Consider the following 57,671-nt stretch of genomic DNA (forward strand, 5'->3'; position numbering starts at 1 on the left):
AGTGACGAGGCCCGCCATCTCAGAGTGACGAAGGTCTCGGCACCGAGTGCGGCGGCGTGCCACAATGAGGGCATGTCCATCACCACAATCACCTTCCCGAACTCCGAGCTCCGCAACCGTGTGATCGCTCAGATCCCCGCTCACCAGCGTGCGAACGTCGACCTCGTCGTGTTCTCCGATGCCGAACGTTCGGCAAAGCTCAGCCGTGACGATGTCGACGTCGTCATCCTGCCGTACCTGGAATCCGGGCCGACGATCGAGCTGCTCGACGAGCTGCCCAACCTGCGCCTGGTCATCACGCAGACGACCGGATTCGATCCCGTCGCCCACCTGCCCGAACGGGGGATCCAGGTCGCGACCGCCTCCGGCGTGCACACCGGAGGGACCGCCGAGCTCGCCCTGGCGCTGACCCTGGCCAGCCTGCGTGGAATCGACGACGCCGTGCGCTCGCAGGTCTCTCGGGTGTGGGAACACCAGCGCTACCGTTCGCTGCAGGACCGGCGCGTGATGATCATCGGCGTCGGTGAGATCGGCGCGGCCATCGCCGACCGCTTCGACCCCTTCGAAGTCCAGCTCACCCGTGTCGCCTCGACCGCGCGTGAGGACAAGCGCGGGAAGATCCACGGCGTCGACGAGCTGCCGACGCTTCTGCCCCACACCGAGGTGGTTGTGCTTATCACCCCGCTCAACGAGGGCACCCACCGCCTCGTCGACGAGGAGTTCCTCAGTCTGCTGCCCGACAATGCGCTCATCGTCAACGTCGCTCGCGGCAAGGTCGTCGACACGGATGCGCTCGTGGCAGAGCTCGCCACCGGGCGACTCCACGCCGCCCTCGACGTCACCGACCCGGAGCCGCTGCCGCGCAATCACGCGCTGTGGGGAACTCCGAACACCCTCATCACGCCCCATGTCGGAGGCGACACCTCGGCGTTTGAGCCACGGGTCGTGAAGATCCTCGCCGGGCAGGTCAGGCGGATCAACGACGGCGAACAGCCGGTCAACCTCGTCAGGGTCTGAGACCCCGACAATAGGTCACGCGACTCTGCCCTAAGCGGGCCCGGAACACCGCCTCGCTGTCGGACTCTCGCATGGTGCCCAGGAGAGGTTCCACCATGCGAGAGTCCGGGGTGCGAATGCTGAAATCGGGCGTAGCATGCCTGCATGAGCATCGATACAGACACCACCACTCCAGACATCAAACCCCGTTCTCGCGATGTCACGGACGGCCTCGAAGCCACCGCCGCACGCGGGATGCTTCGCGCCGTCGGCATGGGCGACGATGACTGGGTGAAGCCGCAGGTCGCGATCGCGACTTCGTGGAACGAGATCACCCCCTGCAACATGTCGCTGCAGCGTCTCGGTTCGGCCGCCAAGGAAGGCGTCCACGAGGCCGGCGGCTTCCCGCTGGAATTCGGCACCATCTCCGTTTCGGACGGAATCTCGATGGGCCACGAGGGAATGCACTACTCGCTGGTCTCCCGTGAGGTCATCACCGACTCCGTGGAGACCGTGATGAGTGCCGAACGCCTCGACGGCTCCGTGCTCATGGCCGGCTGTGACAAGTCGATCCCCGGAATGCTCATGGCCTCCGCGCGTCTCGGCCTGTCCAGCGTCTTCCTCTACAACGGTTCGATCATGCCCGGCACCGCGAAGATGGAGGACGGCTCGGAGAAGGAAGTCACCCTCATCGACGCCTTCGAAGCTGTCGGCGCCTGCCGCGCGGGCACCATGTCCCAGGGCGACGTCGACGCCATCGAACGCGCCGTCTGCCCCGGTGAAGGCGCCTGCGGCGGAATGTACACGGCGAACACGATGGCCTCGGCCGCTGAAGCCATGGGGATGTCGCTTCCCGGTTCGGCCGCTCCGCCGGCCATCCACCGCAACCGCACGATGTTCGCCCGCAAGTCCGGTGAGGCAGTGGTCAACCTGCTGCGTCAGGGCATCACGGCGCGTGACATCATCACCCGCGAATCGCTGCACAATGCGATCGCCGTGGTCATGGCCTTCGGCGGTTCGACCAACGCAGTCCTCCACCTGCTCGCGATCGCGCACGAGGCCGGGGTCACCCTCGAACTCGACGACTTCAACCGCATCGGCGACAAGGTCCCGCACTTGGGCAACGTCAAGCCGTTCGGCCAGTACGTGATGAACGACGTCTTCAAGATCGGCGGCGTGCCCGTGATCATGAAGGCCCTCCTCGACGCCGGTCTCCTCAACGGCGACTGCCTGACCGTGACCGGCAAGACGGTGGCTGAGAACCTCGAGTCGATCAACCCGCCGGACCCGGACGGGAAGATCCTGCGCGCTCTCAACAATCCGATCCACGCGACCGGCGGCCTCACCGTCCTCCAGGGATCGCTGGCTCCCGAAGGCGCGGTCGTGAAGTCCGCGGGCTTCGATGCGGACGTCTTTGAGGGCACCGCTCGCGTCTTCAACCAGGAGAAGCCGGCGATGGACGCCGTCCTCAATGGGGAACTGAAGAAGGGCGACGTCGTCGTCATCCGCTACGAAGGGCCGAAGGGCGGACCCGGAATGCGCGAGATGCTCGCGATCACCGGCGCCATCAAGGGCGCAGGCATCGGCAAGGACGTCCTGCTGCTCACCGACGGTCGTTTCTCGGGCGGCTCGACAGGTCTGTGCATCGGCCATATCGCTCCCGAGGCTGTCGACGGCGGTCCGATCGCGCTCGTCGAGGACGGGGACAAGATCACCGTGGACATCGCGGCCCGTTCGATCGAGCTGCACGTCGACGAGGAGGTCCTGGCCGAGCGTCGCAAGACCTGGACGCTGCCGGAGAACCACCGCCTCACCGGTGTGCTCGGCAAGTACGCGAAGCTCGTGCAGTCGGCGTCGAAGGGCGCGGTCTGCTTCTGATTCAGTTCATGGTCAGCCGCTGACGTCGCCCAGTTCCGGGTGATGCCCGGCAGAGCGGGCCGGTTCCACCATCGCCGAGGCGGTGCAGACGAAGAGTCTGCACCGCCTCGGCGATTCTGCGGTCGAAATTCGAAGATGGCCGCATACGCCATTCCGGACCCCGCGATACGAAACTACAGTTACTGAAAAGTTACTTCGGCGTGTCGCGCGGATATCCGGGCGACACGCGGCCTTGTCGCAATCGGTACTGCAAGGGAAGTTTGTGTGACTGATCACATGGGGCTACAGTGCGAACTACGTTCAGTCGTTTATAAGGAGCCATTGAGGTTCTGCACATCTCGGCTGGTCTGCGCACCGCATATCCCAAAGGACCCTTGATCATAGATGATTGTCACCTCCTTCCCGATCCGCCATGAGATCTATTCCCAGCTTCCCGGACCGATGCACCATTCCGCTGACAAGGGCGAAGGCAGTCTGATCGCAGTGTCGTAGTCGACGCTATGGGAAAATACGTTCTGCGGCGGTTCATCAACTACTTCATCCTCGCGTTCATCGCGACGGTCACCGCCTACATCACGTCCAGCTCGTTCATGGATCCGGCATCCCGATACCGCGGCCAGAATCCGCCGCTGTCGGAAGAATCGATTCGATCCATCCTCAACGGCCACGGCACGAATCCCGAGGTCCCAGTCCTCGAGAGGACCTGGGATTGGCTGACGAACATCTTCCTCCACGGTGATTTCGGCACGACGGTGCACAACTCTCCGGTGCTGCAGGAGATCCTCGTCCGTGCCGGTGTCAGTCTCAAACTGCTGCTCATCGGTTCGATCATCGGAGCGATCCTCGGTGTGATCCTCGGCGTCTGGGGAGCCGTCAGACAATACAAGGCATCTGACCAGGTCGTGACCTATGCGTCCTATTTCATCATCGCCACTCCGACATTCGTCATCGGTGTGATCCTCATGATCATCGCCACCGGTTTCAACAATGCCCTCGGCACGACTCTCATCCGCTTCTCGGGTGACTATTCGGCGAATATCGACCCCGGGTTCATCCCGTGGTTCACCGATCAGATATCGCATATGCTGCTGCCGACTCTGGCGCTGGTGCTCATGGGTGCCGCGACGTACTCGCGTTACCAGCGTTCGGTCATGCTCGACGTCTTGGCATCGGATTTCATCCGCACCGCCCGGTCCAAGGGTCGCACCCGCAAGACCGCGCTGGTCAAGCACGGCGTGCGCGTCGCACTCATCCCGATGTCGACTTATTTCGCCTATGCATTCGGAACTCTGGTCGCAGGATCGTCGATGCTCGAAGTCGTCTTCTCCTGGAACGGCATGGGCCAATTCACCATCAACTCGATCCTGCAGTCAGATATCAACGCGGCCGCAGGGTCTGTCCTCTTCGTCGCAGTGCTCACACTCATGGCCTCGACCCTGTCCGAGGTGCTCTACGCCGCGCTCGACCCGAGAGTGAGGATCTGACATGGCAACAGACATCCCGATCTCCACAGAACCCGACACCGAGGTGGTGTCGAAGCGCTCAAAGCCGACCTCTCGGTCTATGCTCATCTGGCGGCGTCTGCGCTCGACACCACGTTTCTGGGTCGGCGGGATTCTGCTCGCGTTCTTCGTCCTCTTCGCGCTGTTCGGAAATACGATCAATATCTACTCTCCGACCGATTAGGACGTCTTCGCCCTCAACGAAGGTCCGAGCGCCCAACATTGGTTCGGCACGAACACGATCGGCCAGGACATCTACGCCCAAACCGTGGTCGGACTGCAGAAATCGCTGCTCATCGGCATCATTGCCGGCCCGTGTGCGAGCATTCTGGCTGCGATCATCGGATCGACGGCGGGGTATTTCGGCGGTCGTGTCGAAACGATCATCGTGTGGTTCATCAACCTTCTGCTCGTGCTGCCGTCGTTCTTCATCCTGGTGCTCATGGCACCGCTGCTGCGGCAGCTGTCGTGGACAGCCAGCGTCGTCTTCCTCGTCCTCTTCGGCTGGATGATCATGGCTCAAGTCGTGCGCAATCAGACCAAGGCGATCAAGGACCGCGACTTCGTCCGAGCCGCACGCTACATGGGAGTCTCGACTCCGAAGATCCTCAGCCGTCACATCATCCCCAACGTGGCATCGATCCTCATCGTCGACGCAACTCTGGGTGTGGTCTCGGCGATCCTCGCCGAGACCTCGTTGAGCTACTTCAATCTTGGGATCCAGAAACCCGACGTCTCGATCGGCACGCTGCTGGCCGAAGGCTCCGGCGCCGCCGCCACACGCCCCTGGCTGTTCGTCTTCCCAGCGGGTGTGCTCGTGCTCATGCTCTTCGCGATCAGCCTCATGGCCGATGCCCTCCGGGATGCGATCGATCCGACCTCAGGAGTCAACCGTGACTGAAACCCTCGACATCGATCTCGACCCCGTAGCCGCGGCCGAACCCATCCTCGAGGTCAGAGACCTGACGGTGACCTTCCCCAACCCCAAGGGTGATGTCCGCGCCGTGCGCGGAGTCAACTACGAGGTCAGGCCGGGCGAATTCCTCGGCATCGTCGGAGAATCGGGCTCAGGCAAGTCCGTATCGTCGATGGCTGTGATGGGTCTGCTTCCCTCGACCGCCCAGATCGCGGGATCCATCCGGTACCGCGGACAGTCACTGCTCGATATGAGCGACCACCAGATGTCCAAGCTGCGCGGTCGTGAGATCGCAATGGTCTTCCAAGATCCGCTGTCGGCATTGACCCCCGTCTATACGATCGGCGAACAGATCTCCGAAGGGCTGATCATCCACGATCCGAGCCTGTCGAAAGAGGCGGCGAACGACCGGGCGATCGAACTGCTGAGGATCGTCGGCATCCCCGGCGCAGAACGGCGCGTGAGATCCTACCCGCACGAGTTCTCCGGAGGTATGCGGCAACGAGCCATGATCGCCATTGCGATCGCCAACGATCCGGACCTCATAATCGCCGACGAGCCGACGACCGCCTTGGACGTGACGATCCAGGCCCAGATCCTCGACGTGCTGCAGAAGGCGCGTGAGATCACCGGTGCCGCGATCGTGCTGATCACCCACGACCTCGGAGTGGTGGCCGGAAACGCCGATCGGATCGCCGTGATGTACGCCGGCCGCCTCGTCGAGACCGGCGGAGTGGAGCAGGTCTTCCACCGTCCGCAGATGCCTTACACAACAGGGCTGCTGCGGTCGGTGCCGAATCTGGCGACCGCGGGAACCCAACGACTGGTTCCGCTTGAAGGCAAACCTCCGTCGCTGTCGAATCTGGCGCCGGGGTGCCCCTTCGCCCCTCGCTGTCCGATCGCAATCGACAGATGCCGAGAGGTCGAGCCCGAACTCATCGAACACGGAATCACCGGAGTGCAGGCTGCCTGCCATCGTGCTGATGAGATTGCCCGGGGCGATCTGTCAGCCACAGACATCTACCCCCGCCCTGACCCGGTCGCGACTCGGGTGAAGGACGATGCGGCACCGAACATCCTTGAGGTCACTGGTCTGCAGAAGCACTTCCCTCTGCTCAAAGGCGCCGTGTTCAAGCGGCAGATCGGCACGGTGAAAGCCGTCGACGGAATCGACCTCGAAATCAGGGCCGGACAGACTCTCGGCCTGGTCGGCGAATCCGGCTGTGGGAAGTCGACGACGATCGGTGAAGTCCTGGAGATGGTCGCTCCGCAGAAGGGGAGACTGGTCATCAACGGCATTGATGTCGCGGACCTGAACAAGCGTGAACGTCTGGCCATGCGCAGAGACGTCCAGGTCGTCTTTCAGGATCCGATGGCCGCGATCGATCCGCGCCTGCCGATCGGCGAAGTGATAGCCGAACCGCTGACCGTGCACAGGGTGCCGGCCCAGGAGCGCAGCGACAAGGTTGCCGAGATGCTCGAACTCGTCGGTCTCGACGCAGCGATGGCCGAACGCTATCCGCATGAGTTCTCCGGTGGGCAGCGTCAGCGCATCGGAATCGCTCGGGCCCTGGTGACGAACCCGAAGCTGCTCGTCCTCGACGAACCCGTCTCTGCTCTCGACGTCTCCGTCCAAGCTGGTGTCATCAATCTGCTTGAGGATCTGCGTGACAGTCTCGGGCTGTCCTATCTCTTCGTCGCTCACGACCTCGCAGTCGTGAGACAGATTTCGGACTATGTGGCCGTGATGTACCTCGGCCGGATCGTCGAGTACGGCGAATCCGATGCGCTCTATCGTCAGCCGCGACACCCCTACACACGGGCTCTGATGTCGGCGATCCCGGTCCCCGACCCCGAAGTCGAACGGTCACGGGAGCGGGTTCTGCTCACCGGCGACCTGCCGAGTCCGACGGATGAGATCTCGGGCTGCAACTTCCGCACCAGATGCCCGCTGTTCAGCCTGCTGCCAGACGGTGACAGGCAACAGTGCCTGACCGATGACCCCCGTCCACGTCCGGTGGAAGGCGGTCTCGTCGCCTGTCACCATTCAGAGCGGATCACTGAGCTCGACACCGCTACCTGAGGACGCACCCACAATCCACCTCGAGGAACACCACACTAGAAATGAGGAACTCATGACAATGAGGAAGAAGGCGACAATGGTCGTCGCCGCGACTGCTGCGCTGGGCTTGGCACTGTCCGGCTGTCAGCAGGACAACAAGGACTCCGGCGGCGTCGACAGCGACAATGCGGACAAGGAGATCTCGGGTCTCCCCACCACCGACTACCAGAAGGCCGGGTACGACGAGGTCAAGGACGGCGGAACGCTGACGTACCCGATCACCGAGATCCCTGCGAGCCTCAACTACTACCACGCCGACGGCGCGCATGTGGACAACAACAACATCTACGGCACGACCTTGGGCGGACCGGTCACGATCAAGGAGGACGGCACCTGGGAAGTCGATAAGAACTACGCTGAGAGCGTCGAGATCGCCAGCGAGGATCCCCTGGTCATCGACGTCAAGCTCAACAAGGATGCCGTCTGGGAAGACGGAACGCCGATCGACGTCGACGACTATAAGGCGTTCTGGCAGACTCGCGACGGCAAACACGAAGAGTTCGAGGTCGCTTCGACCAAGGGCTACGAAGACATCGAGAAGATCGAGTCGGGCAAGGACAAACACGAGGTCAAGGTCACCTTCAAGACCCCGAACATCGACTGGCCGAACTACATCGGCGCCTTCCTGCCCAACGAGATCACCGAGGATGCCGACACCTTCAACAAGGACTACACGAAGAAGGTCCTGCCCTCGAACGGGCCGTACAAGGCGGACAAAGTCGACACGAAGTCCGGCGTCATCACTATGGTCAAGAACGACAAATGGTGGGGTCAGGAGCCGAAGCTCGACAAGGTGATCTTCAAGGTCGTCTCTCAAGCACAGCAGGCTCAGGCCTATGCGAACAAGGAGATCGATCTCGTCGACGTCGGAACCGACGGCGACTCGTACAAGACAGCCGGCAAACGCGAAGACGGCGAGATGTACAAATCGCAGGGCATGGAATACACACACCTGACGATGAACGCGAAGAAGGGTGCGCTCAAGGAGCAGGAAGTCCGTGACGCGATCGGCCATGCGATCAACCGCGAGGCCATCGCCCAGGCGGCGATCGGTCCTGTGGAGGCGCCAGTGACTCTCATCAACAACGTCACGTTCATGCCGGGTCAGGAAGGCTACCAGGACAACTCCGAAGGCAGCCTGGACTTCGATCCGGACGCGGCGAAGAAGATCCTCGACGACGCCGGCTGGGAGGAAGGCGACGGGGGAGTCCGCGAGAAGGACGGAGAGAAGCTCAAGTTCAAGATCGTCGTCCCCGCCGACACCGCGTCAAACGCTCAGCGTGCTGAGCAGGTGATGAAGGATCTCAATGAGATCGGCTTCAAGGTCGAGATCCAGACCGTTCCCGTTGCCGCGTACTTCGCCGACCACGTGCTCAACGGCAACTTCGAGATGGCGACGTTCACCTGGCAGGGCACCGCCTTCCCGATCTCATCAGGATCGAACCTGTTCTATCCTGCGGATTCTGCTCAGAACCACTCAAAGATCTCCAGTGATGCGATCGGCGAGAAGTTCAAGGCCGCGACGAAGACGCTCGATCCGGAAGAGGCCAAGAAGCTGGCGAACGAAGGCGACGCCGAGGTGCTCAAGCTCAAACCGCTCATCCCGTTCTACCCGACACCGTACGTGTGGGGCGTCAGAGGCGATGTCCTCAACCTCGGGCCGCGTCAGCTCGAAACGCCTGACTGGACACAGATCGGCTTCAAGAAGTGAGCCACTGATCGAGTGAAGTCATCCGAGACAGCCGGCCCCGTGGGATCACGTTCCCCACGGGGCCGGTTCCTCGTCGGCGTGAGCAGTTCAGATGAAGCCGACTGCCACCAGGAGCACCAGCACCAGAGTCACACCGATGACGCCGGGACTCCACCGAGTCCTGACCTCGTCGACACCGGCAGACGGATCGGTTCGCGTCGACTGGTGCGGCGCATCGGCTTGAGTCCGTTCCCATCGACGCAGCAGATCGAACGCGGGGTGATTGTCCACAGACTCCGGTCGGGTTCCGCCGGTGAGCCCGGAATCGGTCTTCCTCCGCGGCATTCCAGGGGCGTTCCACGGTCTGATGGTGCGTGTGGCCCCTTCCGGCAAGGTCGCCTCGATCGTCACGACGGATCCCAGCCGGATATCCCGGATGCGGGTGAAAGGCACCGTCGTCGTGCGAAGGATCTCCCGGGCCTCGACCTCCTCGGCGCCGACGATGAGCGCCGGCCTCCAGAGGATGGCGAAAGCGAGCCAGCCGATGAGCAGAAGCGCGGGTCCGAAGCGGCCGACGGTCTCCCACGCGCCGCGCAGGATTGCATCCCCGAGGAGGAAAGCGAGGAAGGCCCACACGATGACCGTGATGATGGGGCCGCTGCGTTGTCTCAGGACGATCGGTGCACTCACCAGCCCAGCCTATCGGCTTTAGGATGTAGGTCACACGAGTTCAGGAGAGGATCAAGATGCGCATCGTCGTTCTCGATGACTATCAGCAGGTGGCAGCGGAGTTCGCGGACTGGAGCGGCCTCGATGCCGACGTCGAGTTCATCTCGCGTCCCATCGTCGACGACGATGACCTGGTCACGGTCCTCACCGGCGCCGAGGTGGCTGTGGCGATGCGTGAGAGAACGGCCTTCACCGCCTCGCGACTGGCACAGCTGCCGGACCTGCGTCTGCTCGTGACCACGGGCAGGGTCAACGCCTCCATCGACATGGAGGCGGCGCGAACGCAGGGGATCGTGATCTGTGGAACCGAGTCGACCACCTCGGCGACACCGGAGCTGACCTGGGGGCTCATCCTCTCGGTCCTGCGCAGCATCCCGACCGAGGACGCCTCCGTCCGCAGCGGTGGTTGGCAGTCGACGGTCGGGGGAGACCTCGATGGGCACCGCCTCGGCGTGGTCGGTCTGGGCCGTTTGGGAACGAAGGTGGCACGGGTCGGTGCGGCATTCGGCATGGAGGTCGTGGCGTGGAGCCAGAACCTCGACGCCGAACGGGCCGATGGTCTGGGCGTGCGCGCGGTGAGCAAGGACGAGCTGTTCTCCACCGCGGACGTGGTCACGATCCACTACAAACTCAGCCAGCGCAGCCGGGGGCTCGTCGGAGCCGCGGAGCTCGCCGCGATGAAGTCGGACAGCATCCTCGTCAACACCTCACGCGCGGGACTCGTCGACACCGACGCACTCATCCCAGTGCTGGAGGCGGGCGGGATCCGGGGCGCGGGACTCGACGTCCACGACGAAGAGCCACTGCCGGTCGACCATCGGCTGCGCAGCACGCCGCGGACGGTGCTCACTCCGCACCTGGGCTATGTCACCGAGGATACGTATCGGATCTTCTTCACCCAGGCGGTCGAGGACATCGCGGCCTGGATCGCGGGTGCGCCGATCCGCGTGCTCGGCTGAGCAGTGACACCCGCGGCGGTCGTGACCGTCGGTCCGGCCGGCGGCAGTCGACTCTGCACGAACGGCTATGGTGAGGTGAGAGGGGCGCCACACATATCGCCCCTCAGAGACAGCGCAGTACGAACGAAGGCAGATGCACGATGTCCGATGACTCCAACAGTGAGAAGACAGTCCTCGACGCGAGTCTGGAGGTCTTTCGCGCTCACGGGATGACGACGATCTTCGGGAATCCGGGGTCGAACGAACTGCCGTTCCTGGCGGGACTCGGGGACGACTTCCGGTTCATTCTCGGTCTGCACGAGCAGGTCGTCGTCGGTATGGCCGAAGGATACGCACGGGCCACGGGACGCCCGGCGCTGATCAATCTGCACGCCGCCTCGGGGTCGGGCAATGGGATGGGTGCCTTGACGAATGCCCACTACGGCCACGTTCCGCTGGTCGTCCTCGCCGGTCAGCAGGTGCGCCGGACCGTCGGGCAGGAGGCGATGCTGGCCAATGTCGATGCCGCGACCCTGCCCGCGCCGCTGGTGAAGTACTCGCACGAGCCGCTGTCGGCCGCCGACGTCCCGCGCACACTGTCGCAGGCGGCGTTCGAAGCCGTCACTCAGCCCAGCGGCCCCGTCTATGTGTCGGTCCCGCTCGACGACTGGGACCACCCCGCACTTGCTGACGATGAGCTGTTGGCGCAGCGGTCGGTGACGACAGCGGGGACGATGTCGGAGTCGCTGCGCCGCGAACTCGCCGCCGCCCTCGATGGGGCAGAGAACCCGGCGCTCGTCCTCGGTCCCCAGGTCGATGCCGCAGCGGTCGAGGATCCGAGAGTGTTCGACGATGCGGTGATGTTGGCCGAGCGTCTCGGAGCCTCCGTCTATGTCGCTCCCTCGCCGACGCGGTGCCCGTTCCCGACGACCCACCCGAACTTCGAAGGCGTCCTGGTGCCGGGAATCAGATCGGTGCGTGACCGGCTGTCCGGTCACGACGTGGTCCTCGTCATGGGGGCCGCCGCGTTCCGGTATCACCGCTGGGAGCCGGCGAACTACCTGGAATCGGGCACCGAGGTCATCCAGATCACCCAGGATCCGCGGGAGGCGACTCGGGCGCCGTTCGGTCGCGCCGTCGTCGCGGATATCGCAACCGCGATCGCCGACTTGGCGGAGGCGACGACGGATCGAGGAACTCGCCGAGGTGACCGCGGGTCGCGAGCCGTCACTGCCCATCCGCGATCGGAGCGGGGAATGGCCGGCCCCGAGGTGCTCGAGGTCCTCAACGAGCACGTCGACGACAGCGTCGTCTACGTCAATGAGACGACCACCCTCGACCTCGACTACCTCGAGCGGATCGTCATCGACAGGCCCGGAATGTATCACTTCCCGGCCTCGGGAGGACTGGGGTTCGGGCTGCCGGTCGCGCTCGGTTTGGCCATCGGCGACCCGGAGAAGACCGTGGTCGCCACCGTCGGCGACGGTTCCGCGAACTACGGAATCACCGCTCTGTATTCCGCAGCTCAGCTGGGCACGAAGACGATCTTCGTTATCGTCAACAACTCCGGCTACGGTGCGCTTTCCGGATTCGCCGAGCGGATGGGAGTTCCGGGCACCCCCGGTCTGACCTTGGGCACGATCGATTTCGTCGCCTTGGCGCAGGGGTATGGGGTTTCGGCCAGCAGGACCACGACTCGCGAGGAGTTCGACGCCGCCTACCGTGAGGCGCTGCAGGCAGACGGTCCGGTGCTCATCGACGCCGTCGTCCTCGGCGTCGGGGGCCGACCGGTGGAGTGATAGACAGGCGAAGCCGCCGGAGACTCGGAACTCTCCGGCGGCTTCGTCATTGCTCAGCGGACCTGGTCTCGCCTCGGCGAGGTCTCAGGTCAGGACGATGTCAGTTCACTTCGGCTGGGTCGGCCGAGACCCGGCCGCCGTTCTCCAGCGCATCGATGGCTGCCACCTCGGCGTCGGTGAGTTCGAAGTCGAAGACGTCGAAGTTCTGTTCCATGCGGTCGCGGTTGTTCGACTTCGGGAAGACGATGTGTCCCTTCTGCAGGTGCCAGCGGATGATCGCCTGCGCCCAGGACTTCTCGTGCGCGGCGGCGATCTCACCGATGACGCTGGAAGCGTAGTCGACCTTGCCCTGGCCCAGTGGACCCCAGGCTTCGATCTTGATGTCGTGCTCGGCCAGCAGCGGACGGGTGTCGACCTGCTGGAACTGCGGGTGGACCTCGATCTGGTCGACAGCCGGGATGATGCCGGTGTCGAGGATCTCGGGCAGGAAGCGGTGGTCGAAGTTCGACACGCCGATCGAGGTGGTCAGGCCCTGATCACGGTACCCGGGGAAGGCCTCCCACGTCTCCACGGAGTTCTTGTTCTCCGGGGTCGGCCAGTGGATGAGGTAGAGGTCGACATGGTCGAGGCCGAGCTTCTCGAGGCTCTCGCCCAGTGCCCGCTTCGACTCCTCGGCGCCGTGGCGATCGTTCCAGAGCTTCGTGGTCACGAACAGCTCATCGCGGGCGATGCCGGACTTCGCGATCGCCCGACCCACACCTTCCTCATTGCCGTAGACGGCGGCGGTGTCGATGTGGCGGTAGCCGACCTCGAGAGCATCGGTGACGATGCGTTCGGTCTCGTCGGGATCGACCTTGAACACGCCGAAGCCGAGCTGAGGGATGGTCTTGCCATCGTTGAGAGTGAGTGTGGGAACCGTCATGGTGCCGCCTTTCGTCACATTTGCTGTGGTCACGTCGGGTCCGAGGATGCTCGAACCCGCCGGTTCGGCACCCGGTGGGGTGCCGAACCGAGCCTATAACGTCACCGGCACCCCGCAGCATTCCACGCAGTCGACGCGACGGTCAGCTTCGTCCTTCGTCCTGCGCGCGCTTCTTGCCCGTGGACTCCTCGGCGGCGACCTGAGCTTCATCGAAGACCGACGGAGCCCCGGTGCCGGTGTCGGTCTCGTCCTCGCGCCCCGGTGTGTGCAGATTGAACTTGATGATCGCCCAGCGGAAGAGGAAATAGTAGATGACGGCATAGGCCAGACCGATGACCAGCAGGAGCAGGACCGGGCCGATGCCTCCGGACAGTTCGGAGGCTCGGCCCAGGTTGAGCAGATAGTCCAGGGCACCGGCGGAGAAGCCGAATCCGGATTTGATGCCGAGCGCATTCACCAGCGCCAATGAGGTGCCGGTGAGCACAGCGTGGACCGCGTAGAGCGGGAACGCGACATAGGCGAATGCGTACTCGAGCGGTTCCGTGATTCCGGTGATGAAGGCAGTCAGCGCCACCGAGAGCATGATGCCGCCGACGACCTTGCGGCGCTTCGGATGGGCGGTGCGGTAGATCGCCAGGGCCGCGGCCGGCAGGGCGAACATCATGATCGGGAAGAAGCCGGTCATGAATGATCCCGTCCAGTCTGCCGTGCCGTCCACTCCGGAGAAGAAGCAGGTGATGTCGCCGTGCGCTGTGTCGCCGGCCGAGTTCGTGCAGGAACCCAACTGGAACCAGGGCAGATTGTTGAGGAGGTGGTGCAGCCCGAACGGAATGAGGAGGCGGTTGATGGTGCCGAAGACGAAACCGGTGCCGGGATTGGCTCCGTGCTCCATGAGGAAGCCGCCCACGCCCTTGTTGATGAGGGCATCGAAGACGGGGTAGAGGAGCCCCATGACCACGGCGATGAGCATCGACGCGACCGCGGTGACGATCGGGACGAACCGTCGACCGCCGAAGAAGCCGAGATAGTTCGGCAGTTTGATCCGGTGGTAGCGCTGATAGAGCAGGGCGGTGACGATGCCCACGACGATTCCGCCGAGCACTCCGAAGTTGATGACGTTCTCACCCTCACCGTTGTCCGAACCGAAGCTCGGCGCCATGGCCGTGAAGACTCCGGTGAGGACCATATAGCCGACGACGGCGGCCAGTGCCGTCGACCCATCGGCCTTCTTCGCAAAGCCGATGGCGACACCGACTGCGAATATCAGCGGCAGGTTGTCGAACAGGGCCGAACCGGCGGCCGCAAAGACCGTCGCCACAGGCAGCAGCCAGTCCGCGAACCTGCCCAGTCCATCGGGGCCGAGCATGTCCGGTTGGCCGAAGCGCATCAGCAGCGCCGCGGCAGGCAGCACGGCGATCGGGAGCATGAGAGAGCGACCGACGCGCTGGAGCTGGGCGAAGCCCGGTATGGCTCTCTTGCGCTTCTTCGGTTCCTCAGCAGACGCGGTGGTCATCGGATTCCTCCTCGGGTCAGTCGGCGGATTCGGATCGAGCGATGGCCACCAGTCGCCGTAGACTTGTGACGCAGATCGCAGAACGAGAAAACGACGCCGGCACATCAGCGCCGGAGATGAAGGGGACAGACATGGACAAAGCAGAGCAGATCCTCGCCGGCCTCGGCGGTGCCGACAACATCGATGACATCGAAGCATGCATCACCCGGCTGCGCGTCGAGGTCGACGACGACTCGCTGGTCAATGAACAGGCGCTCACCGCCGCCGGCGCGTTCGGTGTCGTGGTCCAGGGCAGCGCCGTCCAGGTCATCGTCGGTCCGGAGGCCGACAACCTCGTCGATGACATCGAAGACCTCATGGGCTGAGTCACGTCTTCGTCTCCTCTGCTCGCCGGTGAGCATATGCTGGTCGACAGCGTGCCTTGTCTGTAGTCTGAGGTCAGTCTAGGCGAAATGCTTCTGATTGTGGAGAAAGGCGGCCGACTGACAATGACAGTCACCATCGCTGCACCCATCGCCGGTACCGTGATCCCACTGACGGAGGTCCCCGACCCCGTCTTCGCAAAGGCGCTCGTCGGGCCCGGGGCCGCGGTCGACCCCGGCGATGCAGCGACCTTGAGGGTCACGGCTCCCGTCTCCGGAAAGCTGACGAGCCTCAAACCCCACGCATTCGTCATCTCCCATCGGCCCGATCAGGGGGTGCTCGTTCACCTGGGCATCGACACCGTCCATCTGAAGGGCGCAGGTTTCATGCTCCGTGCCGAGGCCGGGCAGCAGGTCGAAGCCGGGGACGAGATCATCGTCTGGGACCTGGAGGCTGCGAGGGAGGCGGAGAAGTCACTCGTCGTGCCGGTCATCGTCCTCGACGCCGATGTCGAGGAACTGAGCGTCGCCGAGGAGGGGCCGATCGATGCGGGTGGCGTGCTCATCCGCATCAGCTGATCCGTCTCACTCGGCGAAGAGGGTGTGGACTTCGCCCGTGCGCTTCCGTCCGCCGAGGTCGGTGAGCTCGAGGACCACGGCGGATCCGACCACTGTCGCGCCGAGGTCGGTCACGACTGACTGAGCGGCGGCGAGGGTTCCGCCGGTGGCGAGGATGTCATCGATGAGGAGGACGCGCTCGCCCTCCTCCAGGACGTCGGGACCTTCGATGGTGGCGGTGCCGTATTCGAGGGAATAGGAGACCGCGGCCGCGGGCTTCGGAAGCTTGCCGGCCTTGCGGATCGGCAGGATGCCGACCCCTGTCATCGCGGCGATCGTCCCGGCGAAGAGGAAGCCACGGGCCTCGAGGCCGCCGACGATGTCGAACGTGCCCTCGAATGGGGCGATGAGCGCCTCGGTGACGGCTCGCAGCGCTGGTCCGTCGGCGATGAGCGGTGAGATGTCGCGGAAGTTCACCCCTGGCTCCGGGTAGTCGGGAATCGAGGTGATGAGGGCCTTGGCGCGATCGAGCTCGTGTGATGTCACGGGACAACGATACTCGACCGCCTTCCCGCCTCATCTCACGAGGAGTATCGTCGAGAGCTCAGCAGCATGACATGCCGGGTTCGGTGAGGAGGCCGAAATGAACCGCCCTGTGAGGACCGTGACCCTCGACCGGGCATTCGCGCGAGTGCACAGAGAGCTCTTCCTGCCTGAAGGTCAGCGGGCGTGGGCGGTGGCGGATGTGCCGTTGGAGATCGGGTGCGGGCAGACGAATTCCCAGCCGAGCACGGTTGCCGACATGCTCGAACTCCTCGCGCCGGAGTGCGGGGACTCGGTCCTCGACCTCGGATCGGGTTCGGGATGGACGGCGGCCCTGCTGGCCGTCATCGTCGGGCGTGACGGGCGGGTCACCGGCGTCGAGCGTCATCCCGAGCTGCTTGCGCGAGAGCAGGAATCCGTTGCGAAGTCCATCACCGAGGCGGCCCCCGAGTCAGGCGCCGATGCAGAGTCGGGTGAGTCACCGGCACCGATCGAGTTCGTCGAGGCACGGGCGGGGGTTCTCGGGGCACCGGATCGCGGTCCTTTCGACCGAATCCTCGTCTCGGCTGGGGCCGATCATCTGCCGGAAGAACTGGTAGATCAGCTGGTCATCGGGGGAGTGATGGTCATCCCAGTCGGCGGTGTCATGCTGCGCGTCGTGCGCACCGGTGAGGAGCCAGGGGATGTTGAGGTCACTCGGCACGGGCGCTACCGTTTCGTCCCGCTGATCGTGGAGTAGAAGTCGTCAGTCGCATTGCTCCCGGAGCTTTCTCTTGAGTTTCCGGCGACGGCAGATCCAGCTGAAGCAGCTGCCGACGATGAGACCGCCGAAAACCCAGATGAGAGTCTCATCGAACTTGGGGAAGACTGTCGCCCACCCTGAAGGAATCAGAGGATGCCCCAACGCGGCGGGGAGTGCGATGAGCCCCACTAAGAGCGTGAACATGATTATCTCGCCGAACAGTCCCGCCACACTCAGTTCATTGCGGGCGAGGCCGGACTGCCAGAAGAGATCGACCCCTCGTCTGCGGGCATAGTGGTTAGCTACTATGCCGGGAATCGTCATCGCTAGGTAGACGACGATTCCGGCCCACCACAATCCTGATGCGAGGAAGATGAACGCAAGCACCCACGCCATCATCTTCGCGACCGAGTAGCCCACCGCCAGAGCGCGAATGATGACCTGTTGCTCGTGGTCGTCGGCCAGCGGCATCTCATCGATCCCGGCCGAGCGTTCGAGAACCTTCTCAAGTCGCGTCGGCCCAACCTGCACGTGACGATTCTGCCGATCTCCGAGTTCGTCGTTGTCGAATCCCGAGACCCCGCCAGATGCGCGGTCTGTGTGCGCAGTCATTCGTGCCCTCCTCGCGAGCCAAACTCATCCCGGTTGGGTCGGGACGCTCTGCGCCGGCGGACGAACCAGCCGATGATGATGACCACCCCTGCGGCGCCGAACCCCCAGAGCATGTAGAGGTCGCTCTCGTCGTAAGGACGGTTCTTCCACGACCATGGAAGCAGCGGGTGCCCGAGCTTCGCTTCGGCCACAATGAGCCCGCAGACGGCGGGGAGGAACACGGCACCGAGCAGCAGCCCCGTGATGTTGCGCTTCTCGACATCGTCGATGGAAGGAACGTCTAATCGGATTCCACGTTTGCGGGCATAGCGCTGAGTCACCACGCGGGGCAGATCAAGCGTTGTCACAATGATGACGAGGATTCCCGCCCACCACAGACCTGAGGCGATGAACAACAGTCCGATGACCATGGCAGTCCACCGTGTCACCTGATAGCCGCGGGCGATGGCATCACCGATGATCCGTCGTTCGTCGGCATCGACGCTGGGCGCGGCATCGGCGTCCGCCGCAGACCTGTTCTCCGCCTCGGTCGGTGGGTCGAACTCACTGTCGACCGAGGAATCGCCCTCGGTCCTGTTCTCCGTCTCGGCGTTCATCTGCGTCCTCCTCGTCGAATCGACTCGTCCGCTGATTAACAACATACATTGTTGAAACGGAGGTGTCGACCAGGAACTGCAGAGCCTCGACTGCACGAGAACTACACGAGCGAGTCGCGCCAGGCCTGGTGCAGCTGCGCGAACTTGCCGGTGCCGGAGATGAGCTCGTCCGGTGTCCCGTCCTCGATGATCCGGCCGGATTCCATGACGAGCACGCGGTCGGCGATCTCGACGGTGGACAGGCGGTGGGCGATGATGATCGCCGTTCTGCCCTCGAGCACCGTGGCCAGGGCGTTCTGCACCAGCCGCTCGGACGGGATGTCGAGATGCGCGGTCGCTTCGTCGAGGACGACGACATCCGGGTCGGCGAGGAACACCCGCGCGAACGACACGAGCTGACGCTGCCCCGAGCTCAGCCGTCCGCCGCGCTTCTTCACATCCGTGGCATAGCCTTCGGGCAGCCGGCGGATGTATCCGTCGAGGCCGACGGCGGTCGCGGCGGCGACGACCGCTTCGTCGCTGGCCCCGGGATTGCCGATGCGGATGTTGTCGGCGATCGTGCCGGCGAAGAGGAACGACTCCTGAGTGACCATGACCACCGACGAGCGCAGCTCCGCATCCTCAAGGTCGCGCAGATCCACTCCGTCGATCCCGACGCGCCCCTCGGTCGGGTCGTAGAACCGCGTGACGAGCTTGACCAGCGTCGACTTGCCGGCGCCGGTGGCGCCGACGAGGGCGACGATCTGCCCGGCAGGAACTTGCAGATCGAAGCGGGGGAGCACATCGGGTCCATCGCCGTAGGCGAACCGGACGCCGGCCAGATCGAGTGAACGCCCTGATCCTGTGCCGCCTGCCGCCCCCGACTGTGCGGGAAGGCGAACAGGTCTGTCCGGTTCGGCCACTGCCGGTTCCGCGTCGAGGACCGCGGCGATCTTCTCCAGCGCCGCCGACGCGGACTGATAGAGATTGAACGCCTGCACGAGTTCGTCGAGCGGGCCGTAGAAGCGGCGCAGGTAGAGGATGAACGCGGCGAGCACGCCGATCTGCGTCCACCCTTCGATGACGAGCCACGCGCCGATGACGATGATCACCGTCTGCGTGATATTGCCGATCAGCCGGGTCCACCCGGCGAACCACGCCACCCCGCGCAGGGCATCGGTGTTCGCATCCCGGTACCGGGAGTCCTGATCGCTCAGGGTCCCGCGCCGCTCGGGCTGACGCCGGTACGCCTGCACGGCGCGGATGCCGCCCATCGTCTCGACGAAATGGACGATGACCTTCGCGATCGATGTCCGCGTCCGCCGGTAGGCACTGCGCTGAGTCGAATGCGCGGCCTTCGTGATGAAGAACAGCGGTACGAAGCCGGCGAAGACGACGATCGCCAGCGGCACATCGAGGACGAGGAGGGTGACGGCGATGAAGAGCATCTGCAGCACCGCAAGGGCCGTTTCGAACAGCGAATACGACAGGAACTGCTGCACCGATTCCATGTCCGAGGTCTGCCGTGACACGAGCCGACCCGAGGTCGACTTCTCGTGATAGCCCAGGTCAAGACGCTGCACATGGGTGAAGACCCGCTCGCGAAGAGTGAAGAGGATCTTCTGAGCGGTGATCCCGACCAGTCTGGTCGAAGTGAAAGCCAGAATCGCCGAGGCGACCGCTGAGAGCACGAAGAGCGTGACCGCCCGAAGCAGCGGATCGAGATCGCCGTCGATCGCCGCGGGAACGCCCGTGTCGAGGGCATCGGCGATGAACACCGGCCCGATGACGAGCAGCGCAGCAGTGAGAACGACGATGACGGCGAGGAAGGCGAGCATCGCCAGGTGCGGCCTGACCAGCGACATCAGCAGGGCGCGTGCCTTCTTCGCGATGTCGGCAGGCAGTGCCTCGACCTCGTCGTCACTGTCGAGACGGGGCATGCTCATGAGTGTCCTCCTTCCGTCACCGAGGCGGTTGTGTCCGTTTGGGTGTGTGCTGAGTCGGCACTTGCGCTCGCCCCCATGAGTTCGCGGTAGAGCTTCGAGGACTCGAGCAGCTCTTCGTGTGTGCCCAGGGCCGCGATCCGGCCCTCATCGAGCACGGCCACCACATCGGCCAGCGCCGCTGTGGAGGGGCGGTGGGCGATGATGAGGGTCGTCGAATCGGGCAGAATCTCCCGCAGCGCACGCTGCACCCGATCCTCGGTGTCGACGTCGACAGCCGAGAGCGGGTCGTCGAGGACGAGGATGCGCGGACGTCCGATGACCGCGCGGGCCAAAGCGAGACGCTGCCGCTGACCGCCGGACAGGGCCAGACCCTGCTCGCCCACCGGAGTGTCCAAACCATCGGGCAAGCGGGAGACGAAATCCTTCGCCGCGGCGATCTCGAGGGCCTTCCAGATCTCTTCTTCGCTCGCGCCCGGGGCGCCCATCTCGACGTTCTCGGCGACCGAGGTCGAGAACAGGATCGGATCCTCGAAGGACACGGACACGAGATGGCGCAGCTCGTTGACCGGCATGTCCCGGATGTCGACGCCGTCGATGCTCACCGTGCCGGCGGCGACGTCCTGCAGCCTGGGCACGAGAGAGGCCAGCGTCGTCTTGCCCGAGCCGGTCGCCCCGACGAGAGCCAGAGTCTGACCGGGTTCGATGGTGAGGTCGAGACCCTGCAGGGTCAGTCGATCGGTATCGGCGAAACTGAAATCGACGTCGTCGAAGCGCAGCTTCCCGCGGTAGTGCCCGACCTCGGGAGCATCGTCGACACCACCGTCGGCGTCAGTGATGTCGTGGCGGATGTCGATGACCTCCCAGTACCGGCCGGCGGCGGTCAGCGCCATGAGCGCATCGGCGAGCAGGAAGCCGAGCATCTCGATGGGCATCCGCAGCACCATCGAGATCGTCACTGCGGCCACGACCGTGCCGATCGTCGTCCAGCCTTGGATGACACCCCAGGTGCCGACGGCGACGATCGCGGCCTGAGCCAGAGTCGGCAGCAGAAGGAGCACGCTCCACAGCCAGGAGTCGAGCTTCGCTTTGCGGATCTCCAAGGACTTCAGCCGAGTCGAGATCTCGGAGAAGCGCTCGGCGGCCCAGGGGGAGCGACCGAACGACTTGAGTATGCGGATGCCCTGGATGGACTCCTCGACATCCGTGGTCACTTCGCCCATGGTGTCCTGTGACCGGCGGGAGGTCTCACGGTAGTGCTTCTCGAAGACGGCGACCGCGATGATCGCCGGCACCGCCATGATGATCATGATCAGACCGAACACCGGCTGCATGAGCACGAGCATGACCGTGCCCACGGCGAGCACGATCGGCGTGGAGAGGAGGAACGGCAGCCCGAAGGCGAAGAAGCGGCGCAGCTGGGACAGATCATTGACCGCGCGGGAGAGCAGCTGACCCGACTCCCAGGAGTCATGGATCGCCACCGAGGTGTACTGCAGACGATCGAACAGACGCGAACGCCACGTCACCTCCCAATGAGAGACGACAGGAGCCACGATCATCCGCCGCGCCCACATTCCGACCGCCTCGGCGATGCCGATGAGCAGCACACCGAGGACCGGCAGCCACAGGCCGGACAGATCCCGGTGGGCGATGGGTCCGTCGATGATATGACCGGTGATGATGGGGACGACGAGCTGGATGCCGTTGGCCAGGAGAGTGAGGACGAGTACGAGGATGTACACGCCGATGCGGGAGCGGAGATCGGGCCAGAACCGAAAGAGGGGACGCACGATTGACCAGCCTAGTCGTGGGGTATGACACAATCCATGGGTCCAGCAACCGGACTTCCCGTTTCTCTCACCGCTGAATCGGCAGGGTCTCACCTGACAGACCTCCGACATCCCAGGATCCGAGACGATCGATTGCGAGGTTTGACACCCCCATCGGCCGCGGTGAACTATTGAGGCATGACTCACCTTCTTGTCGTCGTTATTACTCAGCGCGCGGATCTTCCGTAGCCTGTCGAGACGACACGTTCCGCGCGCCCCTACCGAATCCGGAGGGGCTTTTTTAATGCGGAGATGAGAAGGAAACCTAGGAAGGATAGGAATCGATGGCAGCCAAGCCCTCGACCGCGAAGGACACGGGCACTCAGCCCGCGGCCTCACCGGTCACAGCCACACCGTCCAGCATTCGCCGCAATACCGGCCCCGAGGTCCTCACCGGTGCGCAGGCGATCGTCCGCAGCCTCGAGAAGCTTGAGGTCGACACGGTATTCGGGCTTCCCGGCGGCACCATCCTTCCGACCTACGACCCGCTGTTCGAGACCGACGAGATCCGCCACATCCTCGTCCGCCACGAGCAGGGCGCCGGCCACGCGGCCGAAGGCTATGCGGCCGCATCGGGCAAGCTCGGCGTGTGCATCGCGACCTCGGGTCCGGGAGCGACGAATCTCATCACGGCTCTGGCGGACGCGAACATGGACTCCGTGCCGATGCTCGCGATCACCGGTCAGCAGGCTTCGTCTCTGCTCGGCACCGACGCGTTCCAGGAAGCCGATATCGTCGGTATGACGATGCCGGTGACCAAGCACAGCTTCCTCGTCACCCGCGCCGAGGATATCCCCGGAGTCCTCGTCAACGCCCACCACATCGCGACCACCGGCCGTCCCGGACCCGTGCTCGTCGACATCACCAAGGATGCGCAGACCGGCACTGCTCCGTTCGTCTGGCCGGAGGAGCCGGTGCTGCCCGGCTACCGCCCGATCCTCAAGCCGCATGCCAAGCAGATCCGTGAGGCCGCGCGCCTGATGTCGCAGGCCCAGCGTCCGGTGTTCTACATCGGCGGCGGAGTCATCCGCTCGGAGGCCGAGAAGGAGCTGCTGCGGCTGGCCGAGGCCACGAACATCCCCGTGGTCACCACGCTCATGGCCCGCGGAGCCTTCCCCGACTCGCACCAGCTGCACCTGGGCATGCCCGGAATGCACGGCAGCGTGCCGGCGGTCACCGCGTTCCAGAAGGCCGATCTGCTCATCGCCATCGGTGCCCGCTTCGACGACCGCGTGACCGGCAAACTCGATTCCTTCGCCCCGAACGCACAGGTCATCCACGCCGATATCGACCCGGCCGAGATCGGGAAGAACCGCGAGGTCGATGTCGCGATCGTCGGTGACGCCCGCGAGGTGCTCGCCGAGATGCTTGCGGAGATGCGCAGCAAGTTCCCCAAGGCCCTCGAGCGTCAGCTCGAACCGTGGTGGCGCTTCCTCAACCGTCTCAAGCAGACCTATCCGCTGGGCTATGAGACGCACGGCGAACTGTGCGATCCGCAGTATGTGATCTCCCGGATCTCCGCTCTCACCGGCCCCGAGGCGGTCTATGCCGCAGGCGTGGGACAGCACCAGATGTGGGCGGCTCAGTTCGTCGAGTTCGAGCGCCCCAAGTCCTGGCTGAACTCCGGTGGACTGGGCACCATGGGCTACTCGGTGCCCGCAGCCATGGGTGCGAAGGTCGGGCAGCCCGACCGTGTGGTGTGGGCGATCGACGGCGACGGCTGCTTCCAGATGACGAATCAGGAACTGGCCACCTGTGCGCTCAACAACATCCCGATCAAGGTCGCGATCATCAACAACTCGTCCTTGGGCATGGTCCGTCAGTGGCAGACCCTGTTCTACGACGGTCGGTACTCGAACACCGACCTCAACACCGGTCACGAGACGATCCGGATCCCGGACTTCGTCAAGCTCGCCGAGGCCTACGGCTGCGAGGCGCTGCGTGTGGACCGCAACGAGGATGTCGATGCCGCGGTCGAGAAGGCGCTGTCGATCAATGACCGACCGGTCGTCCTCGACTTCACGGTCCCACCGGACGCGATGGTGTGGCCGATGGTCGCAGCAGGCGTGTCGAACGATGAGATCGAATACGCCCGCGGCATCCGTCCCGAGTTCGACGGGGAGGGCGAAGAGGAAGCCGAGGCCGCCATCGCCGAGGCTGGAGCGAACGAAGACGGCACGGTGCGTTCCGTGGCTCAGATCGAAGGAGGCCTGGAATGAACAACAGCCGGCACACACTCTCTGTCCTGGTCGAGAACAAGCCCGGCGTGCTCACCCGGTTCACCGGGCTCATCGCCCGCCGCGGCTTCAACATCCACAGCCTCGCGGTCGGTGTGACCGAGCACGACGAACTCTCGCGGATCACCGTCGTCGTCGACGTCAACGATGTTCCGCTGGAACAGGTGACGAAGCAGCTGAACAAGCTCGTCAACGTCATCAAGATCGTCGAGCTCGAACCCGAGACCTCGGTGCGTCGGGCGCACATCATCTACAAGGTCAAGGCGAATGCGGCGACACGTCCGCAGGTCGCCTCGGCCGTCGAGATGTTCCGGGCGAAGATCGTCGACGTCGGCCCCGAATCCGTCAGCGTCGAGGCCACCGGCGAACTCGGCAAGGTCGAAGCGCTGCGCGAGGTCCTCGAGCCCTTCGGGATCAAGGAGATCGTGCAGTCGGGAACTGTGGCCATCGGCCGCGGTGCGAAGTCGATCACCGACCGCGCCCTGCGCAGCTGATTTCGCGTTCCAACTTGTGGAACCCCTCCCATCTCAATAAATGAACAGCAGTACCGAACTGTGAAACAATGGGGGCATCACCCCGTAATCCAAAGGAGCTAGAACTATGGCAGCAGAACGCTATTACGACGACAATGCCGACCTGTCGATCATCCAGGGCAAGAAGGTCGCCGTCATCGGCTACGGCAGCCAGGGCCACGCCCACTCGCTGAGCCTGCGCGACTCGGGCGCAGAGGTGCGCATCGGCCTCAAGGAAGGCTCGGCCAGCCGCGACAAGGCAGCAGCCGAAGGCCTCGAGGTCGGCACCCCCGCCGAGGTGGCCGCATGGGCCGATGTCATCACCATCGCCGCTCCCGACCAGGTTCAGGCCGACATCTTCAACAGCGAGATCAAGGATCAGCTGGCTCCCGGCAAGACCCTCGTGTTCATCCACGGCTTCAACATCCGCTACGACTACATCAAGGCTCCCGAGGGCGTCGACGTCATCATGGTCGCCCCCAAGGGACCGGGCCACGTGGTCCGCCGCGAGTTCGTCGACGGCCGGGGTGTGCCCGTGCTCGTCGCGGTCGAGGTCGACGCCTCGGGCAAGGCCTGGGACACTGTCCTGTCCTACGCCAAGGGCATCGGCGGCCTGCGCGCCGGCGGCATCAAGACCACCTTCACCGAGGAGACCGAGACCGACCTGTTCGGAGAGCAGACCGTGCTCTGCGGCGGCGTCTCGCACCTCGTCCAGTACGGCTTCGAGACTCTGACCGAGGCCGGCTACCAGCCCGAGATCGCCTACTTCGAGGTCCTCCACGAGCTCAAGCTCATCGTCGACCTCATGGTCGAGGGCGGCATCGCCAAGCAGCGTTGGTCCTGCTCCGACACCGCTGAGTACGGCGACTACGTCTCCGGCCCGCGGGTCATCACCCCCGAGGTGAAGGAGAACATGAAGGGCGTCCTCGACGACATCCAGAACGGCAAGTTCGCCGAGCGCTTCATGAACGACCAGAAGAACGGTGCACCGGAGTTCAAGGAGCTGCGCGCCAAGGAAGAGCAGCACCCGATCGAGGCCACAGGCCGCGAGCTGCGCAAGATGTTCGCGTGGCTCAAGGACACCGATGACGACTACACCGAGGGCACTGCCGCTCGCTGAGTCTGACCCTCACCGAGGCGGCCCCGCCCGCTCCGTCGGGCGTCGGCTTCGCCGCACCAAAGGGATCAGAACGGGCCCCGGACACCGCTGAGGTGTCCGGGGCCCGTTCGCGTACGCGCATCCTTCGCCGAGGCGGTTCCGGCGCACCGGATAACGACCGATCGGGAGATTGAGCCCGCCACCGGCGCCGAACTGGATTACTGTGGATGTGTGACGAATTACAGATTCGAAGACTTCAAGCCCACCATCGACGAGTCCACGGGAGAGCCGGACGAGCGCACGAAGGCGTATTTCGCCTCGACGAGCGTGGGCTTCCACGACGTGCGGTCGACCGATAAGGCGCTGAAAGCCCGCGTCGAACGGGCGATCGCCGATGGGCGCAACCTCACCGCCGTCTACGCCGATCAGGAGTACGACCACGGGCTGGACTCCACCATCCCGGTGGCGACGTTCGCGTGGTTCGAGAAGCTCGTCAACGTCGGCGGGGGACGGCTGGTGCCCGGTCACCTCATCACCTGGATTACGGTGCGCCCGACTCACCGGCGGCGCGGGCTGCTGCGGTCGATGATGACCACGGACCTCGCCGAGGCGAAGGCAGGCGGCTACCCGTTCGCCGCACTCACGGCCACCGAGGGCGGGATCTATTCGCGGTTCGGCTTCGGAGTGGCCACGTGGTCGCATTCGATCGAGGTCGACACGTCGCCCGGATTCAAGATGGTCCGCGAACCCGACCGCCGCGTCGAGATGTGCCTGCCGAGTGAACTGCGGGAGCTGGCACCTCAGATCTACGACCGGTTCATGCGCACCTCGCCGGGAGCCATGCAGCGACAGCAGACCTATATCGAACTCGCCACCGGAGCGCTCAACACCGAGACCGGCGAGGAGGACCGCGGTGTCCGCGCGGCCCTGCACTTCGACGAGCAGGGTGAGCCCGACGGCTACGTGTCCTATAAGTTCGCCGGGTGGTCGAAGACCCCACCGACCGTCGACATCATCGACTTCGTCGCCGTCACCGATGCCGCGTATGCCTCCCTCTGGTCGTTCCTCGCCGCCATCGACCTGTCCACCCGGGTGACCTTCGGCCAATCGGCCGAATACTCGCCGTTGCCATGGCTGCTCACCGATTCCCGGCGGGTGAAGACAGTGGCCACCGAGGACAACATCTGGATCCGCATCCTCGACGTCAAGGCCGCGCTCGAGGCCCGGCCCTGGTACGTGCCGGGGACGCTGACGATCGACGTCGACGACTCCCTCGACCTCGCAGGGGGTCGGTTCACCATCACCTCGGACGGTGAGAGCGCCGAGGTGACTCCCGCGTCCGAATCGACGCCGGCTGACCTGGGTCTCGGGATCGCCGAGCTCGGATCCCTGTACTTCGGCGGTGCCGACCCGGTCATCCTCGCCCGGGCCGGGCGCATCGACGAGCAGACGCCGGGAGCGGCCGTGCTCGCCAGTGCGATGTTCAGCCTCGGGCGGGCACCGTATTCACCGAACGGGTTCTGAACACGGAGTTTCGTCCCGCGCAGTCTGTTGAGCGATCCTGCCCATAATCTGAGACCCTGTGAAGGAAATCCGAAAGTCTCATAAGGTGGACGCGTCCCGGACGCAACAGGAGGAAATCAGTGCCCAAGCCCGTCGTGCTCATCGCCGAAGAACTGTCACCGGCTACCATCGAAGCTCTCGGAGGAGACTTCGAGGTCCGTCACACCGAGGGCGCTGATCGATCCCAGCTCCTGCCCGCCATCGCCGACGCCGATGCGATCCTCGTCCGCTCGGCCACACAGGTCGACGCGGAAGCCATCGGAGCGGCGAAGAACCTCAAGGTCATCGCCCGCGCCGGAGTCGGACTCGACAATGTCGATGTGCCGGCAGCCACCTCGGCGGGTGTCATGGTCGTCAACGCCCCGACGTCGAACATCATCTCGGCAGCCGAACTGACGATGGCCCACATCCTGGGATCTGCGCGCTACTTCGGTGCCGGCAACACCTCGCTCAAGGCGGGGGAGTGGAACCGGAAGAAGTACACCGGCGTCGAACTCTTCGAAAAGACCCTGGGCATCGTCGGCCTCGGACGCATCGGCGGACTCGTGGCCGAGCGGGCGAAGGCCTTCGGCATGCGGCTGGTCGGCTACGACCCCTACATCACGCAGGCCCGCGCGGCGCAGATGGGCGTCGAGGTCGTCGACCTGCCCGGACTGCTCGCCGTATCCGACTTCGTCACCGTGCACATGCCCAAGACGCCGGAGACGATCGGCATGATCAGCACCGAGCAGTTCAAGGCCGCCAAGCCCGGAGCCCGGTTCATCAACGTCGCCCGCGGCGGCATCATCGACGAGGCGGCCCTCGCCGAGGCCGTGGCCAACGGAGAGGTCGGCGGCGCCGGAATCGACGTGTGGAACGTCGAACCCCCGGAGCACTCGGCACTCATGGACCTCGACGCCGTCAACGTCACCCCGCACCTGGGTGCCTCGACTCATGAGGCCCAGGAGAAGGCCGGTGTCGCCGTGGCGAAGTCCGTGCGCAAGGCCCTGGCCGGGGAACTCGTCCCCGATGCGGTCAATGTCGCCGGCGGCGCCATCCACGAGGATGTGCGTCCGGGCATTCCGCTGGCCGAGCGTCTGGGTCGAGTCGTCAATGCCCTCGCCGACTCCTCGGTCACACACTTCAAGGTCGAGGTCAACGGCGAGATCGCCGACAAGGACGTCTCCGTCCTCAAGCTCTCGGCGCTCAAGGGCCTGTTCAAGGACGTCGTGTCCGATCAGGTCTCCTACGTCAACGCTCCGCTGCTCGCGGAAGAGCGCGGGATCGGGGTCGAACTCGTCACCGATCCCTACTGCGAATCCTTCCGCAACATCACTCGCCTGACAGCGACGACGAGCACCGGGCAGCGGATCTCCGTCTCCGGAACCGTGACCGGGCCGAAGCTCGTGCAGAAGCTCACCGAGGTCGACGGCTACTCGCTCGAGATCGAGCTGACGGACAACCTGCTCATCTTCCGCTACGAGGACCGCCCCGGCATCATCGGACAGCTGGGCCTGGCGCTCGGAGCGAACAACGTCAACATCGCCGGCATGCAGGTCTCGCCCGCATCGACGAGCAACGAGGCGCTGTCCGTCCTCGCGGTCGATTCGGTCGTCTCCGACGAGGTCGTCAAGGCCGTGGCCGGAGCCGTGAATGCCTCGGCGTTCACCGGCGTCTCCCTGCAGGAGGACTGACTCTCGGTCAGCGACTGATGCCGACCCGACAGGGCCCGCTCACCCGGCAAGCCATATGGCGAATCGGTCTGAGCGGGCCCTCGTCGCTGCCAGCGACCACGCTTCGTCGACGGCGACAGCCACGGCGATGCCGATGAGCGCCCCGGCGATGGTGTCGGTGAGCCAATGCACCTGCAGGGCTGTCCGTGACCACATCATCGCGAGGATCCACACGGCCGCAAGAGCGAACGACCAATGGAACGGCAGCGGGAAGACAGCGGTGGCATTCGAACGGTCGACCTGCCGGCGCGCGGCCGGGTCCTCACGGATCGTCGGGCTCTGCTGGGAAGGCGGGTCCGCCTCGGTGCTGGTGCGACGATGATGAGCCCGGGCGGCGATGATCGCCAGACTCATCGCCAACGCGGCCGCTCCCATCGAATGCCCCGACGGATAGGAGTAGCCGAGGGATTCGTAGAGCTGATCGCCCGGCCGCAGCCGGGTGACGATCGCCTTGAGCACTTCTGAGGTCGCGATCCCCGCGAGCATCGCGGTGACGAGGAAGATCGCGGCACGGAACCGCTTGGCGATAAGGAAGACGGCGGCGAGCAGGCCGGTGCAGATGACCACACCGGTCCCTCCGCCCACCTCGGCGAGGGTGACGGCGGTCCAGTAGGCCACGCTCCCGCGGTCGAGGCCGACGAGGCCGAGCCAGGATTCATCGAGCCCGGTGGGCCCGATGTGATCGAGACGCAGCCACAGACCGAAGGCGAAGACGATGAGGATCGCCGGCAGGGTCGCCCACAGCAGCCAGGCAGGCTGGCGGATCAAGCGTTCCAGAGACCGTAGGTGTCGGCCAGGGAGGCGATCTTCTTCGCACGGGCCAGACGCGGCAGGTAGGAGCCGTCGGTGATCTCGGATCCGCCCTCGGCGGCTTCGAGCATCTGGCGGGCCCAATCGCGCTCGTCCTCGCTCGGGCTCATCGCCTCGTTGAGAGTGTTGACCTGGTCGACGGAGAGGACGAGCTTTCCGGTCATGCCCATCATGTGGGTCACCTCGGCGTCGGCCCAGACCTTGTCATCATCGGCATCGGCGGTCGAGGGCCCGTCGATCGGGCCGGGCAGGCCGCCCATCCGGGAGGCGATGGTCAGCCGGGAACGCGCATAGGCCAGGGCCATCGGGTCACCGGAGAAGCCGGTGTCCTTGCGGAAGTCGTTCGTGCCGAAGGCCAGGCGGAAGGTGCCGGGGGCCTCGGCGATCTTCGTGGCGTTCTCCACGCCGCGGGCGGACTCGAGGAGGCCGATCACCGGCAGACCGGCCTTCGCACGCATCGCGGTGTACGAGACCTGTTCGGGACGTTCGGTCTCGGGCAGCATCACTCCTCGCAGGCCGGGGAGCATGGCGATGGCGGCGAGGTCGTCGTCCCAGAACTCGGAATCCATCTTGTTGATGCGCACCCAGGCCGACATTCCGTTCTCAAGGGCCCGCACGACATTGTCGCGGGCGTCGAGCTTCTTGTCATCGGCAACGGAAGCTTCGAGGTCGAAGATCACCGAATCCGCTTCCGAAGTCTGCGCGGGAGTGAAGATCTCCTCCCTCGCGGCATTGACGAGCAGCCAGGACCGGGAGAGCTTGGCGGGCAGGGCTGCGGCACGGGCATTGCGGATGGTTTCGGTCAATGATCGACTTTCTCTCGGGGCCGGACGGTGGCTGCCCCCACGGGGTTTGGGGTGCTATATTCCATCTTCGTCCCTTGCGCGGCAGTTTTGTAGCCGTCGTCGGGGTTTGGGACGTGAAATTGTTCATGTCGGCGACGTCGTGCCGGGTTTCATGAGGGACCGGGGCCGGTGTTGGTGGGCCTTGCTCGGCCATTGTCCGAACTGTAGGACGGAATAGTTGCATGGTGAGATAGCGCCCTATTCTGTCAGCATGAAGTTCTCAATCGCAGTCATGCCCGGAGATGGAATCGGCAACGAGGTCGTCCCCGAAGGCCTCAAGGTCCTCCGTCGTGCCATCGAGGTGTCAGGCGAGCCCGTCGAGCTCGAACTCACCGATTACACGGTCGGCGCCCAGCGCTACCACGAGACCGGTGAGACGCTCACCGACGAAGAGCTCGAATCGCTGCGCAACCACGACGCTATCTTCTTCGGCGCCTGCGGAGACCCGTCCGTGCCTTCGGGTGTGCTCGAGCGCGGAGTCATCCTCAAGATGCGCTTCGGGCTGGGGCATGCGGTGAACCTGCGTCCCTCGAAGCTCTTCGCCGGGGTGACCAGCCCGCTGGCGGACCCGGGGAAGATCGACTTCGTCGTCGTCCGTGAGGGCACCGAAGGCTCGTACACCGGCTCCGGCGGATCCGTGCGCACGGACACCCCGCAGGAAGTCGCGACCGAAGTCTCGGTCAACACCTGGTACGGAGTCGAGCGCGCGGTCCGCGATGCCTTCGCCCGCGCTCAGGCTCGGAACAAGAAGCTCACCTATGTGCACAAGCACAATGTCATGGTCCACGCCGGTCACCTGTGGCGTCGCGTGGTCGAGAAGGTCGGTGCCGAATACCCCGAGGTGGCCGTCAACTACGAGCACACCGACGCATGCACGATCTACATGGTCACGAACCCGGAGCGCTACGACGTCATCGTCACCGACAACCTCTTCGGTGACATCCTCACCGACCTCGCAGCCGCGGTGACCGGCGGGATCGGTCTGGCCGCCTCGGGGAATCTCAATGTCGAAGGAACGGCGCCGAGCCTGTTCGAGCCGATCCACGGATCTGCTCCGGATATCGCGGGCCAGCAGATCGCCGACCCGACGGCATCGATCCTCTCTGGCGCGCTCATGGCCTCTCACCTGGGGCTCGAGACAGTGGCCAAGGCGATCGAGACGGCCGTCGAGGCCGACCTCGCCGAGCGTGATGGAACGAAGCGGTCCACCACCGAGGTGGGCGACGCGATCGCGGCACGCCTGGGCTGAGGTGGACGACCGCCTCGGCGAGGGGCGGGCGGGTGACGATGGGGTCACATATTCCCAATCGACAGACACCCGTTCTCAGGGATGACGACATCACCCCGGTGCTCCGAGCGCCGGGGTGATGGACTACCCTGACAGTGTCACTCATCACAAATGAGAAAAGAGTTTTCATGACAGACTTCACCGTTCTTAAGAACCTCCAGCCGCAACCCGAGCTGGTGCGCGAGAACATCAAGAAGGACCCCGGCTTCGGCCAGTACTTCACCGACCATATGGCGCACATCCGATACACGGTCGATGACGGTTGGCAGGGACACGAGGTCAAGCCGTACGGGCCGTTGGTGCTCGATCCGGCGGCCGCCGTGCTCCACTACGCCCAGGAGATCTTCGAAGGGCTCAAGGCCTACCGTCATGCCGACGGTTCGGTGTGGACGTTCCGACCTGAGCGCAATGCCGCGCGCATCAACAAGTCCGCCGAGCGCCTGGCGCTGCCTCAGCTGCCCGAAGAGGACTTCATCAACTCGCTCAAAGCGCTGGTCAGCCTTGACCAGGCATGGGTGCCGACGCCGGAGTCGGAAGCCGATGAGTCGAGCATGTACCTGCGCCCGTTCATGATCGCCACGGAGCGGTTCCTCGGCGTTCGGGCCAGCCATGAGGTCGACTACTACGCCATCGCATCGCCGGCCGGGCCCTACTTCTCCGGCGGCATCAAGCCGCTGTCGATCTGGCTCTCGCCCACGCTCAAGCGGGCAGGTGCGGGCGGCACCGGGTTCGCCAAGTGCGGCGGCAACTACGCGGCATCCCTGGTGGCCACCAACGAGGCGGCGGCCAAGGGCTGCCAGCAGGTGCTGTTCACGGATGCCGTGGAGAACAAGTACATCGACGAGCTCGGCGGCATGAACCTCATGCTCGTGACCAGGGACGGCAAGCTGCTCACCCCTGCGCTCAGCGACTCGATCCTCGACGGAGTCACCCGTCGTTCGCTGCTCGATCTGGCGCCGCAGCTGGGCCTCGAGCCCGAAGAGCGCCAGATCTCCATCGAGGAGTGGCGTGAAGGTGTCGCCAGCGGCGAGATCGTCGAGGCCTTCGCCTGCGGCACCGCTGCGGTCATCACGCCGATCAGCAGGCTCGTCAGCGAAGACTTCACCATCGACCACGGTGAAGACGCCGGTGAGAAGACCATGGAACTGCGCAAGACGCTGCTCGACATCCAGTACGGACGCGTCGAGGACCAGAACAACTGGCTCGTGCGCCTGGCCTGAGGGTCTGGCTGGGGCCTCGGTTGGAAGCGGCGCGGTCGTCGATTTCGATCCAGTCTGCGATTTCGGCCCAGTCTGCGCTGGTCAGCCCACTTTGTTAGCCCACTTTTGAAACTGAGCTGACCAGTGTGGCTGACCAGCGCGCACTGGGCCGAATCGTATTCAGAGCCGCTGTCCGGGGCGATCGCGGCCCTGTGCAGGTCGGCTTATGGGCTTTTACGCAACTGTGCGTTAAATGGGGTACTGTGGCCTCGTGCACACGACCACCTCGGCGTCGGTTCCGACAGCCTCCGAAGTCATCGCTCACCTGCCATGGAAATGGCGCACTCAAGGCGCCATCTTCATCATCGGCGGGCTCGGTTTCATGTTCGACGCGTGGGACGTCGCCCTCAACGGGTTCCTCATCCCGCTGCTCAGCGACTATTGGGACTTAAGCGTCGGCCAGGCTGCGTGGATCGCGACCGCCAACCTCATCGGGATGGCACTGGGTGCCTTCATCTGGGGCGGCATCGCCGACGTCATCGGGCGGAAGAAGGCGTTCACTCTCACGCTCCTCGTCTTCTCGATCTTCACCGTCGCCGGAGCCTTCTCGCCCGCATATGGATGGTTCATCCTCTTCCGCTTCCTCGCCGGATTCGGGCTCGGCGGATGCATCCCCGTCGACTATGCGCTCGTCGGGGAATTCACTCCGAGCCGCCACCGTGGGCGCGTCCTCACCGCGATGGACGGATGGTGGCCCATCGGCGCCTCACTCTGTGCTTTCGTCTCGGCTTATCTGCTCGACTTCGGCGACTGGCGGCTGATCATGCTGGTCATGATCGTGCCGGCCCTGCTCACCGTCGCCGTACGATTCGGAATCCCGGAATCACCTCTCTATCTCGCCTCCGTCGGCCGCTATGCCGAAGCCGACGCCGTCATCGCCCGCCTCGTCGAACGCACCGGTGCCGACGTGCGCGAATGGACCCATGAACGGCCCGCCGCCTCAGCGAGTAAGACTGCTGAAGTCCCCGTCGCCGGCATTGCTGAAGTCGTCGGCGCGGAGATTGCTGAGGTCCCTGGTATGGAGACCTCTGAGGTCCCCGCCGCGGAGGCCTCCGCAGCGGACTCTGCCGGCGCCGATGTGAAGTGCACAGCGCCGGCCGAACCCAAAGTGAGCCGACAGCTGCGTGCCGCAAGCGGCCAGCTGGTGCAGCTGTGGCAGCACTCTGCGAAGACGACTCTTGTCTCATGGTCGCTCTTCGTCTCCGTCCTCCTTGTCTACTACGCGGCACTGACATGGCTGCCGGGAATCCTCAAGAAGCAGGGCATGGCCGACCAAGCGGCCTTCCTTGTGACGGGATCGATGACTGCGGTCGGCATCCTCGGGGTGATCGCCTCGGCGCTCATCGTCGAGCGATTCGGTCGCAAGGTCGTCCTCGGCACGTCATCCATCATTGCGGCGGTGCTGCTGGTCGGAGCGGCAGTATTCATCGAAGCCTCTGCGGCGGACCTCACCTTCGCAGCCAAGGCCACCATCATCGGATTCGGATTCGTCGTCCAGATCGCGATCCCGACCCTGTACACATATGTGTCCGAGCTCTACCCGACACGACTGCGTGGTTCGGGGTTCGGCTGGGCTTCGGCGGCTTCGCGGTTGGCGACGGGAATCGCTCCGATCGTTTTCGGCGCCTTCATGTGGCCTGTGCTGGGTCTGACCGTGACGTTCGTCCTCACCGGAGCGCTGGTCATCGTCGCAGTCGTCCTGATGGGCCTCTTGGCACGAGAGACGACAGGCGAAGAGCTGAGCTGAAGCAGCCAGGAGGCTGACGGGCCGCTGGACTGCTGATTCTGCTTTCATAATCCTCTGACCAGGGTAGACGCGTACGAGGAATCTCGTGTCAGTGTCGACCGGTAGTGTTCCGGGCATGGAGGCAGAGCAGGTTCCAGACGTACTCACCGAGATCCGTCGGTGGCGCGAAACGCTGTCCGAACTGCGTCCGGCGGCGACCGAAGAAGAGGCGATCGATCGCATCGCCGCTCTCGAGGAGCTGACCTCCGCGTGTTCCGCAGCGCAGGCTCGCGAGACCCTGACGTTCGATATGCATCGCAGGAATCGGGAAGCCGAAGACGGTGTCTCGAGCAAGAAGCAGGGGCGCGGTGTCGGTGCTGAGATCGGCTTGGCCAGAAAGGTCTCGCGGCATCGTGGCAACTCCCTGTTGAAGTTCTCGCGCACTCTTCTCTTGGACCTGCCTAATGTCTACACGGCGATGAAGGGCGGCGACATCTCGGAGGAGAAGGCCCGCACGGTCGCCAAGGAATCCGACTGGCTGCCACGGGAGAAGAAGCACGAGCTCGACGAACGCATGGCCGAACGCCTGCCCGAGGTGGGCGTCAGGCGACTGGGCAGCGAAGTGCGTGCCCTGGCACAGAAACTCGACCAGAAGGCCGCCGTCGACCATCTCGAGCGCTGTGTCGAAGAGCGCTCGGTCAGTGTGCGTCCGGCGCCCGGCAATATGGCCTACCTGACCGCTCTGCTGCCGATGCCCCAGGCAGTGGCCGCCTACGCGAACCTGAAGAAGTCGGCGCAGACTGTCATCGCCACTGGCGCAGCCGATGGCCGAACTCAGAACCAGATCGCTGCCGACTTGGTGGTCGAGCGACTGACGGGTCAATCCGCCGCTGCGGCCGTGCCTACCGAAGTGCACCTCATCATGCAGGACAGCAGCCTGTTCGGGCCCGGAGACGAATCGGCCCGGTTCCCCGGAGTCGGCCCGATCCCGGCACAATCCGCCAGAGACTTCGTGGCTGAGAACGAAGCCGCCACTTTCATCCGCCGCCTGTACACGCGGCCTGAGAATGGTCAGCTCGTGCGGATGGACTCGCGTCGGAGGGAATTCTCCGGTCTGCTTCGCCGCATGGTGGTCTTCCGCGACGACGTCTGCCGCTCGCCCTGGTGCGAGGCCCCCATCAAACACGCCGATCATGTTGACTCCGTGGCCGCCGGCGGTGAGACCGACTGGGACAACTCGTCCGGACTGTGCGCGGCCTGCAATTATCTGAAGGAACTCGACGGCTGGCGCCATCAGGCGACAGCCGAGGCCCTCGAGGTGATCACACCGACCGGCCACCGCTATAAGACCCGCACCAAACCGCTCAGCGGTCCCGATCCGGGGCAGACCCACGGCGACATCGTGGCCGAGACGACCGCGCCGCCGGGCGACAGAGCTCGTGCTGCACCACCGAGTCGCGATCACGAGTTCTCGGTGATGATCCCATGGAGATACATTCGCCGGACCTCGCAGCCCGCAACCGTTGATATCGGCGGGTCGACGGTTGGAATCGATATCTATGATGCCGACGAACGGCCGATGAGTCCTACGGAAGAGCTCCTCTGCGCAGCAATTCTGGAGAAGCGTAACTCTGGAGGAGAAGGGCAAGCAGCGAATCGATATTTCGGGCAGGAACGTTAGCGGCGACCCACACTGATGCAGTCGACCCACACCACACTGATGCAGTCGACTCACACCACACTGCTGCAGAGAGGAAAGACGGAAGAGGAGATGGCTGCGTACAGCGGAGGACTGGTCCGACGCGACGACGGCAAGTGGTCACCGAGAGTTCAACTGCCTGCTCCAGTGCGGGACTATGGTGATAGTCATGAACGACCTCAACGGGCAGTCGTCGCCTGGTGACCATTCTGCGCTGCGGGACCAGTCTGCGCTCCGGGACCAGTCTGACGTCCCCGCGGTCGAAATCGTGTGGGGACTGCCGATGGGACTGGGTCCGCTGTGGCGAGGCGTACCCTCGGGGCCGGGTATCTGCGGTGTCCTCCCGCCCCGCAGCGAGGTAGAAGCACTCTACGGTGCTGCAGCTGCAGAACCGCCTCTGGGGGAGGATCCGAGGTTTGCGGCCCTGTTCGCCGACGTCTACGAAGTCTCTGTCCGCAATGGCCAGGTCCTCATGACGTTGACACGGACTCAGTCCGACGGGCGCCTGAGCTCATTCGCCTACGGCCACCATTGGAAGTGGGAAGAACAGAAGTATCCTTGGGCATTCGAACTGCAGAGCCGCCTCGGCGAGGCTTCGATCGAACTCGAATCGACCTTCGCTCTCAACCTGCTCGCCCGCGACCCGCACCAGAGCGAACGAGGCTTGGGGCGGCGCACCCTCGAGAGGTGGATAGGGGAGGTCGGACGATTCGGCTGCTGGCTGCAGACCGACGATATCGACAGCCCCGCACGCCGCCTCTACGAGAGCCTCGGCTTCACCGAGCTCGGGCACGGCCCCGAAGCTCCCGACGGGCGGCCCGGCCTGGTCATGTTCCGCAGTCCGCGGTGAAATCGCGCCGGGCCCCGCGCCCACGTCAGTGAGGGTCACTAGGATGGGATCATGCGTGAAGAAGACTCCCCATCGACGGCCCCGACGACGAGCGCCGATCTGCCCGAAGACGAAAACCTCTGGCTCGAAGACATCCACGGCGAGAAGCAGATCGCCTGGGTGAAGGACCAGAACGCGAAGACCCTTGAACGATTCCACGACGACCTCTTCGACAGCATCTCCGGTGACCTGCGCACCGCGCTGGACGCCGACGACCGCATCCCGATGGTCACCAAACGCGGCGACCACTTCTATAACTTCTGGCGCGACAAGACGAACCCGAAGGGCCTGTGGCGACGCACCTCCTGGGACAGCTACCGCACGGCAACACCCGACTGGGACGTGCTGCTCGACCTCGACGAACTGGCAGCAGACGAAGACACCGCCTGGGTCTGGTCCGGCGCGATGGTTCGCCGCAGCGACAATCGGCGTGCACTCGTCCTCCTGTCCCCGGACGGCGGCGACTCGCACAGAGTCCGCGAATTCGACCTCGCAGACCGTGCCTTCGTCGACGGCGGCTTCGATATCCCCGCCGCCAAGACCCGACTGGCCTGGCTCGACGATGACACCGTGCTCGTCGCCACCGAAACCGACGCAGACTCGTTGACGACCTCGTCCTATCCTCGCCAGGCCCGAGCGCTCCGGCGCGGGCAGAGCGTGGACGACGCCCCGATCGTCGCCGAAGTGCCCCGCGACCATGTGGCGATCTTCGTCGGCAGCGACATCCGCCCCGAGGCCGAGACCACCGACCGCGCCGTCATCGTCGACGCCATCGACTTCTTCAATTCGAGAATGAGCTTCCTCGACCTCGACGACATCACTGCCGCTGACGGTTCGCTCTCCACCGAACCGACGACGTGGGCCGACGCACTCACCCCGGTCGAGGTCCCCACCGACGTCGAGGTCGGCTTCGAACGCGACCTCGTGCTCTTCCGGCCCCAATCGACGTGGAACTCCACCACCACCACCGAGGTGGCCGCAGGCGGCCTTGCCATCGCCGATATCGACGCGGTCAAGGCAGGCGAGATCGCCCCGCGCGTGATCTTCACCCCGGATGCCCACACCTCACTGCAGTCCTTCACATTCACCCGGGACTACCTCGTGCTCGAACTGCTTTCCGACGTGCAGTCGAAGCTCACGGTCCTCGACCTGGGCAGCGACTTCGCCGAATCCGCCCTGCCCGGGGTCCCCGCCAACCATATGGTCGGCCTCGGCGCGGTCGACAGATTCGACCCGGCCACCGCCAATGACTTCTGGATGGTCAGCACCGGATTCCTCACGCCCTCGACCCTGTCGTACGGGACCCTGGGTACGGGGTCCGACGACTCCACCACCGAGGTGATCAAATCTGCACCGGCAATGTTTGCCGCCGATGGGCTGAGCGTCGAACAGCACTTCGCCACCAGTGCCGACGGAACGAAGATCCCCTACTTCCAGATCGGTGCCGCCGACCTCGTGCTCGACGGAGACAATCCCACACTTCTCGACGGCTACGGCGGTTTCGAAGTCAGCCGCACTCCCGGATACTCACCCGTCGTCGGTGTCGGCTGGCTGAGCCGGAACACCACCGGGAACACCCTCCCGGCCGGCCGTCGAGGCGTCTATGTGCTCGCGAACATCCGCGGCGGCGGCGAATACGGTCCCGATTGGCATACCTCCGCGATGCGGGAGGACCGCATGCGCTGCTACGAAGACCACTCGGCCGTCGCCCGTGACCTCATCGCCCGCGGAGTCACGAGCCCGCAGACGCTCGCCTGTGCCGGCGGATCCAATGGTGGCCTGCTGGTCGGCAATATGCTCACCCAGTATCCCGACCTCTTCGGTGCAGTCTCCTGCGGGGTCCCGCTGCTGGACATGGCCCGGTACACGAAGCTGAGTGCCGGCTATTCGTGGAAGGCCGAGTACGGTGATCCGGATGTGGCTGAGGACTGGGCGTTCATCAGGGAATTCTCGCCCTACCACCTCCTCGAGGACGGGCAGAGCTATCCGCCGGTGCTGTTCTGGACGGCCACTTCGGATGATCGAGTGGGACCGGTGCAGGCTCGGAAGATGGCCGCACGGATGCAGGCGCAGGGAATTGAGAACGTGTGGTTCTTCGAAGACACAGAAGGCGGACACTCCGCTGCTTCGGACAATGAGCAGACCGCGTTCACCCGGGCACTGAGCTACCGGTTCATGTGGAACGCACTGACAGGGGAGTAGGTTGGCAGATATGACGAACGAGACGCAGCACTTCCACGGCGAATACAAGGTCATCGGCGGCAAACTCGTCGTCGCCGATGTGACCACCGACGGCAAGACCATCACCGAGGTGAAGATCTCCGGTGACTTCTTCCTCGAACCGGAAGAAGCCTATTTCGACCTCGCCCCGGCACTCGTCGGTGCCAGCGTCACCGCCGACAATGCGTCGCTGCGCGGTCGCCTCGACGATGCCTTGGCCGGCTACGGTGCGGAACTGGCGATGCACGGCTTCTCCACCGCCGATGTCGCCACGGTCGTGCGGCGGGCACTGGGATCGGCGGCGAACTTCACCGACTTCGATTGGCAGGTGATCCGCGGAGAGGTGCTGCCCACGCAGCTCAATGTGGCTCTCGATCAGGTGCTGCTCGAGGAGGTCGCGGCAGGTCGTCGTCAGCCGACCCTGCGGTTCTGGGAATGGGAGGACACCGCCACCGTCATCGGCGCCTTCCAGTCCTACGTCAACGAACTGCGGCCCGAAGGAGTGGACAAGCACGACGTCCAGGTCGTGCGTCGCATCTCCGGAGGCGGAGCCATGTTCATGGAGGGCGGCAACTGCATCACCTACTCGATGTTCGTCCCGCCTGCACTCGTCGCCGGTCTGGACTACGAAGAGTCGTACGTCTTCCTCGACCAGTGGGTGCTCGCGGCGCTGAAGACCCTCGGCGTGGAAGCGTTCTACAAGCCGATCAATGACATCTCCTCGACCGGCGGCAAGATCGGCGGTGCCGCACAGAAGCGGATGCGCGACGGCACTCTGCTCCATCACGCCACGATGAGCTATGACATCGACGCCGACAAGATGGTCGAAGTTCTGCGCATCGGCGAAGCCAAGATCTCGGACAAGGGAGTGGCGAGTGCGAAGAAGCGCGTCGATCCGCTGCGCAGCCAGACCGGTGAGGCCCGCAAGGACATCATCGATGTCATGGCAGACACGTTCGCTGCCCGCTACGGAGCCACCTACGGCACCTACACCCCAGAGGAGCTCAGACGGGCGCAGGAACTCGTCGATGAGAAGTTCGCGACCGAGAAGTGGACGCACAGAGTGCCGTGAGCGGATCTGAACCCGCCGGACTCCGCGGCACGATCGTCGCTCTCGGCGGGGGCGGCTTCTCGATGTCGGAGACCGGGGAGTCGGCCATCGACGACGCCCTGCTGCAGATGGTCAGCCGGGAGAGCACATCCGGGCTCCCACACGTCTGTTTCGTCCCCACTGCATCCGGCGACAGCGGTGACTACATCGAGAGGTTCGAAGCGGCTTTCGACGGCCGCGCACAGACTCATGTGCTCTCCCTGTTCGGACAGAGCCCTTGGGACTATCGGGACCCGGCGATGCTCCTTGACATGGACCTCATCTACGTCGGCGGCGGGTCGACGGTCAATCTGCTGGCGCTGTGGCGTCGCCACGGAGTCGACGAGGCGATGCGAGACGCCGTCGCCGGCGGCACGATACTCGCCGGGATCAGTGCCGGCGCGAACTGCTGGTTCGAGGCCTCCTCGACGGATTCGTTCGGTCCGCTGGCCCCGCTGAACGATGGGCTCGGATTTCTGCGGGGGAGCGCCTGCCCGCATTTCCACGGCGAACCCGGGCGGGCGGAATCCTTCCAAAAGTGGATCGCGGATGGAAGTCTGCCCGGCCCCGGCACCGCCATCGACGATCATGCCGCGGTGGTGTATGAGGACGGCAGAGCCACCTCGGTGATTGTCGAATCTGCATATGCGAGGGCCTCTATCGTCGAAGCAGACGGACGACTCCGGGATCTTCAGCCAGGATGAATCGGCGGGAACGGAAATACTGAGAGCCACGATGGTCCCGGCTGCGCCCGGGAAGCCATCATGCACGGTCGAACTGAAGAAGATCTCGGGACGGACCAGTCCTCGATTCGGCTCCGGCTGTCTGTAGGATTGGGAATCAATCACGTCCCCTGCACTAGGAGAGCCATGCGCCAGGTCGAACCGTCCGTTGAACTGCTCGCCAAGCCCGATATCGATTGGGAAGCGATGAGGACTTACCTCGACGAGGTGGGCGGAACCTCTTGGGCGGACCGGGTCGAGGACGCGGAATCTCCCGACGCCGAGGATCTCCTCGAGTTCTCCGGACGCATGTGCTACCGCTCGTGGGAGCCGGGACTCAACCCGAACGTCTCGCGGGTGCGCACCGATTCCGCGCAGTACATCGGCAACGTCGTGAAGTCCCAGCACGGATCCGTGCTCGAACACGCGAATTTCACCTTCGTCCTCCACAACGTCTCGCGCGTGCTCACCCACGAGCTCATCCGCCACCGTGCAGGATCGGCATTCTCGCAGGAATCGCTGCGCTACGTCCGCCTCACCGACATTCCGTTCTGGTTCCCCGAATGGGCTCGCGAAGATCCCGAACTCATGGAACGCTCGCTCGCGGTCCTCGACACCCTCGAAGAGCACCAGAAATGGATGACCGAGCACTTCGAGCTCGACGAGGAGGGCACGAAGTTCTCCCACAAGAAGCACATGACCTCGTTCATGCGCCGCTTCGCTCCCGAGGGCCTGGCCACCGGAATCGTCTACACGGCGAACCTGCGCTCCCTGCGCCATGTCGTCGAGATGCGCACCGCGAAGGGCGCTGAGGAGGAGATCCGCCTCATCTTCAACAAGATCGGTGAGGTGATGCGGGAAGAGGCCCCTGCCGTCTTCGCCGACTACGAGGTCGTCGACGGCGAATGGATCCCCGGAACCCGGAAGGCCTGACCCGAACAGCGTCACACCTACGACCAGCAGCACCTGACACCAGCAGCACCTGACGCCGACGTCAGACAGATCTCAGGAGGAACCGCCATGGCAGATATCTACGCAGCTCAGCTCGACCCCGGCAAGCTCGACGTCGTCACCGACTGGGTTGCCGAGCAGGACTGGGCCACCGAGCTCGACCTCGAGGCGAATCCGCTCGAAGCCGTCACCGCGTACCGGTTCGACGACCCCGCCGGCGAGGTGGGCATGGAGATCCACATCGTGCGCAGCGGCGACCAGCTGCTGCAGGTGCCGCTGACCTACCGCGGTGCACCGCTCGAGGGTGCCGACGAAGCGTTCGTGGCGAACATGGAGCACTCGATTCTCGGCAGACGGTGGGTCTACGCGGGCATGGGCGATCCGCTCTTCCGGCAGCGCCTCGACCACACCATCGCCACCGCGTCGACCGCGGCGAAGCAGTACCGCGTCGACGATGAGGGCAACAGAGGAGAAGAGATCACCGAGGTGGCCCACGCCTTCGGAACGGGTCCTCTGCCGGGTGCCGGCGACGTTGAGATCCTCTACCGCCTGTCGCCGGACTCACCGGCCGAGAAGTCCGACGCCGGTCTGCTGCTGGGCCGCTGGGACGGCCAGGACACGAACGTGGTTCTCGCGATCATGGTGTGAACGCCGAGGCCGGACCCCTGGAGTCGAATGTTGAGCGCGGTGGACAGTACGGAGAACACGATGAGGGGGAGGAAACAATGAGCGAGAACTGCATCTTCTGTCAGATCATCGCAGGTCAGGCACCAAGCGCGCCGATCGCCGAGACCGAAGCGACGTTCGCGTTCATGGACATCCAACCGGGATCCGACGGGCACCTGCTCGTCGTACCCAAACGGCACAGCACTGACCTGCGCGATATTCCTGCCGACGATCTGGCCGCCGTGGCAGTCGAGTCACAGCGACTCGCCAAGCACGCCTTCGACGCGTGGGATGCCGATGGGGTCAACCTCCTCAACTGCTGCGGAGCCGATGCCTGGCAGACCGTCTTCCACTTCCACATGCACGTCATTCCGCGCTACCGCGACAAGGGCAGAGACCGCCTTCGTCTGCCGTTCGAACCGGGCATCCGCGGGGATCAGGAACTCATCGATGAACTCGCCGCGAGCATGCGGGGCTCGATCGGCGAAGCGTGAGACGCCGTCTTCGTCACCGGGCGAGGTCGATGATCGTCATCCCGGCCGTAGGGGCCGGGACGTTCATCGCCTCCATCGCAGCCGGTGCCTCGTCGAGGCCGATGACGTTCGTGACGAGATCCTGCGGTCGCAGCCTGCCGCGGGCGACGAGGTCGACGAGCTCGGGATAGTCTGAGGCCGCCATTCCGTGCGAGCCGAGCACGCTGAGTTCGAGCGCGATCACCCGCGGCACATCGACGACCGGGTCGGCGGGAAGCAGCCCGATCTGCACATGCCGACCCAGAGGAGCCAGAGCTCCGATCGCGGCCCGGATCGTGTCCTCCCGACCCAAGGCGTCGACGGTCACAGCCACACCGTCCGGGCAGTCGTCGGCGAACTGCGCGACCACTTCGGCGCTGAGCTCGGCCGGGTCGAGATCGCCGGCATTGACAGTCCTGGCGGCACCGAACTCACGAGCAGAGGCCAATGCCGCATCGCTGACGTCGATGGCCACCACCCTCGCCCCGAGGGCCCGGGCGATCATGATCGCCGACAGTCCCACCCCGCCGCAGCCGAACACCGCAACCGTCTCGTCGGCGGCAAGGCGAGTCCGCACACGCAGACCGTGGAAGGCCGTGGCGAACCGACAGCCGAGCCCGACCACTGCCGCGGCGGGCAGATCCTCGGGTACGGAAACGAGGTTCGCATCGGCATTGTGGATGACGACCTGATCCGCCCACGACCCGAAATGCGTGAACCCCGGCTGCGTCTGATCGGGGCACACCTGCGCATTGCCGGAGGCACACCACCGGCACGTCCCGCATCCGCAGACGAATGGCACGGTCACCCGCTGACCGACGTGGAATTCCTGTACCCCGGCCCCCGCCGAGGCGACCCGACCGACCAGCTCATGTCCGGGAACGTGCGGCAGGGTGATCGTCGAGTCGTGGCCGGCCCATGCGTGGTGATCGCTGCGGCAGACTCCGGTGGCTTCGACGTCGATGACGACGCCGGCATCGGGAGCCGTGGGAGCAGGCACCTCCTGCAGCTGAGGGCGGACGGAGAACTGATCGAAGATGATGGCGCGCATACCGTCGATCGTAGGCGGAGCAGCCGGCCGGAACCGAGCGTGTCCGCTCTGCGGAGCGGGCTCGATCAGCGCGGATGGACTCCGCCTCAGCGCGGATGGACTCCGGCCGCTGCCAAGGCGTCGAGCAGCCTCGACCGCAATGCCTGTGCCCGGGCGGAGAACATCTTCTGCCGTTCCATGTATTCGGCTTTGCCCGCGGCGGTCTCGACGGCGACCACCCCATAACCCCATCCGCGCAGGTCATAGGGGGAGGCCTCCATATCCAGCGTCCGGATATCGAGCGCCAGGTCGAAGCAGTCGACGACGAGCGCCGAATCAGCGATCGGCGAGATCTTCATCGCCCACTTGTACAGGTCCATCCCCGCGTGCAGACAGCCGGGCTGCTCATTGGCGATCATGCCTTCGCGGCTCGGCTGCAGAGTGTTGAGAGGTCGGGCCGGCTCGGTGAAGAAACGGAACGCATCATGATGCGAACACTGAATCCGGTGGCCCTCGACCACAGCATCGGTCTCGGCCGGGCTCAGCCGCAGCGGCACCTGCTGATGCCGACGCTGCTCCTCGGTGAGCTTATAGACCATCGCCCATTCATGGATGCCGAAACACCCGAAATTGGCCTCCCGATTCAGCGTCGACGACAGGAGGGAGGCGATGAACTTCGCCCCATCCCCACGGTCGGCGCGCCAGGAGTCGAGGTCCACCTCGGCGAGGTTCCGGTCGTCGTCGATGCGGTACCAACGCCGGTCGAAATACCGGTGATCGGCCGCCTCGGGGAGTTCGATGCGCACGCCCGGCCCGGGATGCCATTTCTTCAGCTGTCCGACCTTGAACGGGTAATAGGTGAAGAGGAAATCTTCGACCGGATGGCTCTCCTGCCGCATCCGACGGGCGATGTGCGCATCCGTGCGCTCGGCGATCGCGGCCTCGTGAGCATCTCGGCGCATCTGCCACTTCGAAGCAGGCACGACCCCATCGCCGAGGTGGCCCGAACCACGCTCGGCTGCGCTGGGGATCACGGACGGGGCAGAGGTCACCGCTCCATTGTTTCAGATCAGCGTCCGGAGCGTTTCGTGCCCTTCTGCGCCGGTGCGGCCAGGGGGTCCTCCGGCCACGGGTGCTTCGGGTAGCGGCCTCGGTTCTCGGCCCTGACGTGGGCATACGCGTTTGACCAGAATGACGCGAGGTCGCTGGTCACCGCCAAAGGTCGCCCGGCCGGCGAGAGGAGGTGCAACGTCACCGGCACCCGGCCGTCGCAGATGCGGGGAACATCGGTCCACCCGAAGCACTCCTGGAGTTTGACCGCGAGGACGGGGCCCTCTGTGCCGAAGTGATCGGGATCGGCATAGTCGAGGCGGATGCGTGACCCGGTGGGCACGTCGACATGAGTCGGGACGAGCTCGTCGAGCCGGGCCGCGTCGGGCCAAGGCAACAGTGTGCGCAGTGCAGAGACGAGATCGACCCTGCCGGGATCGGTGCCCCTCGCGATCCGATCGAGCGCGTCGGGGCACCATTCGGGCAGCGTCTGTGACAGGTGCTGCCACGTCACGATCGGCCACGGCTCACCGAAGACGTGCCGCAGCAGACCGAGTCGCGCTCGCAGTGTTTCGAAGGTCTTCGACGGACGCAGAACCTCGCGGGCTCCGCGTTCGAGGACCGATTCGGCGATGGCTCGGCGCGCCAGTTCGGCGTTCGCTCGGATCGGGGTGGCCGAGAGTTCGATCCTGCCGAGGCGCTCCCGCCGGATGGCACGGACCTTGCCGCCTTCGAAGCTCGCGGTCTCCTCCGTGGCCAGCAGTCCGGCACCGGCGAGTTCCGCGGTGTCCTGATCGATGGGGACCGCAGCGCGGATGATCGCGCGCGATCCGGCGAGCCCCACCTCGGCGATGGCCAGCCACGGACTGCCCAGCAGGGAGGAATCACGCGGCAGACTCGCCGCGGTGCCCGAGGCCAGAAGGTACTCGGAGTCCGAAGCACTGCGCAGGCGTGCGATCTGCAGCGGGAAGGACAGGGCTGTGACGAGCCCGAGGTCGTCGGGGCTGAGAGTGCGGGCCTTCGTCGCGGAGCCGGTCGCTGGGTCGACGTCCTTCGCCGGCACAGCTCCGCCCGTCGCGAACTCCCGCGCCAGCCCGGCGAAGCGTCTGCGGTCCTGAGTGAAGCGGGCATCCTTGCTGCGGCGCAGCTGCCGCAGCAGAGCGGTGAGATCGGCGCCGGGAGCGCGCTGATCGGACTCGATGACGGCGATAGCCTCGGCCGCAAGAGCGGGAGAGAGCAGCGCAGCCCCATCGAGCAGACCCCGCGCCGACCACACCGATGCAGGAATCGACGCGATCGCACGCCCGGTCTCGGTCACGTGCAGGTCGAAGATGCGAGGGCCGCCTACTCCGGCACCTCCTGCACCGTCGACACCGGCGCCGCCCGCACCTCCGTCACTGACCGAGTCGCCCGGTCCGTCAAGGCTCTCTGACTCGTCCGCGGCAACGGGATCGAGGGCGCCGAGCGCGACCAGATCGTCGATCGCCTGCCGCTTCGGCCCCGCCGGCAGGGGCTCGGGCAGCAGACTCTCATCGCCTCCCCACACCGCCAGGGCCAGCACCGCGGCGGTGAGGTCCGAGGTCGCCACCTCGGCGGAGGTGTGTTCGGGCAGGCTCGCCCAATCTGCTTCGGACATGCAGCGATACGCGACACCGGGGCCCTGCCGCGCAGCACGACCGGAACGCTGCGTGCCCGCGGCCTTCGACTCACGCATCGTGACCAGCCCTGACATGCGCCGCCGCGTATCCAGCCGCGGCCCGCGAGAGAGCCCGGAGTCGACGACGATCCGCACCCCCGCAACGGTCAGCGCCGACTCGGCCACCGAAGTCGAGACGATGATGCGGCGAGCGGCCCCAGTCTCCGACGGGCGCAGGATCGCATCCTGCTCCTTCGCTGGAGTCCGCCCCGTCAGAGTGTGCACCTCCACCGGGCCATCGCCCAGACGCCGCCGCACCCGTGCCGCCACCTCATCGACCTCACGAGCCCCGGGAGCGAAGACGAGCAGGTCCCCGGAAGCGTTCTCCTCCACTGCGCGCACCGTCGTCGCCGCCAGATGATCAAGGAAATCCCAGGTCACACCCCGGGCATCGAGCGGACGTTCCTTCGCCGGTGCCCACCTGACCTCCAATGGATGAGTATCGGCGGCCACCGACAGCAGTGTCGCCGGTGCCTGCGGCCCGTCCCCGAGACGCCGCGCCCACAGCTGCGCATCCAGGGTCGCGGACATGACGACCACAGAGAGGTCCTCACGCAGATCCGCCAGCTCCCGACACATCGCGAACGCGAGATCCGTATCCAACTGCCGCTCGTGCACCTCATCGAGGATCACACCGGCCACTCCTGTCAGCTCCGGATCGCGCAGCAGCCGGGACAGGAGCACACCCGTGGTGACGAACTCGATGCGAGTCGCCGCCGAGGTCCGCGACTCTCCGCGGACGGTGAAACCCACGACTTCGCCGAGGCGGCTGCCGGTCAACGACGCGAGCCGCCTGGCCGCGGCGCGAGCGGCCATCCGTCGCGGTTGGGTGACGATGATTCGTCCCGGTTTCCAGCCAGAACCGGACGGGCCGGCCGCACCGGCAGCCTCGGCCGGGCCGGCGGCTGACACCGCCAGATGGGCGGCGATCATCGGCGGCACCACGGTTGTCTTACCGGTTCCGGGAGGACCCTCCACGACCAATCTCGGGGCGGGGGCCGCCTCGGCGAGGGACAGCTCATCGATGAGCGCGGCGGCGGGCAGTCCGGCGCCGATGCGGGCGAGATCGAAGGTGTGCGAGAGGTGCGGCTCGGGCATGGCACCAGTCTCTCAGCCGCGCGACCTCACCCGCACACGGGACGTCGTGGTCGGCTCTCGCACGCCCGATCACGGATCGATGTGCACCGACGCGCGGACGGCGCCCGACACTGACTAGACTGGGGCACATGCGTATCGCCAGATTTGTACATCAGGACGAGCCCAAATACGGAGTCGTCGAAGGTGAAGTGCCGCCGATCACCGACGGCAGATGGGACACGTCGGGACTCGAACTCGCCGTTCTCGACTCGGATCCCTTCTTCTCTCCGGCCCAATCGACGGGGGAGAGGCTGAAGCTCGACGATGTGCGTCTGGTCAGCCCCATCCTGCCGCGGTCGAAGGTCATCGGCGTCGGCCGTAACTTCGCCGACCACGCCGCCGAACTCGGCAACGAGGTGCCGGCGTCCCCGCTGACCTTCTTCAAACCCAACACCGCGGTCATCGGCCCCGGCGATCCCATCCGTCTGCCCGCCGTCAGCGAATACGTCAGCTATGAGGCCGAACTCGCCGTCATCATCGGTCGTGTGGCCAAAGGCGTGAAGGCCGAAAACGCCTTCGACCATGTCCTCGGATACACCGCCGGCAATGATGTGACCCTGCGCGACATCCAGAAGGCCGACAAACAGTGGTCGCGGGCCAAGGGCTTCGACACCTCCTGCCCGCTGGGGCCATGGATCGAAACCGAGCTCGACGTCGACGATCTGGGCATCCGCTCCTGGGTCGACGGGGACCTCAAGCAGGACGGCACCACCGCTGATTTCATCTTCGAGATCCCGACCCTCATCGAACACCTGTCCGAGACGATCACGCTGCTGCCCGGCGATGTCATCCTCACCGGCACCCCGGCGGGAGTCGGTCAGATCGTCTCCGGCAACCGCGTCGACATCGCCATCGAAGGACTCGGCGTCCTGTCGAACCCGGTCATGGACGCGTAAGAACACCACACCACCGACTCACACCCGAGAAGATCACGCAAAGGACAATCGTGAGCGTCAAAGTTCGTTTCTGCCCATCACCCACCGGCACCCCGCACGTCGGCATGGTCCGCACGGCCCTGTTCAACTGGGCCTACGCCAAGCACACCGGCGGGAAATTCGTCTTCCGCATCGAGGACACCGACGCCGCCCGTGACTCCGAGGAGAGCTTCGGCCAGGTCGTCGAGGCGCTGAAGTGGCTGGGCCTGGACTGGGACGAAGGCATCGAGGTCGGCGGGCCCGACGGACCCTACCGCCAGTCGCAGCGGGCCGAGATCTACGCCGACGTCATCGAGAAGCTCAAGGCCGGCGGCCACATCTACGAGTCCTACTCGACCAACGAAGAGGTCGAGGCCCGTCACAAGGCCGCCGGCCGTGACCCCAAGCTCGGCTACGACGGATTCGACCGCGACCTCACCGACGAGCAGAAGGCCGCCTTCCGTGCCGAGGGCCGCGAACCCGTATGGCGCGTGCGCATGCCCGATGAGGACATCACGTTCACCGACCTCGTCCGAGGCGACATCACGTTCAAGGCCGGCACCGTCCCCGACTTCGTCGTCGTCCGTGCCAACGGCCAGCCGCTGTACACCCTGGTCAACCCCGTCGACGATGCGCTCATGGGCATCACCCACGTGCTCCGCGGCGAGGACATCCTGTCCTCGACCCCGCGCCAGATCGCGCTCTACGAACACCTCAAGGCCATCGGCATCGCCGAGGCGACCCCCGAGTTCGGCCACCTGCCCTACGTGATGGGCGAAGGCAACAAGAAGCTGTCGAAGCGCGACCCCGAATCGAACCTGTTCCTCCACCGCGAGAACGGCTTCATCCCCGAGGGACTCATCAATTACCTCGGACTGCTCGGCTGGTCGATCGGCCCCGACCGCGACATCTTCAGCGTCAAGGAGTTCACCGAGGCCTTCGACATCCACGACGTCCTGCCCAACCCGGCCCGCTTCGATGTGAAGAAGGCCACGGCCATCAACGCCGACCACATCCGCCTCCTCGAACCGGGTGACTTCCGTAACCGCCTGGTGCCCTATCTGCAGGCCGCCGAGGTGCTGCCGGAATCCCCGACAGATGCTCAGCTGACGATCCTCGATGCCGCAGCACCGCTGGTGCAGACCCGGATGAAGCTGCTCGGTGAGGCCCCGGACCTGCTCGCGTTCCTCTTCACCTCCGATGATGACCTCGTCATGGCCGAAGACGGGATGAAGACGCTCAAGGACTCCGCCCCCGAGGTGCTCGCCGCCTCCATCGAGGTCCTCGAAGGGCTCGACGAGTGGACGACGGAGAAGCTCGAAGAGGTTCTGTCGGCGAGACTCGTCGATGAGATGGAGATCAAACCGCGTCTGGCATATGGCCCGCTGCGTGTGGCCGTGTCCGGTCGCAAGGTCTCCCCGCCGCTGTTCGAGTCGATGGAGATCCTCGGCAAAGACTCCTCGCTCACGCGCCTCAAGGCACTCGCGGCACAGCTGTGAATCAGGCGAACTGGAACCGTGGGGGACTGCACTTCCGGGATGTGACGATCGAGGTGCCCTTCGACCATTTCGACGGTGCGAATCGGGCCGACGGGGCGTCGGCGCACCCTGCCCGGCTGCCGCAGACCCTCGAGGTTTTCGCCCGGATCATCGCCGCCGAGGCGGACAGCCAGAAGCCCTACCTCGTGTACCTGCAGGGTGGGCCCGGCGTGGAAGCTCCGCGCCCGGGCATTTCCGGCGGCCCCGACGGTTGGGTGAAGCGTGCCCTCGAGGAATTCCAGGTCGTCATGCTCGACCAGCGAGGAACGGGACGGTCGAATCCGATCGGCTCGGTCGACGGCGCCGTCACCGGCCTGGATGCTGTGGGGGAGGATCCGGCCGCGATCGCCGAGGCGCTGTCGTGCTTCCGTGCCGATTCGATCGTCGAGGACGCCGAGATCCTTCGCGGCCACCTCGGCGTGGAGACGTGGTCCCTGTTGGGGCAGTCCTTCGGCGGATTCACGACTCTGCGGTATGTCTCCGCCCATGCCTCATCGCTGCATGAGGTGTACTTCACTGGCGGTCTGCCGGCGATCGGCCTCGACCCGGCGACCGTCTATGGGCGGACGTGGGAGGGGATGATCCGCAAGTCCGAACAGCACTACCAGGCGTTCCCCGGCGACCGGGAGAAGATGCGCAGGCTGGTCGAGCTCGCGTCCGTCGGAGACGGCCTCGCCCTGCCTGGGGGAGCGCGGGCGACGCCGGAGCGGATCCGTCTGCTCGGGCATTTCCTCGGGGCTTCCGACGGTCCGGAGAAGCTGCACTATCTGCTCGACCTCGACCCCGCCTCGGCGGCGTTCCGGCATGACCTTGCCGCCTCCCTGCCGTTCTCGGGACGCAACCCGCTCTACGCGGTCATCCACGAATCCTGCTGGGCCGACGGCGCGGCGACGAACTGGGCGGCGCGGCGGGCGATGCCTGATGCCGTCCGGGAGGACCCGACCCTGTTGGCAGGTGAGCATGCCGGGCCGGAGTCCCTGCACGAGGATCCGGAGCTCACCCCCTTCGCCGAGGTGGCCGAGCTCATTGCCGCACGTCAATGGCCTGATCTCTACGACGTCGACGCACTGCGGGCCGCCTCGGTGCGCGGTGCTGCGGCGGTGTATTTCGAGGACGCATATGTGCCTGTGGAGTATTCGCTGGCCACTGCCGAACACCTGTCCGGGGTGCAGCCGTGGGTGACGAACGAGTACGAACACAACGGTCTGCGAGCCGACGGATTTCGGGTGCTCGACCGGCTCATCGGCCTCGCTCGCGGTTGAGATCCGGGCGGTGTGGCTGGGGCGCTCGAGTGTTAAGAAGGTCACACCGAAAAGGAGCCTCTCTGATTTGTCGTGAGGTGGTGTGCTTGTGTAGAGTTATATCTCGTTGCTCAGGGAATTCCCCACGAGGATGACCTTGAAAAACATTGGGCTATGGTGTAATTGGCAGCACGAGTGATTCTGGTTCATTTAGTCTAGGTTCAAGTCCTGGTAGCCCAGCGGACATCATCCGGAGGTCTCTCCAGGTGAGTTGTTCTGAGCCCCCGTCGTCTAGTGGCCTAGGACGCCGCCCTCTCAAGGCGGTAACGGCAGTTCGAATCTGCTCGGGGGTACGGTTGAGCCCCGCATCGAATTTCGATGCGGGGCTCACTCTAATTCACCGCGCTGCGTATCCCGCGCGCACCGAGCCGCGCTCCAGTGCTGCCGAGTGAAAGCGGCACACTTGAGGCTGGAAAGCCCTGCTTTCTCTGTGTGCTGTCTGGCGTGAAGTGTGCCGCTTTCGGCGAGAGGACTGACTTCAGCGGGAGACGGAGTCGGCGATGCGCTTCGTGTTCTCGGCCGTCTTGATGTTGGAGACGATGAGCTCGAGCACGAGACGGACGCCGATGACCCACAGGGCCGGGATGATCCAGCCGAAGACGATCGAGAGGATCAGCGGCAGCACATTGAAGCTCGGCCCGTCAGTGAAGTAGGCCGCGGCCGAACCGGCGGCGACTCCCGCGCTGATGCCGGCGATGATGGTGCCGAGGTAGGACAGGGCCGCGACGACGATTGCGATGATGTAGATGAAGCCCGCCCACTTCACCGCGATGAAGCTGTCGAAGCGAATGTCGAACAGCGACTTGAAGAACCCGGCCCGCTGGGGCGTCGACTGCGGTGCCTGACCATACGCGGGCTGGCCGTAGACCGGCTGACCATATGCCTGCTGCTGTGGCGCACCCTGCGAGTAGACGCCCTGCTGGTAAGGATCCTGCTGGTAGGGGTCCTGCTGGTAAGGATCCTGCTGATAGGCGCCGGGCTGTGAGTATCCGGCCTGCTGGTAAGGCTGTCCCTGTGCCTGATAGGCATTGGGATCATAGGTGCCCTGCTGGTATCCGGGCTGAGCATCCTGCACTGCCTGAGCCTCCTGAGCCGACTGGTGCGAAGCGTCCTGACCCTGGTGCGCATCCTGGCCCGGCTGGTACTGAGCATCCTCAGGGGCTTGCGCATCCTGGCCCGAGGCGGACTGGTCCGAAGCAGGCTGGGTGCTCTGCGGCTGGTCCCCGGTGCCCGTGTTCTGGCCGTCGAGATTCTGCTCAGCCGAGCTGCTGTTCGGGTCGTTCGGGTTCTGCGGTGTCGACATGATCGTCCTTCTCGAGAATGGAACGCACCCCAAGCAGGGCACGCTCGCCTGATATCTGCCTGCAGTCGCAACCTATCAGGATGCGCCGACTCCCGGCAGGGCGGCTGTCATTTTGGGAAGAAGATCAGCTCAGCTCTCGGTGCTGGCCCGAGTCGAGAGGCCCTGACCCGCGGAGTCCGCCGACATCGAATCGGCACGCTCGCAGTCCGTTCCGGTCAAGGTGATACTCCACTCGACGGCAAGCTCGTCACCGGGGGAGACGACGTCGAAGTCCTCGCCTGCTGCGAACGCATTCGGCGGACACGTCATCGGCTCGATCGCGATCGCCCGACGAGCCAGATCCTCTTCGAGGCCGTCGCCCGTGCACACCTGCCAGGTGCGGAAACCGGGACCCATCCCGACGATGACCTCACGGGAATCAGCGCCTTTCAGCCGTGCTCGTGACCACCCGTCGCCCCCGCGTCGAGGCTGGCCGAAGGCATCGTCGAGGACCGTTCCGCCGATTGTGCGCAGCGCCCGGAAGTCCTTACACAGCATGCACGCGGAATCATCGGAGACGTGGTCGACCGGGACCGCGGTGCCGTCATCGAAGGGGCGCACGGCCGTGGGGATGAGACGATCATCGGCCTCGAGCCAGTGCGCAGCGGGAATGACGAGCTGAGACTCATCGACCGACCCTGCAGCATCGACCGACCCTGCAGCAGCTGCGCCGCCACACTCACCGGGTGAGAGCCACGGGTGAAAACCGAAACCGAACGGGGCGGGACCCGACCCCGTGTTGAGGGCACGGGCGCGTATGCGCAGCTCCGCCTCGGCGAGCTCGAAGTCCACCCGCAGACTGAACTCGAACGGATACCCTGCCGTCGCCTCCAGCGCATATCCGAGGCCGAGGGCGGAGTCGGTCCGCTCGATGACAGACCATTCGACGTCGGCGACGAGGCCGTGCAGCGCCGTATCGCGCTCGGGCTCGGTGATCGGCAGCTGATGGCGGGCTCCCGCGAAATCGAAACGGCCCCCATCGATCCGGTTCGGCCAGGGCGCGAGCACGGCTCCGTCGAAGGCATTCATCGGCACCACGACCGGCCGCTCGCCGACGCTGAAGCGAAGCAGGCTCGCACCGGTGGGGGAGATGACCGCGACAGACTCGCCGCAGGCGAGTTCGATGGTGGCGGTCATGGGTCTCCAGGGGGCTCGACGGAGGGAAGAGGCAGTTGCGGATATTCTACGCTCTCCGCGCCTGTCCGAGCCGACAGATGTTAGCATTATGATCGAAAATGATAACTTTTGGGAGGTCTGATGCCAGCGTCGCATCGCAGGACAAACCTGTCCGATGGTCGTGAAATCCTGTTCTTCCAGGACCCCGACTCACCCGCTCCGGTGATCGCCGCCGACCCCCGGCCTCACGAATCACGACCCGACAGCGGCACCCTGCGCTTCGACGTCCTCACCGGCGAATGGGTCGCCGTGGCCACGCACCGGCAGACCCGCACCCACCTGCCCGCCGCCGCCGAATGCCCGCTGTGCCCATCGCTTCCGGACCGTCCCACCGAGATCCCAGCCGCGGACTTCGACGTCGCCGTCTTCGAGAACCGCTTCCCCTCACTCGGGCCCGGCCTCGGTGGTGTTCCGTCGTCGCACACAGTGGACAACACCCTCGCCGAGGCGGCCCCCGACTCCATCGATTCCGTGACCTCTGCGCTGTCGGGACCCGGATACGGCCGCTGCGAGGTCGTCGTCTTCTCCTCCGAGCACACCGGATCCTTCGCCGACCTCGGCACCGATCGCGCCCGCACCGTCATCGACGCCTGGGCCAACCGGACTGCTGAGCTGTCGGCGCTGCCGGGCATCGAACAGGTCTTCATGTTCGAGAACCGCGGGGAGGAGATCGGTGTGACGATGAATCACCCGCACGGACAGATCTATGCTTACCCCTATGTCACCCCGCACACCGCGATCACCTCGGCCCGAGCCCATGAGCACCTTCGCCGGACCGGCCGGCCGCTGCTCGGCGACGTGCTCGCCTTCGAACGCGAGGCAGGGGAGCGGATGATCATCGACACCGATCACTTCTCCGCCTTCGTGCCCTTCGCGGCACGCTGGCCGATCGAAGTCCACATCGTCCCGCACCGTCAGGTGGGAAGTGTCGACGAACTCGACGACACCGAACGAGACGACCTGGCCCGCGTCTACCCGGAGGTGCTGCAGCGCATCGACGGACTCTACCCGAGCCCCACTCCGTACATTGCGGCCTGGCACCAGGCACCGGTCAACAGCGCCGACCGCCGCGCCGAATGGCTGCACCTCGAGATCACGAGCCCGCGCCGAGCGGAGAACAAACTCAAGTTCCTCGCCGGGTCGGAGGCGGCCATGGGTGCCTTCGTCGGTGATGTCTCCGCCGAGGAGACCGCAGCCAGGCTGCGCGCGGTGACTCTCACACCCATCGCCGAGGCGGTTGTGCCCGTGACAGCCAACGAGACCCTCGCAGCGAACGAGACCCTCGCAGCGAACGAGAGCCTCGCCACGGACGATCAGGAAGGTGGCCGTCGATGAGCACCGAGACACCGAAGACAGCGGCCGCCCCGACCGCCGATCACCTCGCCGGCGAGTTCGAAGCCCTGTTCGGATACCGGCCGCTCGGGTCCTTCCGCGCGCCGGGGCGCGTGAACTTCATCGGCGAACACACGGACTACAACTCAGGCTTCGTCCTGCCCATCGCCATCGATCGGGCCGTGTACGTCGCCATCGGTCAGCGCCCCGAAGGCAGTGCTGAAGGAAGAACCGAGGGCAGCGCTGAAGAGATCGGAACCGCGGAGCCGCCTCGGTGTGGGGAGAGCATTCGCATCGTCTCCGATCATCGCGATGAAGCTGGTCGGCGTGTGTCGGGTCAGTTCACGGCCGCGGAACTCGTGCCCGGAACCCTGGCCGGCTGGCTCAGCCACCCCGCGGGAGTCGTCGACGAGATTGCGAAGTCCACCGGCGCGCTGGTCGGTGGTGTCGATCTCTACATCGAGTCCACTGTGCCCGTCGGTGCCGGACTGTCGTCATCGCATGCGCTCGAAGTGGCGGTGCTCATCGCCCTCGACGAGGTGTTCGGACTCGGCCTCGACGATCGAGAGAAGGTGCTGCTGACGCAGCGGGCCGAGAACGACTTCGTCGGAGCGCCGACGGGAATCGTCGACCAGGCCGCCTCGATCATGACCGAGGCCGGGCACGCGCTCTTCCTCGACTGCCGCGACCTCAGCGCTCGCCAGATTCCCTTCGATCTCGACTCCGAGGGGCTCAGACTCCTCGTCATCGACTCGAAGGTCTCCCACTCGCACAGCGAGAGCGGGTACGGGGCCAGGCGGAAGACCTGCGAGGAATCTGCCGCGATCTTCGGCGTCGACAGTCTGCGGGAACTCGCCGATGACGTCGACCTGAGCGAACTCACCGAGGAACAGCGCAGGCGAGTGCGACACGTCATCGCCGAAAACGCACGAGTCCGCGCCACCGTCAAACTGCTCGAAGACAATGACCGCGCCCACGGCAGTGAGCATGACGCGCGCATCCGCGCGATCGGTGATCTGCTGGTGGCCTCGCACGAATCGCTGGCACATGACTACGAAGTCTCCTGTGCCGAACTCGATGTTGTGGTGACGGCCGTTCTGGGAGCCGGAGCGCTCGGGGCACGGATGATCGGCGGGGGCTTCGGCGGCTCGGCGATCGCCCTCATCCATGCAGACCAGGTCGA

General features: G+C 65.1%; 48 protein-coding genes and 2 tRNA genes (1 of these 50 running past the window's edge). 35 read left to right on the forward strand and 15 right to left on the reverse strand.

From position 1 onward, the window contains the following. Positions 1 to 72 precede the first annotated feature (72 nt). The 7 genes from EB835_RS07145 (at position 73) to EB835_RS07170 (ending at position 9,125) form a co-directional block, all read left to right on the forward strand. The gene (locus EB835_RS07145) at positions 73 to 1,017 is read left to right on the forward strand and encodes a 2-hydroxyacid dehydrogenase (RefSeq protein WP_135808775.1); all 945 of its coding nucleotides are present in this window, start codon (positions 73 to 75) and stop codon (positions 1,015 to 1,017) included. A 144-nt stretch (positions 1,018 to 1,161) separates the two neighbouring features. Then, positions 1,162 to 2,874, forward strand: coding sequence for a dihydroxy-acid dehydratase (gene ilvD, locus EB835_RS07150; RefSeq protein ID WP_135808776.1), 1,713 nt, complete (start codon positions 1,162 to 1,164; stop codon positions 2,872 to 2,874). A gap of 500 nt (positions 2,875 to 3,374) precedes the next feature. Then, positions 3,375 to 4,358, forward strand: a complete 984-nt coding sequence (locus tag EB835_RS07155; RefSeq protein WP_135808777.1) for an ABC transporter permease — start codon at positions 3,375 to 3,377, stop codon at positions 4,356 to 4,358. A gap of 1 nt (position 4,359) precedes the next feature. Next, a complete protein-coding gene (locus tag EB835_RS20585) occupies positions 4,360 to 4,560 on the forward strand; it encodes a hypothetical protein (RefSeq protein WP_240688607.1) in 201 nt (66 codons plus the stop codon). Positions 4,561 to 4,644: 84 nt separating this feature from the next. Further along, the gene (locus tag EB835_RS07160; protein ID WP_240688608.1) at positions 4,645 to 5,277 is read left to right on the forward strand and encodes an ABC transporter permease; all 633 of its coding nucleotides are present in this window, start codon (positions 4,645 to 4,647) and stop codon (positions 5,275 to 5,277) included. Next, a complete protein-coding gene (locus EB835_RS07165) occupies positions 5,270 to 7,375 on the forward strand; it encodes an ABC transporter ATP-binding protein (protein ID WP_240688609.1) in 2,106 nt (701 codons plus the stop codon). The genes EB835_RS07160 and EB835_RS07165 overlap by 8 nt, the downstream gene beginning before the upstream one ends. Positions 7,376 to 7,427: 52 nt before the next feature. Further along, on the forward strand, positions 7,428 to 9,125 hold the full coding sequence (locus EB835_RS07170) for an ABC transporter family substrate-binding protein (protein WP_135808779.1): 1,698 nt from the start codon (positions 7,428 to 7,430) through the stop codon (positions 9,123 to 9,125). Positions 9,126 to 9,212: 87 nt separating this feature from the next. Here the strand turns inward: EB835_RS07170 and EB835_RS07175 are convergent, their stop codons facing one another. Beyond that, positions 9,213 to 9,794: a hypothetical protein gene (locus tag EB835_RS07175; protein WP_135808780.1), complete on the reverse strand. Its 582-nt coding sequence runs from the start codon at positions 9,792 to 9,794 to the stop codon at positions 9,213 to 9,215. A gap of 56 nt (positions 9,795 to 9,850) precedes the next feature. Here EB835_RS07175 and EB835_RS07180 point away from each other — a divergent pair, with 56 nt between their 5' ends. Then, positions 9,851 to 10,792 (forward strand): D-2-hydroxyacid dehydrogenase family protein, encoded by a 942-nt coding sequence (locus EB835_RS07180; RefSeq protein WP_135808781.1) that lies wholly within the window; start codon positions 9,851 to 9,853, stop codon positions 10,790 to 10,792. 140 nt (positions 10,793 to 10,932) lie between these two features. Next, on the forward strand, positions 10,933 to 12,570 hold the full coding sequence (gene mdlC, locus EB835_RS07185) for a benzoylformate decarboxylase (RefSeq protein WP_135808782.1): 1,638 nt from the start codon (positions 10,933 to 10,935) through the stop codon (positions 12,568 to 12,570). A gap of 100 nt (positions 12,571 to 12,670) precedes the next feature. Here mdlC and EB835_RS07190 read toward each other — a convergent pair whose 3' ends face one another. Together EB835_RS07190 and EB835_RS07195 are read right to left on the reverse strand one after the other, a co-directional pair. After that, positions 12,671 to 13,492 carry an aldo/keto reductase gene (locus tag EB835_RS07190; RefSeq protein WP_135808783.1) on the reverse strand — a complete coding sequence of 274 codons (822 nt, stop codon included), beginning with the start codon at positions 13,490 to 13,492 and terminating at the stop codon, positions 12,671 to 12,673. Between the two features lie 142 nt (positions 13,493 to 13,634). After that, on the reverse strand, positions 13,635 to 15,005 hold the full coding sequence (locus EB835_RS07195) for a PTS transporter subunit EIIC (protein WP_135808784.1): 1,371 nt from the start codon (positions 15,003 to 15,005) through the stop codon (positions 13,635 to 13,637). A 41-nt stretch (positions 15,006 to 15,046) separates the two neighbouring features. Here EB835_RS07195 and EB835_RS07200 point away from each other — a divergent pair, with 41 nt between their 5' ends. Next, positions 15,047 to 15,370, forward strand: a complete 324-nt coding sequence (locus EB835_RS07200; protein WP_135808785.1) for a glucose PTS transporter subunit EIIB — start codon at positions 15,047 to 15,049, stop codon at positions 15,368 to 15,370. 123 nt (positions 15,371 to 15,493) lie between these two features. Next, positions 15,494 to 15,946, forward strand: coding sequence for a PTS sugar transporter subunit IIA (locus EB835_RS07205; protein ID WP_135808786.1), 453 nt, complete (start codon positions 15,494 to 15,496; stop codon positions 15,944 to 15,946). 6 nt (positions 15,947 to 15,952) lie between these two features. On the opposite strand, the gene EB835_RS07210 is transcribed toward EB835_RS07205, so the two are convergent. Continuing rightward, complete coding sequence (locus EB835_RS07210) at positions 15,953 to 16,471, reverse strand: adenine phosphoribosyltransferase (protein WP_135808787.1); 519 nt, start codon at positions 16,469 to 16,471, stop codon at positions 15,953 to 15,955. Between the two features lie 97 nt (positions 16,472 to 16,568). Between EB835_RS07210 and EB835_RS07215 the strand changes: the two genes are divergently transcribed. After that, the gene (locus EB835_RS07215; RefSeq protein ID WP_135808788.1) at positions 16,569 to 17,207 is read left to right on the forward strand and encodes a protein-L-isoaspartate O-methyltransferase family protein; all 639 of its coding nucleotides are present in this window, start codon (positions 16,569 to 16,571) and stop codon (positions 17,205 to 17,207) included. Between the two features lie 6 nt (positions 17,208 to 17,213). Here the strand turns inward: EB835_RS07215 and EB835_RS07220 are convergent, their stop codons facing one another. The 4 genes from EB835_RS07220 to EB835_RS07235 all read right to left on the reverse strand — a co-directional run bounded on the left by EB835_RS07220 (position 17,214) and on the right by EB835_RS07235 (position 22,133). Continuing rightward, positions 17,214 to 17,822, reverse strand: coding sequence for a hypothetical protein (locus tag EB835_RS07220; protein WP_135808789.1), 609 nt, complete (start codon positions 17,820 to 17,822; stop codon positions 17,214 to 17,216). Then, positions 17,819 to 18,418: a hypothetical protein gene (locus tag EB835_RS07225; RefSeq protein ID WP_135808790.1), complete on the reverse strand. Its 600-nt coding sequence runs from the start codon at positions 18,416 to 18,418 to the stop codon at positions 17,819 to 17,821. The genes EB835_RS07220 and EB835_RS07225 overlap by 4 nt, the downstream gene beginning before the upstream one ends. Before the next feature lie 101 nt (positions 18,419 to 18,519). Continuing rightward, entirely contained in the window at positions 18,520 to 20,343 is a 1,824-nt protein-coding gene (locus tag EB835_RS07230) for an ABC transporter ATP-binding protein (protein WP_135808791.1), read from the reverse strand. Continuing rightward, positions 20,340 to 22,133 (reverse strand): ABC transporter ATP-binding protein, encoded by a 1,794-nt coding sequence (locus EB835_RS07235; protein ID WP_240688611.1) that lies wholly within the window; start codon positions 22,131 to 22,133, stop codon positions 20,340 to 20,342. The genes EB835_RS07230 and EB835_RS07235 overlap by 4 nt, the downstream gene beginning before the upstream one ends. A gap of 323 nt (positions 22,134 to 22,456) precedes the next feature. Between EB835_RS07235 and EB835_RS07240 the strand changes: the two genes are divergently transcribed. The 5 genes from EB835_RS07240 (at position 22,457) to serA (ending at position 29,256) form a co-directional block, all read left to right on the forward strand. Beyond that, positions 22,457 to 24,391 (forward strand): acetolactate synthase large subunit, encoded by a 1,935-nt coding sequence (locus tag EB835_RS07240; RefSeq protein WP_135808793.1) that lies wholly within the window; start codon positions 22,457 to 22,459, stop codon positions 24,389 to 24,391. After that, positions 24,388 to 24,903 carry an acetolactate synthase small subunit gene (gene ilvN, locus EB835_RS07245; protein WP_135808794.1) on the forward strand — a complete coding sequence of 172 codons (516 nt, stop codon included), beginning with the start codon at positions 24,388 to 24,390 and terminating at the stop codon, positions 24,901 to 24,903. Before EB835_RS07240 ends, ilvN begins: the two co-directional genes overlap by 4 nt. Positions 24,904 to 25,009: 106 nt before the next feature. Beyond that, positions 25,010 to 26,041 carry a ketol-acid reductoisomerase gene (gene ilvC, locus EB835_RS07250; protein ID WP_135808795.1) on the forward strand — a complete coding sequence of 344 codons (1,032 nt, stop codon included), beginning with the start codon at positions 25,010 to 25,012 and terminating at the stop codon, positions 26,039 to 26,041. Between the two features lie 210 nt (positions 26,042 to 26,251). Beyond that, positions 26,252 to 27,544 carry a GNAT family N-acetyltransferase gene (locus tag EB835_RS07255; RefSeq protein ID WP_135808796.1) on the forward strand — a complete coding sequence of 431 codons (1,293 nt, stop codon included), beginning with the start codon at positions 26,252 to 26,254 and terminating at the stop codon, positions 27,542 to 27,544. 119 nt (positions 27,545 to 27,663) lie between these two features. After that, the gene (gene serA, locus EB835_RS07260; protein ID WP_135808797.1) at positions 27,664 to 29,256 is read left to right on the forward strand and encodes a phosphoglycerate dehydrogenase; all 1,593 of its coding nucleotides are present in this window, start codon (positions 27,664 to 27,666) and stop codon (positions 29,254 to 29,256) included. 39 nt (positions 29,257 to 29,295) lie between these two features. Here serA and EB835_RS07265 read toward each other — a convergent pair whose 3' ends face one another. Together EB835_RS07265 and EB835_RS07270 are read right to left on the reverse strand one after the other, a co-directional pair. Beyond that, on the reverse strand, positions 29,296 to 30,063 hold the full coding sequence (locus EB835_RS07265) for a phosphatase PAP2 family protein (protein WP_135808798.1): 768 nt from the start codon (positions 30,061 to 30,063) through the stop codon (positions 29,296 to 29,298). After that, positions 30,060 to 30,911, reverse strand: a complete 852-nt coding sequence (locus tag EB835_RS07270; protein ID WP_135808799.1) for an HpcH/HpaI aldolase/citrate lyase family protein — start codon at positions 30,909 to 30,911, stop codon at positions 30,060 to 30,062. Before EB835_RS07270 ends, EB835_RS07265 begins: the two co-directional genes overlap by 4 nt. Positions 30,912 to 31,161: 250 nt before the next feature. Here EB835_RS07270 and EB835_RS07275 point away from each other — a divergent pair, with 250 nt between their 5' ends. From EB835_RS07275 to EB835_RS07325, 11 genes are all read left to right on the forward strand, one after another. Beyond that, complete coding sequence (locus tag EB835_RS07275) at positions 31,162 to 32,199, forward strand: 3-isopropylmalate dehydrogenase (protein ID WP_135808800.1); 1,038 nt, start codon at positions 31,162 to 31,164, stop codon at positions 32,197 to 32,199. Positions 32,200 to 32,366: 167 nt separating this feature from the next. After that, on the forward strand, positions 32,367 to 33,458 hold the full coding sequence (locus EB835_RS07280; protein ID WP_135808801.1) for a branched-chain amino acid aminotransferase: 1,092 nt from the start codon (positions 32,367 to 32,369) through the stop codon (positions 33,456 to 33,458). Positions 33,459 to 33,690: 232 nt separating this feature from the next. Then, positions 33,691 to 35,244, forward strand: a complete 1,554-nt coding sequence (locus EB835_RS07285) for an MFS transporter (RefSeq protein WP_168216653.1) — start codon at positions 33,691 to 33,693, stop codon at positions 35,242 to 35,244. Positions 35,245 to 35,359: 115 nt separating this feature from the next. Then, on the forward strand, positions 35,360 to 36,904 hold the full coding sequence (locus tag EB835_RS07290; protein ID WP_135808803.1) for an HNH endonuclease: 1,545 nt from the start codon (positions 35,360 to 35,362) through the stop codon (positions 36,902 to 36,904). A gap of 187 nt (positions 36,905 to 37,091) precedes the next feature. Then, the gene (locus EB835_RS07295; RefSeq protein ID WP_240688612.1) at positions 37,092 to 37,772 is read left to right on the forward strand and encodes a hypothetical protein; all 681 of its coding nucleotides are present in this window, start codon (positions 37,092 to 37,094) and stop codon (positions 37,770 to 37,772) included. A gap of 51 nt (positions 37,773 to 37,823) precedes the next feature. Continuing rightward, positions 37,824 to 40,013, forward strand: a complete 2,190-nt coding sequence (locus EB835_RS07300) for a prolyl oligopeptidase family serine peptidase (protein ID WP_135808804.1) — start codon at positions 37,824 to 37,826, stop codon at positions 40,011 to 40,013. 10 nt (positions 40,014 to 40,023) lie between these two features. Continuing rightward, a complete protein-coding gene (locus tag EB835_RS07305) occupies positions 40,024 to 41,103 on the forward strand; it encodes a lipoate--protein ligase family protein (protein WP_135808805.1) in 1,080 nt (359 codons plus the stop codon). Continuing rightward, the gene (locus tag EB835_RS07310) at positions 41,100 to 41,825 is read left to right on the forward strand and encodes a Type 1 glutamine amidotransferase-like domain-containing protein (RefSeq protein ID WP_240688613.1); all 726 of its coding nucleotides are present in this window, start codon (positions 41,100 to 41,102) and stop codon (positions 41,823 to 41,825) included. The genes EB835_RS07305 and EB835_RS07310 overlap by 4 nt, the downstream gene beginning before the upstream one ends. A gap of 165 nt (positions 41,826 to 41,990) precedes the next feature. Then, complete coding sequence (thyX, locus tag EB835_RS07315; protein ID WP_135808806.1) at positions 41,991 to 42,776, forward strand: FAD-dependent thymidylate synthase; 786 nt, start codon at positions 41,991 to 41,993, stop codon at positions 42,774 to 42,776. An 87-nt stretch (positions 42,777 to 42,863) separates the two neighbouring features. Further along, positions 42,864 to 43,442, forward strand: coding sequence for a maltokinase N-terminal cap-like domain-containing protein (locus tag EB835_RS07320; RefSeq protein WP_135808807.1), 579 nt, complete (start codon positions 42,864 to 42,866; stop codon positions 43,440 to 43,442). Between the two features lie 77 nt (positions 43,443 to 43,519). Then, positions 43,520 to 43,954: an HIT family protein gene (locus tag EB835_RS07325; protein ID WP_135808808.1), complete on the forward strand. Its 435-nt coding sequence runs from the start codon at positions 43,520 to 43,522 to the stop codon at positions 43,952 to 43,954. A 13-nt stretch (positions 43,955 to 43,967) separates the two neighbouring features. Here EB835_RS07325 and EB835_RS07330 read toward each other — a convergent pair whose 3' ends face one another. The 3 genes from EB835_RS07330 to EB835_RS07340 form a co-directional block, all read right to left on the reverse strand. Beyond that, positions 43,968 to 45,023 carry a zinc-binding dehydrogenase gene (locus EB835_RS07330; RefSeq protein ID WP_135808809.1) on the reverse strand — a complete coding sequence of 352 codons (1,056 nt, stop codon included), beginning with the start codon at positions 45,021 to 45,023 and terminating at the stop codon, positions 43,968 to 43,970. 86 nt (positions 45,024 to 45,109) lie between these two features. Continuing rightward, positions 45,110 to 45,964, reverse strand: a complete 855-nt coding sequence (locus EB835_RS07335) for a 3-methyladenine DNA glycosylase (RefSeq protein WP_135808832.1) — start codon at positions 45,962 to 45,964, stop codon at positions 45,110 to 45,112. Positions 45,965 to 46,071: 107 nt separating this feature from the next. Continuing rightward, positions 46,072 to 48,846, reverse strand: a complete 2,775-nt coding sequence (locus tag EB835_RS07340) for an ATP-dependent RNA helicase (RefSeq protein WP_135808810.1) — start codon at positions 48,844 to 48,846, stop codon at positions 46,072 to 46,074. A gap of 128 nt (positions 48,847 to 48,974) precedes the next feature. Between EB835_RS07340 and EB835_RS07345 the strand changes: the two genes are divergently transcribed. The 5 genes from EB835_RS07345 to EB835_RS07365 all read left to right on the forward strand — a co-directional run bounded on the left by EB835_RS07345 (position 48,975) and on the right by EB835_RS07365 (position 52,931). Further along, positions 48,975 to 49,781, forward strand: a complete 807-nt coding sequence (locus EB835_RS07345) for a fumarylacetoacetate hydrolase family protein (protein WP_135808811.1) — start codon at positions 48,975 to 48,977, stop codon at positions 49,779 to 49,781. Between the two features lie 50 nt (positions 49,782 to 49,831). After that, positions 49,832 to 51,298: a glutamate--tRNA ligase gene (gene gltX / locus EB835_RS07350; protein WP_135808812.1), complete on the forward strand. Its 1,467-nt coding sequence runs from the start codon at positions 49,832 to 49,834 to the stop codon at positions 51,296 to 51,298. Further along, positions 51,295 to 52,599: an alpha/beta fold hydrolase gene (locus tag EB835_RS07355; protein WP_240688614.1), complete on the forward strand. Its 1,305-nt coding sequence runs from the start codon at positions 51,295 to 51,297 to the stop codon at positions 52,597 to 52,599. The genes gltX and EB835_RS07355 overlap by 4 nt, the downstream gene beginning before the upstream one ends. Positions 52,600 to 52,746: 147 nt before the next feature. Then, positions 52,747 to 52,818: transfer RNA gene (locus tag EB835_RS07360), tRNA-Gln, on the forward strand. A 40-nt stretch (positions 52,819 to 52,858) separates the two neighbouring features. Continuing rightward, positions 52,859 to 52,931 (forward strand) — tRNA-Glu (locus EB835_RS07365). 185 nt (positions 52,932 to 53,116) lie between these two features. Here EB835_RS07365 and EB835_RS20775 read toward each other — a convergent pair. Both EB835_RS20775 and EB835_RS07375 read right to left on the reverse strand, forming a co-directional pair. Continuing rightward, the gene (locus EB835_RS20775) at positions 53,117 to 53,941 is read right to left on the reverse strand and encodes a DUF4282 domain-containing protein (protein ID WP_135808813.1); all 825 of its coding nucleotides are present in this window, start codon (positions 53,939 to 53,941) and stop codon (positions 53,117 to 53,119) included. Between the two features lie 129 nt (positions 53,942 to 54,070). Further along, complete coding sequence (locus EB835_RS07375; protein WP_135808814.1) at positions 54,071 to 55,117, reverse strand: aldose 1-epimerase family protein; 1,047 nt, start codon at positions 55,115 to 55,117, stop codon at positions 54,071 to 54,073. Positions 55,118 to 55,237: 120 nt separating this feature from the next. Between EB835_RS07375 and galT the strand changes: the two genes are divergently transcribed. Both galT and galK read left to right on the forward strand, forming a co-directional pair. Next, positions 55,238 to 56,491, forward strand: coding sequence for a galactose-1-phosphate uridylyltransferase (galT, locus tag EB835_RS07380; protein ID WP_135808815.1), 1,254 nt, complete (start codon positions 55,238 to 55,240; stop codon positions 56,489 to 56,491). Next, positions 56,488 to 57,671 carry the 5' portion of a galactokinase gene (galK, locus tag EB835_RS07385; RefSeq protein WP_135808816.1) on the forward strand. Its footprint extends 103 nt past the window's final position, so the window shows 1,184 of its 1,287 coding nt (coding positions 1-1,184); it begins with the start codon at positions 56,488 to 56,490; the stop codon falls past the right edge of the window. The genes galT and galK overlap by 4 nt, the downstream gene beginning before the upstream one ends.

The organism is Brevibacterium sp. S22, from assembly GCF_004745485.1.
Classification (GTDB): domain Bacteria; phylum Actinomycetota; class Actinomycetes; order Actinomycetales; family Brevibacteriaceae; genus Brevibacterium.

Excerpts from the sequence above, each read along its gene's own strand:
- EB835_RS07145 (WP_135808775.1), top strand. The coding sequence starts at position 73 with ATGTCCATCACCACAATCACCTTCCCGAACTCCGAGCTCCGCAACCGT.
- ilvD (WP_135808776.1), top strand. The coding sequence starts at position 1,162 with ATGAGCATCGATACAGACACCACCACTCCAGACATCAAACCCCGTTCT.
- EB835_RS07155 (WP_135808777.1), top strand. The coding sequence starts at position 3,375 with ATGGGAAAATACGTTCTGCGGCGGTTCATCAACTACTTCATCCTCGCG.
- EB835_RS20585 (WP_240688607.1), top strand. The coding sequence starts at position 4,360 with ATGGCAACAGACATCCCGATCTCCACAGAACCCGACACCGAGGTGGTG.
- EB835_RS07170 (WP_135808779.1), top strand. The coding sequence starts at position 7,428 with ATGACAATGAGGAAGAAGGCGACAATGGTCGTCGCCGCGACTGCTGCG.
- EB835_RS07180 (WP_135808781.1), top strand. The coding sequence starts at position 9,851 with ATGCGCATCGTCGTTCTCGATGACTATCAGCAGGTGGCAGCGGAGTTC.
- mdlC (WP_135808782.1), top strand. The coding sequence starts at position 10,933 with ATGTCCGATGACTCCAACAGTGAGAAGACAGTCCTCGACGCGAGTCTG.
- EB835_RS07190 (WP_135808783.1), bottom strand. The coding sequence starts at position 13,492 with ATGACGGTTCCCACACTCACTCTCAACGATGGCAAGACCATCCCTCAG.
- EB835_RS07195 (WP_135808784.1), bottom strand. The coding sequence starts at position 15,005 with ATGACCACCGCGTCTGCTGAGGAACCGAAGAAGCGCAAGAGAGCCATA.
- EB835_RS07200 (WP_135808785.1), top strand. The coding sequence starts at position 15,047 with ATGGCCACCAGTCGCCGTAGACTTGTGACGCAGATCGCAGAACGAGAA.
- EB835_RS07205 (WP_135808786.1), top strand. The coding sequence starts at position 15,494 with ATGACAGTCACCATCGCTGCACCCATCGCCGGTACCGTGATCCCACTG.
- EB835_RS07215 (WP_135808788.1), top strand. The coding sequence starts at position 16,569 with ATGAACCGCCCTGTGAGGACCGTGACCCTCGACCGGGCATTCGCGCGA.
- EB835_RS07220 (WP_135808789.1), bottom strand. The coding sequence starts at position 17,822 with ATGACTGCGCACACAGACCGCGCATCTGGCGGGGTCTCGGGATTCGAC.
- EB835_RS07225 (WP_135808790.1), bottom strand. The coding sequence starts at position 18,418 with ATGAACGCCGAGACGGAGAACAGGACCGAGGGCGATTCCTCGGTCGAC.
- EB835_RS07230 (WP_135808791.1), bottom strand. The coding sequence starts at position 20,343 with ATGAGCATGCCCCGTCTCGACAGTGACGACGAGGTCGAGGCACTGCCT.
- EB835_RS07240 (WP_135808793.1), top strand. The coding sequence starts at position 22,457 with ATGGCAGCCAAGCCCTCGACCGCGAAGGACACGGGCACTCAGCCCGCG.
- ilvN (WP_135808794.1), top strand. The coding sequence starts at position 24,388 with ATGAACAACAGCCGGCACACACTCTCTGTCCTGGTCGAGAACAAGCCC.
- ilvC (WP_135808795.1), top strand. The coding sequence starts at position 25,010 with ATGGCAGCAGAACGCTATTACGACGACAATGCCGACCTGTCGATCATC.
- EB835_RS07275 (WP_135808800.1), top strand. The coding sequence starts at position 31,162 with ATGAAGTTCTCAATCGCAGTCATGCCCGGAGATGGAATCGGCAACGAG.
- EB835_RS07280 (WP_135808801.1), top strand. The coding sequence starts at position 32,367 with ATGACAGACTTCACCGTTCTTAAGAACCTCCAGCCGCAACCCGAGCTG.
- EB835_RS07285 (WP_168216653.1), top strand. The coding sequence starts at position 33,691 with ATGGGGTACTGTGGCCTCGTGCACACGACCACCTCGGCGTCGGTTCCG.
- EB835_RS07290 (WP_135808803.1), top strand. The coding sequence starts at position 35,360 with ATGGAGGCAGAGCAGGTTCCAGACGTACTCACCGAGATCCGTCGGTGG.
- EB835_RS07295 (WP_240688612.1), top strand. The coding sequence starts at position 37,092 with ATGAACGACCTCAACGGGCAGTCGTCGCCTGGTGACCATTCTGCGCTG.
- EB835_RS07300 (WP_135808804.1), top strand. The coding sequence starts at position 37,824 with ATGCGTGAAGAAGACTCCCCATCGACGGCCCCGACGACGAGCGCCGAT.
- EB835_RS07305 (WP_135808805.1), top strand. The coding sequence starts at position 40,024 with ATGACGAACGAGACGCAGCACTTCCACGGCGAATACAAGGTCATCGGC.
- thyX (WP_135808806.1), top strand. The coding sequence starts at position 41,991 with ATGCGCCAGGTCGAACCGTCCGTTGAACTGCTCGCCAAGCCCGATATC.
- EB835_RS07320 (WP_135808807.1), top strand. The coding sequence starts at position 42,864 with ATGGCAGATATCTACGCAGCTCAGCTCGACCCCGGCAAGCTCGACGTC.
- EB835_RS07325 (WP_135808808.1), top strand. The coding sequence starts at position 43,520 with ATGAGCGAGAACTGCATCTTCTGTCAGATCATCGCAGGTCAGGCACCA.
- EB835_RS07330 (WP_135808809.1), bottom strand. The coding sequence starts at position 45,023 with ATGCGCGCCATCATCTTCGATCAGTTCTCCGTCCGCCCTCAGCTGCAG.
- EB835_RS07335 (WP_135808832.1), bottom strand. The coding sequence starts at position 45,964 with ATGCGCCGAGATGCTCACGAGGCCGCGATCGCCGAGCGCACGGATGCG.
- EB835_RS07340 (WP_135808810.1), bottom strand. The coding sequence starts at position 48,846 with ATGCCCGAGCCGCACCTCTCGCACACCTTCGATCTCGCCCGCATCGGC.
- EB835_RS07345 (WP_135808811.1), top strand. The coding sequence starts at position 48,975 with ATGCGTATCGCCAGATTTGTACATCAGGACGAGCCCAAATACGGAGTC.
- EB835_RS20775 (WP_135808813.1), bottom strand. The coding sequence starts at position 53,941 with ATGTCGACACCGCAGAACCCGAACGACCCGAACAGCAGCTCGGCTGAG.
- EB835_RS07375 (WP_135808814.1), bottom strand. The coding sequence starts at position 55,117 with ATGACCGCCACCATCGAACTCGCCTGCGGCGAGTCTGTCGCGGTCATC.
- galT (WP_135808815.1), top strand. The coding sequence starts at position 55,238 with ATGCCAGCGTCGCATCGCAGGACAAACCTGTCCGATGGTCGTGAAATC.